The organism is Mycobacterium sp. 1164985.4, assembly GCF_001668575.1.
Lineage (GTDB): Bacteria > Actinomycetota > Actinomycetes > Mycobacteriales > Mycobacteriaceae > Mycobacterium.
Window position 1 is genome coordinate 1 of the sequence record NZ_LZMD01000116.1, and the last position, 57058, is coordinate 57058.

A 57058-nucleotide genomic window follows, 5' to 3' on the forward strand; every position below is an offset into this window, starting at 1 on the left:
CACCAACCGGTGGAAAACCGGGCGCGGGGTCATCTACCGCCTCACTTCCGCCGACCTCACTCATACGGCTATTAGCAGGCAACGGCGCACCTGGTCCCGCTGAGATTCCAGGAGGCGGGCCCTGAACAAGGTCATCACCACCGACGCCAGAAATGCGGCTTGCGGGGCTGAAGGTCGGCCCGCCGTCGGATCCTGCTCCGTGGAAGAAGGATACGTCCGCTGGTTTCCCTGCGTCCGCTGAGAGATGCGTCTTCGCCGTCGAGATCTCGGACGCAGCTGCTGTGACGAGCGATGCATTCTCTTGACGGACAGCGGCTATTCCCTCTGAAAGTGCAGACTGCTTTGAATCCTCGGGTATGTCGGGGTTAACCTCGATCCAGGCAAGGATTGCGTTGGCTATCTCGACGTTGCTCGTGATCTGAATCTTCGTTGAAACGATCGTTGCAGCGCTCTCGTGAAGGAAATTCGCGGCGGCATCAAGATTCCGCTTCACCTCCTCAAGATCGAGGATTCGCTCAGTGAGGGTGGCGCTAGCCACGGTGGCTGCGATTCCAGACCATAGCCCGACGCCGGCGAATACTTTTGTCTGCTCCTGCTTTACCAGATCACGTTTGGCGTCAACTGATTTCGATGCTTCTTCGAACGTGGCTGCGGACAATCGCAGGCTCTCTTCGTCAGCCTCGGGCCACGCCGGCGGCGCCGTTAACCCGTATGGGTCAGGGGGCCTGCGAATACCCATCGGTTAGTCCTCAACAGCCTTGCACGCATCAAAAATCAGGTTAGTAAGGTCGACAGCGACCGCCGAAAGATACGAGTCGGCGGGGCTGTAACTCGGTAGCGCCTGGGCGAAGGCGCGGCGGTACTGGGCGGCCAAGACGGCAAAATCCTGCAGGACTCCGTTCGTACTCTGTCGGCCTAGTCTTTCAGCATCTTCCGCAAAGTTTTCTACGACAGGAATGAGCGCTTCGGCGGAGGATCGCTCCTCCGGTGTCCACTGTGTTGCGGGTTTGCTTGCATCGACGGTGGACCAAGACGCGGTGTCCGCTTTAAAGCGTCTTAGAAGTGGTTCCCACTCCGGACATGTCCTATCTGGTGACGATAAGAAAGGCCTTGCGTGTTTGGGGTCTTGCAGTGGCGTTAAGTGCGATGGGGGAGCGACGGACGGGACTGACGGAGACCATGTTTGCGCAGATCCGTAGGCAAGTGTGGCGCAGATATTCCCAATTGATGATGACGCATCTGCCGCGACGGTAGCTAAGTAATTGGCGGGGGGAGAGTAGGTGGGTATTGCCTCGCTATACGCCCGCGCGTAGCCGATGAATTGCTCGAACAATTGACGCATAGTTCTGTGCGGGGTCATTCGAACCAAACGTTCTGTCTGGTCGGCGGCATCTAGCATCGCTTGTCCGACAGCGACGTATTGCGCCCGCTGCTCAGGTGACCAATCCGAAGCGCGGATGGATCGGTCGATGCTCTCCCATCCGTTTCGTTGAGCTTTTGCCAGTCGTTCATTGATCGGCGTCCAGGCCGCGCACGTGGGGTCTTCCGTGATGATGTTCACCGGACCTGTGTCGTCGGCGCTCGCTAGACCATAAGTCTCTCCCGACGGCGTTGGATCGCGTTCGTCACCGCCATCGGAAGTAACCGAAATCGTCACTGCCGCAGTTACCCCGATGACTGCGAGCAACGCTACAGCTCCGAGCGCCCACTTCCATGCGTTGCCCCGCTTCTTTGGCGGCGGGCCCGGCTGCCACTGCTGTGGCCACGGCGGCTGCTGCGGCGGCGGACCGTACGGTCCTGAATAGCCTTGCGGCGGACCCGAATTCCCGGGCGACGGGCCTCCGGGCGGTGGCGGAAAGCTCACAAGGCCGTCCCCGGTTCCTCCTCGGAGGAAGACCGGGATTGGCGCCGCAACGAAACCTCCCGCGCTGTCTCAACATTCGAGTTTCCCGGTCCTGCTCCCGGTTCCCCCTGCAATTCTCCGGCCTGCCCAGGCGCGTCTATGCCCGCCATCCCTATCAGCTGCACGCCCTGCTGCACGCCTTGCGTTACCGCCTGCGGAACTGAATCCGCCATACCCGCCGCTTGCGTCGTCGCCTGAACAGCCTGCTGCGCCATCGGCATCATCGCGCCCAGCTGACCCGCCGCTGGCGCTTCGCCCGCATCCGCCGGTCTCGCGCCCAACGCAACACCCGAGACCGCGCCGATTGCGCCGCTCGCCCCCGCCGCATCGTCGACCGATTCGAGACGCTTCAGAATTTCCTGGGCGATCGCGCGGTCAGTCGAGTCGTAGCTGTGGGCGGCGTTCACCACGTTCTGCGCGTACTTCGCCAACTCAGCTTTGGCGACGGGCAGCCGGGCGATCACCGGATCGACGATTTCGGCCACCTTCGCCGCGATCGCCGTCGACAGAGCATCGTCGCCCTCGGGCTTGAATGAAGCGGGTGGCTCGGGAATGCCTTCTGCAAGCGCCTGCAACCGCCCACCGGCCTCCAGCACCAGCTCGGTATCGATTCGCAGCGTCTCAGTCATCGTCTTCCCGCGCAGCGATCAGCGTCGCGCCGATCGATCGGCATGCCCCTCCAGCGTCACCCGGCAAATGCTACCCGACCAGCAATACCAGCGATCGCGCCAAATTTCACCACTCCTACGCCCACCCTCCGCAGGCATTCTTCCGTCGTGAAGCGGTCCTGCCACGGTCGACGAGTTACTCATTGCAGTGCCAGCGCATCCGGGCCGTTACCGGGTAAAAGACCAGAGCGGCCGATGTCAGCAAACGCCACCCGACGGCCTTCGGCGCCGACGCATGACTCCGCTATCGTTCCGCGAGTGGCCGACCCGGACTCCAAGACGCTCGACGAGCTCTTCAACCGCATCCTGCACACCGAAGACGACGCGTTGCGCGCCGCGCGTGAATCCGGTGACGCCGCCGGCATGCCGCCGATCGAGGTGTCCGGCCAGCACGGCAAGCTCCTCTACCTCCTGACGGCCTTGTCGTCGGCCACCCGCGTCCTCGAGATCGGCACCCTGGCCGGCTACAGCACCATCAACCTCGCCCGCGGGGTCGGTGCGGAGGGCCACGTCGTCACCCTCGAGTACGAGCCCAAGCACGCCGAGATCGCTCGCGAGAACTTCGTCCGGGCGGGCGTGCAGGATCGCATCGAGATCATCGTCGGCGCCGCGCTCGACACCTTGCCCGTGCTCGCCGAACGCGGTGACGTGTTCGATCTGACCTTCATCGATGCCGACAAGGAGAACAACGTCGCCTACGTCGAGTGGGCGATCAAGCTCGGCCGGCCTGGCGCGATCATCGTGGTGGACAACATCGCTCGCTTCGGTCGCGTGCTCGAACCCGCCGCCGACGACGCCCAGGCCCGCGCCGTCCGGGAGATGCTCGAGATGATGGGGGACCACCCGCGACTCGAAACCGCCGCGATCCAGACCGTCGGGCTCAAAGGCTGGGACGGCTTCGCCGTCGCCCGCATCGTCGAGTAGTCACCTCGACCACGGCGCCGACGCCGCCGCTTCGCGAAGCGCCGCCACGATCCGCTTCTCGTGGGCCGCGAACCGTTCGGTCGGCGCGGGCACCGAGATCGCGACGACATGTCCGCCCGCCGCGCGTCCGGCAACCCCGGCAGCCGAGATTCCGACCGTGTGCTCGTCCCGGTCGAACGCAACGTCAATCGACCCGCTCAACAACGCCGTCGCCGCCTTCCCGTTGGCCGTCGACTTCAACGGGAAACGCATCCCGACGGCCGACACTGCCCGCAGTCGATGCGCCGACTCCACCTGGTCGATGAACAACATCTCGCCACCACGCAACACCGAGAGGTCGACCGTCTCCCCGGTGCCGCCCGCAAGGTGCTCGAGCGTCGGCCGGAACAACGCCGCTAGCCCCGCGACGTCAGCACTTCCGAGCCCGAGCAGACGATCCCCGAGCGAGAACCGACCCTGCTCGTCGACCGCTGCGAACCCGACCTCCACCAGCCCGACGAGCAACCGCCGCACCGTCGATTTGGCCAGCCCCAGCCGCGCCCCCAGATCGACCAGCCGCAGCTGTCCGGGAGCCGCCGCGATCTCGTCGAGGGCGGCCGCCGCCCGACGCAGCACCTGAATGCCGTCAGTTCGTTCATTTCGGCCCGGCCGCGTCACTCCCTCACTATATTGATCCGCATACCGGTTCACAAAGATTCGGTATACGGACCGAGGAGGTCCCAGATGTCGCTTCCATCTGGCCGTTCCTTCACCCGCTCCGACGACGGATACGACGCCGCTCGCCGCGCGACCGTCTGGAATGCGCGCACCCCGGACCGCTATCCCGAAGTGGTCGTGCAGGCCGTTGACGTCGACGACGTCGTCGCCGCGGTCCGCTATGCGGCCGCACACGACCTCAAGATCGGTGTGCGCTCGGGCGGGCACAGCTGGGCGGGCAACCACGTCCGCGACGGTGGCCTGCTGCTCGACGTCAGCCGCCTCGACGACTGCTCCATCGACGCGGACCGCATGACCGCGATCGTCGGACCCGGCAAGGGCGGCAGCCTGCTGGCCGCGGACCTCGAGGCCCAGAACCTGTTCTTTCCGGCCGGGCACTGCAAGGGCGTGTGCATCGGCGGATACCTGCTACAGGGTGGATACGGCTGGAACAGCCGCATCCTCGGTCCGGCCTGTGAGAGCGTCATCGGCCTCGACGTCGTGACCGCCGACGGCGACCGAATCCACTGCGGCCCCAAGAGCCACCCCGAGTTCTACTGGGCGGCAAGGGGATCGGGACCGGGCTTCTTCGGCGTGGTGACCGCGTTCCATCTCAAGCTGTATCCCCGTCCCGCCGTCTGCGGGAGCAGCCTCTACGTGTACCCCATCGACCTGGCCGACAAGATCTTCGCCTGGGCCCGAGCCATCAGCGCCGACGTCGACCGTCGCGTCGAGTTGCAGATCGTCGCGTCGCGAAGTGTGCCGGGCGCCGGGGTCGACCAGCCGGGAATCGTCATGGCCTCACCGGTGTTCGCCGACTCGGAAGACGAGGCGGCGAAAGCGTTGGCACTGCTCGACACATGCCCGGTCCGTGACCAGGCCATCGTCGCGATCCCATACGCGCCTGCCGATCTCGCGAGCTGGTACGAGGGGGTGATGAGCAACTATCCGACCGGTTACCGCTATGCCGCCGACAACATGTGGACGTCGGCCTCGGCCGACGACCTGCTACCCGGTATCCGCCGCATCATCGAAACGCTGCCGCCGCATCCGTCGCACTTCCTCTGGCTGAACTGGGGACCGTCGCCCGCTCGCCAGGACATGGCGTACAGCCTCGAGGACGACATCTACCTTGCGCTGTACACGGTTTGGCGCGATGCCGCCGACGACGACCGCTATGCCGACTGGGCACGGTCGAACATGGCGGCCATGGCACATCTGGCGACCGGCATCCAGCTCGCCGACGAGAATCTCGGTCAACGTCCGGCCCGGTTCGCCACCGATGCCGCGATGAAGCGCCTCGATCGCGTGCGCGCCCAGTACGACCCCGACGGCCGATTCCACACTTGGATGGGCAGGGTCTGACATGAAGTCCTACCTCGGCTACCGCGATGACGACTTCTCCGTCGAGTTTGCGCAGTTCTACAACGCCGAGATGGCTGCTTTACCAAAGCATGTCATCGAGGCGCTCGAGCACGGTCCCCAGGCGGAGCCGACACTGCCCGCATTCGACGACATCGTCGCGATGCGGGGCGACGGATATCAACAGACCGAGAACGGATACGGCGTCCTGCGCGACGGCGGTATCCAGGTGTCGGTACGCACGGACATGCCTGGCGTCACACCGGGCATGTGGGATTGGTGGTTCGGGTGGCACGGCAGTGATTCGCGCCGCTACAAGCTGTGGCACCCCCGGGCGCACGTGTCGGCTCACTGGAGTGACGGCGGCAGCGAAGTCGGGTACGTCGGACGGACATCTCTCGTGGAGGAGTACCTGGGTTCGTCGTTCACCCGCCCGGCGATCCAGTTCGTGGACCCGTCGGAATTGGGGCTGGGCGAGTTGAGCGACACCGTCGCGATCTGCGCGCGGCTCGGATCCAGCGACGTGCCGGTCGATGTCGGCTGGCTGGTCCACCAGATTCGTGCGACGCCCGACGGCTCCGAGATGCGGTCGCGCTTCTGGATGGGCGGTCGTCATGTCGCTGTGCGGTACGCAAACCGGTTGGCTGACAGGGTCGTTCGACCCGTCGCTGCACGCCAGCTACCCGACCCCCGCGACCTGATGGTGCATTGTGCGCAGGAGATGAACCATCTCGCCGCCTTCCTGCCAGAGCTTTACGCGCGATTCGGCGGGCGCTGAGCCTGTCGATGTGTTAACCAGATCTATGTCGAAATCGTTGCCGGTGGCGGCATTTGCCGCAGGCGTAGCCATGGCCTTCGTCCCTGTCGCGCACGCAGAAAGAGCCGAACCACCGCCGCTGTACGGGTGGTACAACGTCTTCATCGACTTCTCGAAGCAGACGTTCAACGGCCGGCCGACACCGATGAACCCGGTCACGTTCCCCGTCGAACTGACCACACAATGCGATGTGAACGGCTGCGTCGCGCGCTGGCACAACGAGGACGACCACGCCCGCAATCCGGGCGCACCGCTGGAGTTCGAGTACCGGTGGACCGGCGACCGGTGGTCGACAAGCGGTGAGTATCCCTACTTCTGTGATCGGAGCGACCCGCACAGTGCCGTGGACGCGACACGCTCCGACTTCCTGATTCCCAACGCGGACGGCAGTTTCTTCGGGGAGCGGACCCTCATCACCGAAGGGGCCGGATGCCCTGGCGAGGGAGCCGGCACCCACTGGCTGACGTTCAACCTGACACCCATCGACCCGCCACCACCGCGATAGCCGTCGTTTAACCGCCCCCGGAGCGGGGCATCAGCCACTGGTGAACTTCGGATTCCGGCGCGGGATGCCGACCGTGGAGTTGCGCAGCGACGCGTCTCCCGAAGCGGTCTGGGACGTCATCACCGACCTGTCCACATGGCCGCAGTGGGGACCGACCGTGTCGGGCGCAGAACTCGACGACCCCGAACCGTTGCATCTCGGAGCCCGTGGCAAGGTCTTCACACCGGTCGGTGTGCCATTGCCATTCACGGTCACCGAGTTCCGTCCCCGCCGCTGCTGGGCGTGGAAGGTCGCCGGTGTCGGGGCCACGCGTCACGAGGTGATCGCCGAGGACGACGGCTCGAGGATCGTGTTCGGCGTGCCGTGGTGGGCAACGGCGTACCTGCCGGTCTGCGCGATCGCCCTGCCGCGCATCGCCCAGCTCGCCGGCGCACGCCGGACTCGCTGATTCGACGACGGCCGACGCGGCACTGTGCTATCCAGTGCCCAGGGTTCTCCGGCCGTCGAGGGCTCCAGACGGAGGGGCTCTCGAAGATGAAGACACTCTCGCTCGTCGTGGGCATCGTCTCTACCGCAGTGACCTTGGCGCCCGTTGCCACCGCCGACCGCCCCGAACCGGCACCGATCTACGGCTACTACAACGCCTTTCTCGATCACTCGCGGCAGACGTTCAACGGCGCGCCGGCTTTCGCGCCGCCCGCCACACAGCTAGGACTGTTCACCACCAACTGCGATACGACCGGCTGCCTGGCCAAGTGGTTGCGCGAGACGGAGATCTCGCAAGACCCCGATGCGCCTGCACAATTCGAATATCGGTGGAACGGCGACCGATGGGAGTCCGCGGGCGAATACCCCTTCTACTGCAATCCGGACGGCAGCGGTGGCAACGTCACCACGCAGCGCTCGGACTGGCTCAGGCCCAACGGCGACGGCAGCTTCTCCGGTGAGCGGACCTTCACGGTGCCCGCTCCGGGCTGCCCGGGCCAGGGCCCCGGCACCTACTGGCTTCCCATCGCGCTGACGCCGACCGACCCGCCAACGCCCCAATAGGGCGCTACCCGCAGACCGCGCCGACCGCCGCCGACCCGACCAACTTGGTGTACTTCGCCAGCACGCCGGTGGTGTAGCGCGGCGGCAGCGGTTCGAAACCGGCCTTGCGCGACTCGAATTCCGCCGGGTCGACCAACACATCGAGCGTGCCGTTCGCCACGTCGAGGCGGATGCGGTCGCCGTCCTGCACGAACGCGATCGGGCCACCGTCGACGGCTTCGGGCGCGATGTGCCCGACACACAGGCCCGTCGTACCGCCGGAGAACCGGCCGTCAGTCATCAACAGCACGTCCTTGCCGAGACCCGCACCCTTGATGGCGCCGGTGATCGCCAGCATCTCCCGCATACCGGGCCCACCCTTGGGGCCCTCGTAGCGGATGACCACGACATCGCCAGCCTGGATCGTGCCGTCCTCCAACGCGTCCAGCGCCGCCCGCTCGCGCTCGAAAACCCTTGCCGTGCCTTCGAAGACGTCCGAGTCGAAGCCCGCCGACTTGACCACGGCGCCCTCGGGGGCCAGCGAGCCGTGCAGGATCGTGATGCCGCCCGTCGGGTGGATGGGGTTGCTGAGCGCACGTAACACCTTGCCGTCGGGATCCGGCGGCGCGATGTGGCGGAGGTTCTCGGCCATGGTCTCACCGGTGACCGTAAGGCAATCCCCGTGCAGCAGACCAGCATCCAGCAGTGCCTTCATCACAACGGGGACACCGCCGATGTGGTCGACGTCGTACATGACGTGCTTACCGAACGGCTTGACGTCGGCGAGGTGAGGCACCTTGGCGCCCACCCGGGTGAAGTCTTCGAGTGTCAGTTTGACGTTGGCCTCATGGGCGATCGCCAGCAGGTGCAGCACGGCGTTGGTGGATCCGCCGAACGCCATCACCACCGCGATCGCGTTCTCGAACGCCTCCTTGGTGAGGATGTCGCGGGCGGTGATGCCGCGCCGCAGCAGGTCGACGACGGCTTGGCCGCTGCGTCGCGCGAATCCGTCGCGACGGCGGTCGGTGGCCGGCGGCGCCGCACTGCCCGGCAGCGACATGCCCAGCGCCTCGGCGGCGGAGGCCATCGTGTTCGCGGTGTACATGCCGCCGCAGGCGCCCTCGCCGGGGCAGATGGCGCGTTCGATCGCGTCGACGTCCTCGCGGGGCATCAGCCCGCGCGCACAGGCGCCGACCGCTTCGAACGCGTCGATGATCGTCACCTCGCGTTCGGTGCCGTCCGACAGCTTGGCCTTGCCCGGCAGGATCGACCCGGCGTAGAGGAACACGCTCGCGAGATCGAGTCGCGCCGCCGCCATCAGCATGCCGGGCAGGGATTTGTCGCAGCCGGCGAGAAGCACCGAGCCGTCGAGGCGTTCGGCCTGCATGACCGTCTCGACGCTGTCGGCGATCACCTCGCGCGACACCAGCGAGAAGTGCATGCCTTCGTGGCCCATAGAGATGCCGTCGGACACTGAGATGGTTCCGAACTCCATCGGGAAGCCGCCCGCGGCGTGGACGCCGTCTTTGACGGCCTTGGCCAACCGGTCCAGTGAGAGGTTGCAAGGGGTGATCTCGTTCCACGACGAGCCGACGCCGATCTGCGGTTTGGCGAAGTCGTCGTCCTCCATGCCCACCGCGCGCAGCATCCCGCGGGCTGCGGCCTTTTCCAGGCCGTCGGTGACGTCGCGACTACGGGGTTTGATGTCGGGCTCGGCCCGACGGTGGGCTTCGGTGTCGGGAGTTTCTGAGGGCATCGAACAAGTATGCCTTCGGGGTTTTGCCCCGGCCAAACCGTTATCTATACCCCGGTGGGGTATGCGGTAACATCGAGCCCATGACGTCCCTCATCGCTCGCCTCGCCGCTGTCCTGGTCGCCCTCGCCACCGCCGTGTTGCTCACTTCATGCACCACCCCGGCGTCGGATGGTCACACCGACCACGAGCACCCTGACGAGCCTGCGATCAGCGGTCAGCCCGCCGGCTTCAACGCCGATGACGTCGCATTCGCGACTGACATGATCCCGCATCACGAGCAGGCAGTCGAACTGTCGGCGCTGGTTCCGGACCGCTCCACGAACCCCGAGCTCAAGACGCTCGCCCAGCAGATCGCCAACGCCCAGGAGCCCGAGATCCGCACCATGCAGGTACTGCTCGTGCAGTGGAAGGAGAGCCCCGAAGCGGGCACCGGGCAGGAGGGGCACGGCGGGCACGGCGCCCGGCACGGCGCGATGCAGGGCATGGTCGACGACGCCACCATGGCGAAGCTCAAGACGCTCTCGGGTCCGGAGTTCGACACCCTGTGGCTGCAGTCGATGATCGGCCATCACCAGGGCGCGATCGAGATGGCGCGCGCCGAGCTCGCCAACGGCGAGAACGTCGACGCCAAGCGGCTGGCCCAGTCCATCGTCGACACGCAGCAGGCCGAGATCGATCAGATGAACCAGATGTTGAGGGGCTGAAATGACCGCGGTGCACGGATATTCGCAGCAGAAGGACAACTACGCCAAGCGGCTGCGCCGAATCGAGGGTCAGGTTCGCGGCATCGCGAAGATGATCGAGGACGACAAGTACTGCATCGACGTGCTCACCCAGATCAGCGCCGTCAACAGCGCGCTGCAGTCGGTCGCGCTCGGTCTGCTCGACGAGCATCTCGGGCACTGCGTCGCGCAGGCGGTCACCGAAGGCGGTGACCAGGCCGACGCGAAGCTGGCCGAGGCGTCAGCCGCGATCGCGCGCCTGGTGCGGTCCTAGCCGCCGAGGACGTCTTCGATCCGCTTGACCTTCGCCGTGAGCTGATCGGTGTGGCCGGGGCGGATATCGGCCTTGAGTACCAGGCTCACCCGTGGCGACACCGCAGCGACCGCATCGACCGCCCGCTTGACGACGTCCATCACCTCGTCCCAGTCGCCCTCGATGTTGGTGAACATCGCGTTCGTCTCGTTGGGAAGCCCGGATTCGCGGACCACCCTTACCGCCTCGGCGACCGCGTCGCCGACACTGTCGTCGCCACCCGTCGGGCTCACGCTGAAGGCCACAATCATTCGACCAGCCTGCCACCGACCGGCGGTCGGCTACTGCTTGCTGTAGCCGGTGGGTCGCACGATCAGGATCACCCGGTCGGCCTTGTCGGCGGGCGGTTCGGTCAACGGGCCGCTGTAGCGATCGTTGAGCTGCAGGTAGAACGCGCCGGTCGGATCGGGCTCGATGGCCTCGACGACGCCGCGGACCTCGAGGTAGCGGTACGGGTTCTCCGGGTCGCTGACCGACATCGCGACCGCGGGCTGACCCTCGATGTTGCGGAATTTCTGGCGTTTGGTGGTGTGGGTGAAGCGCAGCACCTCGCCGTCCCACGCGAACCACATCGGATTGACCTGTGGCGTGCCGTCCGGCCGGACGGTGGCCAGATGTCCGTACAGCGGGCGTTCCAGAAGGGACTCGTATCCGGCGGGAATGGCGACCATGGCGATCCTCTCGAAGGCGGTTCGGCGGCTGCGGTGTTAACAGTAAGCGTCCTGAACCGATGAACAGTGCAGGTCACGGGTGTCGATAAGGGGTTTGCCCACGTCGAGGCGGCACTGAGTGTCCCGGGCGTTATGCCACACTGGTTGAAGTTCTGCGACTGGGAGGTTGTGTATGCGCAGGGTAAAGCGCAGTCGGCTGCTCACTGCGGTCTTGGCGGCGAGCGTCGTCGGCGGGATGGTGCTCACCAGCCCGTCCGCTCTGGCTCAGCCCGTTGTCCCGCCGCCACCGGCGCCGGTCGATCCGGCCCTGGCGCCGGCACCGCCACCGGGGCCGGCCCTGCCGCCGCCTCCGCCTGCGGATCCGCTCGCGGCCCCCGCGGCCCCGCCCGGGCCGCCCCCGGCGGCCGAGACACCGCCTCCGCCGCCGTCGTCGAACCCGTTCTTCGCGCCGCCCAATCCGCTGGCTCAGCAGCAGCCGATCCCGGAGGGCACCCCGCCCGGGCAGAACCCGACGCCGTACGTCGGCTCCCCGGTGTTCGCGCCGCCGTCCTTCAATCCGAGCAACGGTTCGATCGTCGGCGCAGCCAAGCCGATCTACATCAACTTCCAGCGGCCGATCGCCAACCGTCAGATGGCCGAGGATGCGATCCATATCTCGTCGAACCCGCCGGTGCCCGGCCGGTTCTACTGGACCAGTGACACCCAGGTGCGCTGGCGTCCGCAGGACTTCTGGCCCGCGGGCACGACGGTCAACATCGACGCCTCCGGCACCAAGTCCAGCTTCACCGTGCCCGAGCAGCTCGTCGCCACCATCGACAACGACACCCTGCAGATGTACGTCCACCGCAACGGCGAGCTCGAGAAGACGTTCCCGGTGTCGATGGGCAAGCAGGGCCACGAGACCAAGAACGGCACCTACTACGTGCTGGAGAAGTTCGCCGACATCGTGATGGACTCCTCCACCTACGGAGTGCCGGTGGATTCGCCCAACGGCTACAAGGTCAAAGTGCAGGACGCCGTGCGCATCGACAACAGCGGCGCCTTCGTGCACAGCGCGCCGTGGTCGGTCGGCTCACAGGGTGAGGAGAACGTGAGCCACGGCTGCGTCAACCTCAGCCCCGCCAACGCGCAGTGGTTCTTCGACAACTTCGGCAGCGGTGACGCCGTCGTTGTCAAGAACTCGGTCGGCACCTACAACCAGCCCGACGGCGCGTCCGACTGGCAGATGTTCTGAGCGATTTCGGTGCGCTAACGATCGCTGAGCGACTGTTAGCGCACCGAAATCCCTAGTTCCAGATACGAACCCGTCGTTCCGGGTCGAGGTACAGCGCGTCGTTCTCGGTGACGTCGAACGCCTCGTAGAACGCGTCCATGTTGCGGATGACGCCGTTGCACCGGAACTCCGGCGGTGAGTGCGGGTCGATCGCAAGCCGCCGGATGGCCTCGGCGTCACGGGATTTCGTCCGCCACACCTGGGCCCAGCCGAAGAAAACCCGCTGCTCGCCGGTCAGCCCGTCGAGCACGGGCGCGGGCTCACCCTTGAGCGACAGGCGGTACGCCAGCAGCGCGATCGACAGGCCCCCGAGGTCGCCGATGTTCTCGCCGACGGTGAAGGCACCGTTCACGTGGTGTCCGTTGCTCAACTGCCGAGGGACGTACTCGTCGTACTGTTCGATCAACTTCTTTGTGCGCGCGCCGAACTCGGTGCGGTCCTGGTCGGTCCACCAGTCGACCAGGTTGCCGTCACCGTCGTACTTGGCGCCCTGGTCGTCGAAGCCGTGCCCGATCTCGTGGCCGATGACCGCACCGATCCCGCCGTAGTTCGCGGCGTCGTCGGCGTCGGCGTCGAAGAAGGGCGGCTGCAGGATCGCGGCGGGGAAGACGATCTCGTTCATGCCCGGGTTGTAGTAGGCGTTGACCGTCTGCGGCGTCATGAACCATTCGTCGCGGTCGACGGGTCCGCCGAGCTTGCGCAGTTCCCGGTCGTACTCGAACGCGTAGCCGCGACGGTAGTTGCCGTAGAGGTCAACGCGCTCGATGACGAGGCCCGAATAGTCACGCCACTTCGCGGGATATCCGATCTTGGGCGTGAACTTGTCGAGCTTGGCCAGCGCCTTCTCCCGCGTCTGCGGCGTCATCCAGTCCAGGGAGTTGATACTGACGCGGTACGCCTCGCGAATGTTGTCGACGAGTTCATCCATCCGCTCCTTCGCGTGCGGCGGGAAATACCGCTGTACGTAAAGCTTTCCGACCGCGTCGCCCAGCAGGCTCTCCACCACCGACACAGCGCGCTTCCACCGGTCGCGGATCTGCTCGGTGCCCGAGAGCCGCCGGCCGTAGAACGCGAAGTCCTCGGCGACCAGGTCGTCGGTCAGGAGGAAGGCGCGAGCGTGGATGACGCGCCACCGCAGCCAGCGCTTCCAGTCCTCGAGGTCGCCGTCCGACCATTCGGCGGCGAATGCGGTGAGGTAATCGGGTTGACGCACAGCGACTTCTGCGGCCTTCTCCGGGGTGGTGCCGAGCTCGGACACCCAGCCGGCCCAGTCGAAGCCCGGTGCTTCGGTCGGCAGGTCGGCGAACGTGCGCAGGTTGTAGGTGAGGTCGGCGTCGCGCCGCTTGACGACGTCCCAGTGCGCGGCGGCCAGCTTGGTCTCCAGCGCGACGATGCGGGCCGCGGTGTCGTCGTGATCGCCTGGGCCGTAGACCAACTCGAACATCGCCGCGATGTGCTGCGGATAGGCGGCGAGGATCTCGGCGTGCTGCTCGTCGCGGTAGTAGGACTCGTCGGGCAGACCCAGGCCCGACTGGCTCATGTGCAGCAGGTAACGGGTCGAGTCCTTCGAGTCGGTGTCGACATAGACGCCCGTGCCACCGCCGACCCCGGTGCGCTGCAATGCGCCGAGCACCGTGGCGAGTGCATCGGGGGAGTCGGCCGCATCGATCGCCGTCAGTTCGTCGAGCAGTGGTTGCATTCCACGCGCGGCGACGGTCTGCTCGTCCATGAAGCTGGCGTACAGATCGCCGATTCGCTGTTCGTCGCTGCCCTGGGCCGCGTTCGACGCCGCCGCTTCGGTAATGAGGTCGCGCACGTGCTCCTCGGCGCGGTCGTACAGCGACCGGAACGCACCGTCGGTGGCGCGGTCACCGGGCATTTGATACTCGGTCAGCCAGCGGCCGTTCACGTGGCCGAACAGGTCGTCTTGCGGGCGGGCGTCGGCGTCGACGTAACTGAGGTCGATACCGGATCTGATTGCTTCTACCGTCACCCCACCAGGGTGCCAGAACCCGTGGCTGGTCTCCCGGGTCGCTGCGGCACCGCGAGACCCGCGAGCGTCTCGGCGATGCGGTCGAAGGCGTCCGTGTCGCGGATCTCTCGGCTCACCCGCTGTGCAGCGGTGCGGTAGCCATCGGCGGCGAGAACGTCCTCGAGCGCGCGCGCGATCGCGGCGCGTGGCGGCCGTGATGTCCCGAGGTTGATGCCCACCCCGGCGTAGCCCACGCGGGCGGCGACCTCCGGTTTGTCGGCCGAGCCGCCGGCGACGATCAGCGGGACGCCGTGCGACAACGCCTGATGTACGCCGCCGTAACCGCCGTTGGTGATCATCACGTCGACGTTGGGCAGCAATTCGGCATAGGGCAGGAAGTCGGTGACGCAGGCGTTGGCGGGCACCCGGCCGGGAATCGTCGTGCGACCCTGCCGCCCCGTCGTCGCGATCACCAGCAGACCCTCGCGATCGGCCAGCGCCTCGACGGTCGGGACGACGAGCGCGTCGAGGTCCTCGTTGTCCCACGTGCCCTGGCTGACATGCACGACCGTGCGCCCGTCGAGGGCCGGATCCCACGGCAGCCCACGCCGGTCGGCGGACGGTTTCGGGATGACCGGGCCGGTGTAGACGACGGTCGCGGGCAGGTCGCTGCGCGGATATTCCAGGCTCGGCACCGTGAACTGCAGCAGCCGGTCGGCGAGCAGCGGCCAATCCGTCAAGAACACCGGCGACGGCGGGGCGTCGACTGCGGCTAGCGCGCCGTTCAGATCGGTGTGGACGTCGCGGAACATGACCCGGTGCGTCACCCACGTCATCGGTTCGTAGTTGAGGTCCGACCGTGGCGACCACGCCGTCCCGAACGGCGGGGCGTCGGCGCTGGACAGGGTCAGCGGACCGACTCCGCACACCAGGATCCACGGCCGGGGCCGGTGTCCTGTCAACAGTGGCAGTGCGCCGGTGAACGCGACATCGCACAGCACCGCGTCGAAGCGCTCCTGCGCAAGCGCTTTACGCAGTGCCCAGTACTGCGCGGCCAGCGGATCGATGAACACCGAGCGCATCTCGGCGCGACCCCGGTACCAGCGGTCGAGCAGCGCAGGCACGCCCCGCAATCCGGTGTGATCCCGCTTGGGACGGGCCGCGGCGGGCAGATCGATCGTCGACAGCTTCCGCTCGAGCACGGCGTCCCGGTGTTCGGCGCCGGTCAGCACCGTGACGCGGTGACCGCGCTCCTTGAGGTCGGCGGCGACGTGCAGCAGCGGCATCACATGCCCGGGGATGGGGCTGGCGGCGATGAGGTAGTTGGCCACGCAATCCCTTCGGTTGGCCGGTCGCGAGCCTGCATACCCCTCTTCTCCGCTCTCGAGCGCCGGACGGGTTGTGACATTGACCGCTCAGCGGGGTCCGAGCCGCAGCCCGGTACCCTCACGCGCATGCCCGAGGACGAGCCCACCGCGACCGAGGACGGTCCTGTCTTCACCAGCTACGGCATTGCATCGGCGGTACTGGGCGTGATCGCGGTGATAGGGGTGGCGCTGGCCGCGCTGATCTGGACCCAGCACCGCGACGACACCGACGAACTGCGGTACCGCTCGCGCATCATGCAGACCGCGGCCGACTGGACCAACGTGCTGATCAACATGAACAAGGACACGGTGCAGGCCGACATGGTCAAGCTGCACGAGGGCACGGTCGGGCAGCTCAACGCCGACTTCGACGCGGCGGTCGAGCCGTACCGCAAGCTCGTGCAGACCCTGCAGGCGAAGACCGCCGGCCAGATCGACTCGGTGGCCGTCGAATCGATCTATCACCCGCCCCCTGGTCGCGACGGGGCACGGCCGCATCGGCCGCAGCCCGAGATCTCTGAATTCGCATCCCGCACCGACACCGTCATGGTGGTGGCGACGTCGATCAGCGAGAACGTCGGCGGAGACAAGCCGAAGACGGTGCGCTGGACGCTTCGGCTGGACGTCTCCGACGTCGACGGCAAACTGCTGATCTCGCGGTTGGAGCCGATCCGATGAGGAACGTCTGGCGGGTCGCCGCGTTCGACGTCGCCCCTCCGCTGGCGGCGGTAGCGGCGCTGGTCTACATCGGCATCGCGCTGGCCTGGCCGGTCTGGTGGGTATCTGTCTGTTCGGTGCTGTGCCTGTTGATCGTGCAGGGCGTGGTGGTGAACGTGGTGCTCGCGCGCCGCGACGCGGTGACGGTCGGCACCGACGACGACGGCCCGGGGTTGAGGTTGGGAGTGGTGGCGGTCGCGACGGCGACGGTGGCGGCCGCGGTGCTCGTCGGGTACCTGAAGTGGACGGTGCCGGACCGGATGCTGCGCAACGACAGCGCCGACGTCGTCGGCATCGCCAGCAGTGTGGCCGAAGCGTCCGCCACGTTCACCCCCCAAAGCCCGACTGCATCGATCGACCGCGCGGCGGCGATGATGGCGCCGGAACGCGCCGAGGCGTTCAGGAACGAGTTCTCCTCGGCGGCAAAGGATCTGACCAGCCGCAACGTGTCCGCGCAAGCGAGCACCGTCTCGGCGGGCGTCGAAGCGATCGGCCCGAACGCCGCGAGCGTCGCGGTGATCCTGCATGCGACGCAGAACTCGCCGGGCAAGCAGCCCGACACCGCGGTGCTGGCGCTGCGGGTCACCCTGAGCAAGAACGACGGTCGGTGGTTGGTCGACGACGTGTCGCCGATCCACTCGCGCTGAGCGCGTGGCCTTCGATCAGAGCGTCAGCCGAGGAGTCGGGCGTGGTCGACCTTGATACAGCGGTCCATCACGACCGTCAGGCCGGCGGCCTCACCGTCACGGGCGACCTGTTCGTCCCACAGGCCGAGCTGCAACCACAACACCTTGGCGCCCACCGCGATGGTGTCCTGCAGTACCTCGGGAAGGTGCTCGCGGCGCCGGAACACGTCGACGAGGTCGGGCACGACCGGCAGGTCCGCCAGTGACGGATAGACCGGTGTGCCCTCGATGTCGCTGACGGTCGGGTTCACCAGATACAGCTCGTAATTGCCCGCCGCCCTGAGGTAGGTCCAGATGTCGTGGCTGGCGCGGGCGGGGTTGGGTGATGCGCCGACGATCGCCACCGTGCGGGTCTCCCGCAGGATTTGTTCGAGGTCCATTCCTGGCGTATACCCAGCGCCTCAGTTGTGGGGCCGCGACGATCGCATCCGGGCGAACCGCTCGGAGAGCCGCTTCATGCGCACCATTAACGACGCCGACGGGCTCGTCTTGCCGCTGAGGAAGGCCGCGAAGTCCTCGGCGGGCACACCGATGCGCGACGCGAACTCCTGGCGGCCGAGCCCGGAGTGCTCCAGCAGCGCGCGGATGTGGCGGGCCACCTCTTCGCGCTCGTTGGCCTCGAGGTGTTCGCGCGTGCGGGTGAGGACCTCGGCCAGTGCCTTGGACACGCCGTACGGCCGCGTGGTCTCGAGCACCTCCTCGACCTGACGGGCGGTGCGTCCGAACGGATCCCGCTTGATCGCCGCGACGATGCGCTGCCAGACGGCCAGGTCGTCGGTTTCGAGGGCCGCGCGGATGGCTGCGGTGGGCCAGAACTCGACCGGACGCTCGTCGCCCGCCGGCTTCGCAGCCTGACCTTCGGAGACCCCCTGGCGGCGGGTATCCCGGATGTCGGGAGTCACCGTCACCTCGCCTCCTCCAGCATCGCGACCGCCACCGACAGGCAGCGCTCCCGAACCTTGGCCCACTCCGCCTCCGCCTCCGGACCGGACATCCGGGTGTCGTGCTCGTCCGACGGCTGCGGGTCGGCCAGTCGGCGCACCAGCTGAGTCGCCACCCATTGTTTCCTCGACTGCGAACCAGAGTAGTACCGGTCCATTGTGCTCAGCACTTCTGCCGCGGTGCGCGTGTCCATGCACTCGACCAGATCGGCGAACTCCGCGTAGTCGCGTGTGGTGTTGCGGCACATGATCAGGTAGCCCTTCAACCGCAGCGTCTCCGCGCCCGTCGGGATCTGCAGCCGGTCACCGGTCGGCAGCTGGACGTTGGTGGTCTCCATCGGGCTGCGCCGTTCCATGGTCGCGTGCTCGCACTCCGACGCGGTCTCCAGCGCGTCGAGCGCGACCGCCAGGCGTCCCCGCCACATGGTCACCGGGTGCACGGGCGGCGGGGCGGTGGCGAGCGCGGTACCGCCGCCGCCGTTGCGATGCCCGGCGCTGAGCCGCCCGGCGCTGCGCATCTTCACTGTCGGCGCGCCCGGCGCACATCCGCTGAATGCCAGCGGGTCGGCCACCGTCACGGCTTGCGGTACAAGGGTTTTCAGCTTGGCCGCCGATTTGACGACGGTGCGCAGCTCGGATCCGGTCGGTCCGAGCGACGACAGATCGTCGGGGATGATGATCAGGTCCGGTGTGTCGACCTTGGGTAGCGGCTTCTCGAAATCGACCGACGGCAGGACGCGGGCAAGCCACTGGGGCAGCCACCAGTTCCACTCGTCGAACATCGCCATCAGCGCGGGCACCAGGACCAGCCGGACCACCGTCGCATCCACCGCGATCGCCACCGCGCAGGCCACGCCCAGCTGGGCGACCAGCGGCATGCCCGCGAACGCGAACCCGATGAACACGGCGATCATGATGAGCGCGGCGCTGGTGATGGTCCGCGCGCTCGTACTGACGCCGTAGGCCACAGCGTCGCGGGTGTTGCGGGTCAGCAGGAAGCGCTCGCGGATGCGGGTCAGCAGGAAGATCTCGTAATCCATGGACAGGCCGAACGTCATCGCCAGCACCAGGGGCGGGATCGTGCTGTCCAGCGACGAGATCCTCTCGAACCCCAGATCCTCGAGCCAGCCCCACTGGAACACCGCGACGAGGCTGCCGTAGGCCGCGGCGACCGACAACACCGTCATCAGGACGCCCTTGATGGCCAGGACCACCGAGCGGATCGCCACCAGCAGCATGCAGAACGCGATCAGCGCCACGAAGACGAACACGAGGGGCTGCTTGACCGACACCTGGTCGTCGAAGTCCTTGATCAGCGCTGTCGGGCCGCCGACGTCGATGTTCACGTTCTCGGCCCCGGCCGTCGACGGCAGTTCGGCGCGCATCCAGTCGACGGTCTCACGAGCCGCCATGTCCTCGGGATCGACCGACAGCACCGCCGAGAGCAGCGCATGGCGGTAATCCTCGCCGAACGACGGCGGGCCGACCGACACCACGTTCGGGCCCTGGGCCATCCGCTGGCGGATCGCGTCGAGCAGTGGCTCCTTCGCCGGCGCCGATGCGGCGTTGCCGTCCGGGAACGCCACCAACACGCGCACCGGGCCGAGCGCGCCCGCGCCCAGTGCTTCGGCCGCGGCGTTGACGCCGCCGCGGATCTCGTGGGTCGGCTCGAACTGCCGCTGCATGCTGTTGCCGAGCATCATCGAGAACGCGGGCGCGGCCAGCGTGATCAGCAGCGCCGCGGCTGCCAGCGCCGACAACCACGGCCTGCGCATCACCCAGCCGGTCCACCGGGTCCAGAACCGGGACTGGGTGCTCTCCGGGCGCCTCGACCAATGCAGGTAAGACGAGCGCCGCGCCGCCGACCGGCCGAACGTCGCCAGCACGGCCGGCGTCAGGGTGGTGGAGGTGAGCACCGCCACCGCGACCGCGAGGATGGCGCCGGTGGCCATCGACACCAGCACGGGGGTGTGGATCAGGTAGATGCCGGTCACCGAGGCGATGACGGTCAGCCCGGACAGCACCACCGCAAGGCCGGACGTGGCCATCGCGGCGTCGGCGGCCTGATCGGGGTCTCGGCCGGCGCGCAGCTCCTCGCGGAACCGCATGAGGATGAACAGCGAGTAGTCGATGGCCAGCGCGATACCGAACATCGACACCGTCGACGTCACGAACACCGACATCGTCGTGAACATCGACAGCAGGTAGACGAGCCCCATCGTGACCACGACGGTGCAGATACCGAGCACCAACGGCACGGCCGCGGCGGCCAGCGATCCGAACACCGCGAGCAATACGATCAGGACGATCGGAAGGTTCCACCGCTCGGCCTGAGCGATGTCGTGTTTGGTGGCCTGGGTCGCGGCGGCGCCCAGCGCACCCTGACCGATGACGTACAGCTTGACCCTGCCGTTCTCGATCTCGCCCGGGTCCTCGCCGTTGATGCCGACTTTGTGACGCAGCTGTTTGGCGACATCGACGGCGCCCGTGTTGTTGAAGTCGAGCTGCAACGTGATGACGTAGGGCCGGTCCGGTTGCGGCGGCGGCTGTCCCCCTGGCCGTTGGCCGGGAGGTGCCCCCAGCGGGTTCGGGACGATCTTGACGCTGGGCACCTCGGCCGCCAGGCGTTCGAGGTGGGCGACGGCGTCGTTCATGTCCTGGTACGACGCGTCGGCGCGGGGTGCGGCCACCAACGCCAGCGGCGAGGCGCCCTGATCGGGGAAGTGCTCTTCGAGTTCGCGTTGCACGCGCAGCGACTGGGAGCCCTCGACCTCGAAACCGCCGCCGGTGAGATGGCTGGACTGGTTCAGCGCCAGCCAGACAGACGGGACGAGTAGGAGCACCCATACGGCGAAAACCGCCCAGCGATATCTGCGCAGTTTGCTGCTCAAGCGCAACATGAATTGCTGGATTGGATTCCCCGCTTTCTCCCCGGCGTTTTGTAGGCGAAGCGTACCTCAACCTGCGGTAAGGTGCCCCACCCTTCGGTGTCCTCCCAGGGGCCTCAAGCAGTCTGCCAGCAACGCCTCAAGGTCACCCGATTCGTTCTCGCGAACAACGCGATCGGCGTTACCGCGGACACCCCTCGACGTGCGTTCGCGGGGCTCGCCGCCCCGCAGAATTGGCGGTGGTCGTGCGCCGGGTGGCAGGATAAGCATCGGCCGTTTTCGGCGTCGGGGACTGATTGCCGTCCATCACGAGAGCATTTGCGGGCCGTTCGAGATCTCGAAACGTTCGCAAATCGTTAGGAGTTGTCCATGAAAGCGACCCCCCGGCTGATGCGTCGTGGCTTCGTCGGCGTCGTCGCCGCCTCCGCCGCAGGCGGGGCCGTGGCGGCCGCGCTGGTGTTGCCGTCCATGACGTCGTTGCCGTCGGCCACCGCCGCCGAGGATCCCTGCGCCGCCAGTTCGGTCGCCAAGACCATCGGAGACGTTGCCAACTCCACGGGCGAGTACCTCGAGGCGCATCCGCAGACGAACCAGGCGTTGACGACGATCTCCAAGCAGCAGGCCGGACCACAGTCGCTCGGCGCGCTGAAGAACTACTTCGACGCCAACCCCCAAGTCGCCAAGGACATGCAGCAGTTGCAGCAGCCGCTCACGAGCCTGTCGGGCAAGTGCAAGCTGCCGTTCACACTGCCTCAGGTGATGGGTCTGATGCAGGCCGCGCAGCAGGGCGGCGGCCTGCCCGCGAGTTCGCCGGCGCAGCCACCGACTCCCAAGGCGCCGACGGCGACCGCACCGGGCATCGCGACGCAACAGCATGGGGCGTCACCGGTTTCGCAGGGCAGCGCGCCTTCGCCTTCTTCGGCGATCGCCGGTCTGCCCTGACCCGGGGCGACGCGTAAGCCAACGTCTGCGGGCGTTCTGGGCTGCGGATTTCGCCTTTTCGGGCGATTCGTTGACCGCAAGGCAAGAAAGTCTGCGGACATTCTGCTTAGCTTTTCTCCGTTGGTCCCTGTTGGTAGACGTCGCAACCGCCATGGTTACGACCACTCCACTTCCGGTGAAGGAGCTCACCCATGTTTCTCTCGGCCCGTTCTGCGCGTCGTGCGGTAGCTGGCGCGGTCGGCACTGGCGCGATTGCCGGTGCAATGTTCTTCGGCGCCACACCGCTGGCGGGCGCCGAGCCGCCGAACTGTACCGCGGCCGATCTCGCCGGTGTGGCTTCCGGCGTCTCCGCGTCCACCTCGGCCTACCTGTTCACCCATCCGGACGTGAACTGGTTCTTCACCAGCCTGGAAGGCCTGCCGCGCGAGGACGTTCGGGGCAAGGTGCAGGACTACCTGAACAACAACCCTCAGGTGAAGGCCGACCTGACCGGTATCCGCCAGCCACTGGTTGACATCAAGAACCGCTGCGGCGACACCAACGGCGACGGCATCGCCGACAGCTAGGCCTCCGTTCGCTTGGCACCTGGGCCGTCCGCTCAGCAGGAAGGTGCGGGCCGCACCGTGCTGATGGTCGACGACGACCCGGACGTCAGGACTTCGGTCGCGCGAGGATTGCGCCACTCGGGGTTCGACGTCCGGGTCGCGGCGACCGGTAAGGAAGCACTGCGGCTGCTCTCCAACGAATCGCACGACGCGCTGGTTCTCGACGTACAAATGCCCGAGCTCGACGGGGTCGCCGTGGTCACCGCGCTGCGGGCGCTGGGTAACGACATCCCGATCTGCGTGCTGTCCGCACGTGACACCGTCAATGACCGCATCGCAGGCCTGGAAGCCGGCGCCGACGACTACCTGACGAAGCCGTTCGACCTGGGCGAGTTGGTGGCCCGCCTGCACGCGCTGCTGCGCCGGGCCAGCCACTCCGATCACCAATCGGACACCATGACGGTCGGGCCGCTGACCATCGACACGGCGCGCCGGTTGGTCTTCGTGGCGGGCGAGCGCGTCGATCTGACCAAGCGCGAATTCGACCTACTGGCAGTGCTCGTCGACAACGCCGGTGTGGTGTTGAGCCGGCAGCGGCTGCTGGAACTCGTGTGGGGCTACGACTTCGACGTCGAGACGAACGTCGCCGATGTGTTCATCTCCTATCTGCGGCGCAAACTCGAACGCGATGGGCTGCCGCGGGTGATCCACACGGTGCGCGGTATCGGCTACGTGCTGCGGGAAGAGGCCTGAGGCGAGCTTGCGAGCCGAACGATTGAGCACGGCCGAGTGAAGACGCCGCGGATTCTGCGGTCGGCATCGCTGCGCACCCGGGTGGCCGTCGCGGCGGGCGCGGCCGCAGCTGCCGTCGTCGCCGCGTTCCTGGTCCTCACGTCGGTGGTGTTGGCGAACAACGATGCGGCCCAACTCGATCGCCGGCTCGACTCGATCATCGACGCCAGCTTGTTCCCCGATCAGAGCCAAGATGTACGCCGCGAGGTGTTGACGACTGGCCGGTCGCGGTCGACGGGGCAGGTGGTGTTCCAGCGCGGTCTGCAGCTGCCGCCGCTGCCGCCCGGCACCGCGACCGTCGAGGTCAACGGCGTCGAGTACCGCGTACGCACGATTGTGCTGAACCAGGACGGTGGGGTGTTGATGTCGGTCGGTATCCGAGCCGACAGTATCCTGTTGAGCCCCAACAGGATTCCGCTCTACACCGGTGTCGGAGTCCTGACCGTCCTGGTGGCGGCGGGGTTGGGCTGGCTGCTGGCGGGGCCCGCGGTGCGCCCGCTGCGGAGGCTCACCGAACACACCAAGAAGCTCGGCAGGGACAGCACCGACATGCCGGAGGTACACGGTGTGCGCGAAGCCGAGGACCTCTCCGAGGCGATGTCGGGAATGCTCAAGCGGTTGGCCGCCGCGCAGCGGGCCACCACGAATTCCCTTCAGGCCGCGCAGGATTTCGCCGCCAACGCCGCACACGAGCTGCGCACCCCGCTGACCGCGATGCGTGCCGACATCGACACGTTGCGCATCCACGACCTGCCCGCCGATGAGCGCGACGAGGTGGTGCAGGACCTTTCGCGGGCCCAGCGCAGGGTCGAGGCCATCATCACCGCGCTCGGTCAGCTCGCCTCGGGCCAACTCGCACGCACCGAAGACCGCGAACTCATCGACGTGGCAGAACTGTTGGACCGGGTGGCGCGCGAGAACGCCCGCGCCCGCGGCGCGGTCGAGATCGAGGTGCAAGCCGACGACGACCTCGGCACCATCTGGGGCTGGCCGGGTGGCCTGCGATTGGCGGTGGACAACCTGCTGCGCAACGCGATCGCCCACGGCAGGGCGAGCCGCATCGTGCTGGCGGCGCATCGGATGAACGGGACGATGACGATCGTCGTCGACGACAACGGCTGCGGCCTGCCGGCCGACGAGCACGAGACCGTGCTCGGCCGGTTCTCCCGCGGCAGCACCGCAGCACCCGGCGGTTCGGGTCTCGGGCTCGCCCTGGTGGCCCAGCAGGCCGCGTTGCACGGCGGCCACATCGAGCTCTCCGACGGTCCGCTCGGCGGCCTGCGCGCGACGCTGACGGTGTCAGCGGCGACTCATGACCAGGATCCCGGCGCGCCAGCCGAGTAACAGCACCGCTGTCGCAATCGAGGCCACCACAACGAAACTCGGGGCCACACCGGCGGAGGTCAGCTTGCGCAGCAGCATCCCCACCACGATGGTGCACACCCACACTGCGACCCCGGTCGGGGCCAGCGAGTAGGGCCGCCGCCATCCGAGGGAGAGCAGCCAGCCGGCGAGGGCACCCGTCACGAACGGCCATGCGGTCTCGGCGATGCCGGCGAGGTTCAGGCCCTCCTGGTGGCTGCGCCGTCCGATCGCGGCGAACACGATCAGGCAGACGACATCGGTGGCAAGGGCCGTCAGCACGGGGGTCTGTTCGCGGCTATCGATCGGCATATGCCATCACGTCCAATTGCAGTGGCATGGCGCTCTTTTCGTCACGACCGGCGAAGCCGGGCTGAAGTCTCGCGGTTCCTCCCTCGAACAGGGGGCCGATGACATCGTCATCCTCGACGATTCGCGCGTCGAGCCGAAACGCGTCGAAAACGAACGGCAATCCGTTCGAGGCCAGCGGGTCCGGGGAGCTCATCACCTGGAAGTGCAGGTGCGGTGCGGTGGTGTTGCCGGTGTTGCCGACCTTTCCGATCACCTGGCCCGCGGTCAGCCGGTCGCCTGGCTTGACCGCGATGGTGCCCGTCTTGATGTGCGCGTAGAGCGCGTAGTTCCCGTCGCCGAGATCCTGCACGACGTGGTTGCCTGCGTACTGGTTCAGTGGTAGGCCAGTCGGGTTGCGGCCGGGCACCTGTTCGGGAAGGCCGTCGAGCACCGCGACCACCGGACCGTCGCCCGCGGCGTGGATGTCGGCGCCGAAGTAGGCGAAGCTCTCCAGTTTGGACGCGTTGCCCGTGACCAGCCGTCCGTCGGGAGCGAGTTGTACGTAGTCGATCGCAAACCGTTCCGCGGCCCACAACCGGCCGTTGAGGGGGTTGAGCGCGGTGCGGTGATCGCTGGTTGCGCAGCACCCGCCACCGTCGACCCAGCCCGGTCCCGCCAACGGGGGGCGAAGGACGACCGGCTCGCGGGGTTGCACGTCGACCGGCGCGATGTCAACGGTCTGGTCGGCGGGAAAGAGCGGTTCCATCGGGTCGGGGTTGCTCAACGTGACGGCGTGGGTGAGCCGGGTCGGCATCTGCGCGTCGTCGTCGAGGGCGACGTCGAATAACACGACCGCCGTCTGCGCCGGCCCGATTGTGGTTGTGGGGCTTGGGGTTCCAAGTATCCGGGTCCACTGCGCCAACTGGTCGTCTCCGAGGTCGAGCAGGACGACATCACGGTCGAGCACGGTGATCGACTTCAGGCTCAGCTGGTTGGGCAGCGTATTGGTCAGGGTGATCTCGTACACCAGATGTTTCTTGCCGTCCGTGGCGCGCACCGGCACGGGCTGGCTGATCGCGTCGCCGACGATCGGGGTCGCCACTGACGGGGCGGGGCCGCGCCGTGGTCCTTGAGGCGGGGGCGAGGCCGTCGTCGTCGTTTCCGGCGACGACTCGGTCGGCGATGTCAGTTCGGCCGGCTGCATGGCCGGCGAACAGGCGGCGATCAGTGCCGCGGCACCGAGGACGGCTACGGCTGGTCGGCGCATGCGTCGGGGTCGACGTCGGTCTCGGTGCGGAACATGAAGAAGAACACCACCCATCCGATTGCCGCAATGAAGATCCAGCTGACGAGCCGATAGATCAGCATCGCGGAGATCGCCGAGGCCAATGTCATCCCGCTCGACACCAGGCCGGGCACCAGCACCGCCTCCACGACGAGCAACCCGCCGGGCATCAGCGGGATCGAGCCGACCGCGCGGGCGGCGACGTAGGCGACGATCACGCCCAAAAGCGACGGTTTGCCGCCCGCCGCGAAGCACGCGAACAGGAGCGTCCCGACGCCGGTGACCAACGTGAACATCGACCAGGTGAACGCGATGGACAGCTGGCGCCGGCTCAGCTTCACCGACTCGAGCTGCGCCAGCGTCTCGCGCCATTTGCTCAGGCCGTTGTGGGCGGGTTTCGCGCGCACGTAGTTGACCCACGACAGCACCCGCACACCGATGCCGTCGAGCAGATCCGGCCGGGAGGCCACCGCCTGCGCCAGCACGATCAGCATGACGAAACCGGCCAGTGTGAAGATCAACGAGAACGGGTTGTGCTTTGCCCCCAGGAAGAACGCGCTGCCGAGCCCCAGCAGCGCCAGGCTGATCACCTGCAGCGCCCCGGACATCACCAGCTGCCAGGAGGCGATGACCGGCGTCGCGCCCCAGAGGCGCTGCTGTCGGTAGATGAATGTCGCCGAGAGCACCGGTCCCCCGGGAAGCGTCGTGCTCAGCGAGTTGCCCGCATAGAACGCGGCCTGCGAACGCCATTGCCGCACCGGGACTTCCGCCGACCGCAGCAGCTTGCGCTGGATGTCGCCGAAGAAGTGCATTGAGGCCATTGCCGCGCCCACGGCGGCCAGCACCCACCACCAGTCCGCGGTGTAGAGGCTGTGCCAGGCCTTGGCGAGTTGATCCCACACCAGTCCGAGTTCGACGCTCAACACGATGGCCACGACGGTGAGGACAGCCCACCGCAGCCACCAATACCTGCTGCGGGTGGAGCGCCCCTGGCCGTGGGCCGCACTCGCAGGCGCGTCGTGTGCCACGGGGTAAGGGTAGTGCCTGGTGACGCCGTTTCCCGAGATCCGTCGCAGCAAGTGCCAGGCCGTTACGCTATCGGGATGCCTGGGGGCCCTTCTCTCGACGACGCGTCCGTCTCACCTCTCGTTCGCAAGGGCGCCGCCTGGTCGTGGCGCCTGCTGGTCATCCTCGGCGCCATCGTCGCCCTGCTGTGGGTGTTCAAACGGCTGGAGATCATCGTGGTGCCGGTCGCGCTCGCGACGATTTTGGCGGCTCTGCTGATGCCCGCGGTCGACTTCCTCGACCGCCGCGGGGCGCCCCGGGCCGGGGCGGTGGCGCTGATGCTGCTCAGCGGTTTTGCCGTGGTCGGGGGGATCCTGTCGTTCGTCGTCACGCAGTTCATCGAGGGCGCCCCGGAGCTCACTCAGCAGGTCAGCCGCAGTATCGACGGCATTCGTAACTGGTTGATCGACGGCCCGCTACACCTGAGCCGGGAGCAGATCGACAACGCGGGCAACGCCGCGATCGAGGCCCTGCAGAACAATCAGGAGAAGGTGACAACCGGCGCGCTCTCGACCGCCGGAACGGTGACCGAGATCGTGACCGGTGCCGTGCTGGTGTTGTTCACCCTGATCTTCCTGCTGCAGGGCGGCCGCAACATCTTCGCGTTCGTCACCATGATCTTCCCCGCCCACGTGCGCGACCGGGTGCGCGACGCGGGCCGGGCGGGCTTCCACTCGTTGATCGGATACGTGCGCGCCACCTTCCTGGTCGCGCTCGTCGACGCCGTCGGCATCGGGACCGGCCTGGCGATCATGGGGGTGCCGCTCGCGCTGCCGCTGGCCTCGTTGGTATTCCTCGGCGCGTTCATCCCGCTGGTCGGTGCCGTCGTGGCGGGTGCACTCGCGGTGGTCGTCGCGTTGATCGCCAAGGGTTTCATCTACGCGCTGATCACCCTCGGTCTGGTCATCGCAGTACAGCAGCTCGAAGGTCACGTGCTGCAGCCGTTGGTGATGGGCCGCGCGGTCTCGATCCATCCGCTCGCGATCGTGTTGGTGATCGCGGGCGGCGGTGTGCTCGCGGGCATCGTGGGCGCGCTGCTGGCGGTGCCGGTGCTGGCATTCCTCAACAGCGCGGTGCGGGTTCTGACGGCGCGCGATCCGGAGGCCGAGCAGGAAGCACTCGAGTCCGATGACGGACCGTTGGTCAAGGCCGAATCAGACGACGTGGACTGAACTTTCGCCGTCCGTCCTACAGACGGCCTTCGCGCCGCAGCAGGTCCTGAGCGCTGACACCGCCACGGGGCTGCCGCTCGGCGTCCTGGGGTGTGTTGAGCTTCTCGGTCGCCGCTTCGGCGTCGCCGCCCTGCTTACCGGCTTGCCGGCCCGGGGTGGGGATGGCCGTCGTCTTGTCAGGATCCTGCGTCGCGTCCGGATCCGGGTCCTGCGGGTGTGACCGCGGCGTCGGGATCGCCGTCGTCGGCTCGTTTCCGGGCGTCGGAGGCGCGACGCGCGCGCGCTGGCCCCGGCCTTCCGGCGGGGTTCCGACCGGCATCGCGCGGGTGGGTTCGGCCGACGGGCGTTGCGGAGCGGGCGCGGGCGGGGCGGGCGGTGTGCCGGTGCCCCGCAGTTCACCGAGCCAAGACTCGATCTCGCGTTCCTCGCGCTGCGGACGTCCGGCACCCGGTCGCGGAGCCGCCGGCGTGGGCGGTGCGGGCGGTGGTGTCGGCCGTGCAGCCTGGCGCGCCGAAGCGGCGGCGTTGCTCACCGCGTTCCGCACGGCGTTCTTCGCCATCGACAACCGCGTGGTCTGCGGCTCGTCGGACGGCGCCTCCTGCGGCGGCGTGGTGGTGCTGGGAATGCGCGTCGTACCCGTCGCGGACGGAACCCGCTGCGGCACCGCTGCGCGGGTGGCGCCGGCACGCGACGGGCCTGCGACCGCCGGATGCGTCGGATCGTGCGGCGGACGGGGTCGAGGCGGAACCGGTGCGCCGGCACCGACCAGCGCCTCGGGATCCTCGGGGGCCTCCCGCACCGCGGGCCGCCTGCGCTCATCGGGCAGCTCGGTCTCGCCGAGCCCCAACCGCTCCTGGATCCGTTTCATCCATCGCGGCGCCCACCAGCAGTCATCGCCGAGAAGCTTCATCACCGCGGGCACGAGGAACATCCGGACGATGGTGGCGTCGAGCAACAGCGCGATCAGCAGACCGAACGCCAGGTACTTCATCATCACCAGGTCGGAGAACACGAACGCCCCGGCAACGACGGCGAGCACCAACGCGGCACCGGTGATCAACCGGCCCGTCGTCGCGGTGCCGACGCGGATGGCTTCGGCGGTGGACAGCCCGCGCTCGCGCGCCTCGACCATGCGGGAGACCAGGAACACCTCGTAGTCGGTCGACAGACCCCAGATGACCGCGATGATCAGACCGATCATCGGCGCCATCAGCGGCTGCGGCGTGTAGTTCATGACGCCGGAGCCGTGGCCCTCGACGAACATCCACGTCAACACGCCCATCGTCGAACCCAGGGTGAGCGCACTCATCACGGCGGCCTTGATCGGCAACACCACCGATCCGAACGCCAGGAACATCAGGATCGTCGTCGTGACGATGAGGATGGTCACCATCAGCGGCAGCTTGTCGAACAGGCTGTGGATGCTGTCCTGCTCCAACGCCGGTGTTCCGCCGACAGAGATAGACAGACCGCGCGGCGGCACGATCGAACGGAGCTCCTCGACCTTCTTGGCCGCGTCGTTGCGGTTGACGAGGCCGTTCTGGATGACCTGGACCGAGGGGTCTTTCGAGCCGCCCTCCTGGTACGGGCGCGGCTGCCACATCTTGGTCGGGTCGTCCTCGGGCTGGATGAACCCGGGGATCATCATCGCCTTGTTGCGGATCTCCGCGACCTGTTGGTCGGTGACCGGGTCGCCGTTGTCGCTCTCGATCACCAACGTCAGCGGTTCGGTGCGGAAGCCGGGGAACGACTTGTCGAACGCCTCCTGCGCCTGGCGCACGGAGTTGTCCGGCGGCAGGTACTTCTCGCTGATGCCGCCGAGCGACAACTGCCCCAGCGGGATGATCAACAGGATCATCACGATGACGATCGGTGCGGCGAACGCGATCGGCCGTTTCATCACTCGGTTGACGAGCTTGCCCCAGAAACCCTTCTCGACCTCGGCACGCGTCTTGGTCTTCTGAGTCTTCTCCGCCAACCAGTTCAGCCACCACACCGTCGGCTTACGGACCAGCGGGCTCATGCTCGCGGCCGAGAGCACCGTGATGGTGCCGGCCACGAAGATCGCGATGGCCAGCAGCAGATAGAAGATTCCCGTGCCGAGCGTGTCCTTGGCGGTGAACAGGCCGTAGAAGATCCAGGCGAACGAGCCGATGTAGCCGAGCGCCAGGCCCAGCAGGGCGTAGTTGGCGCCCTTGTCGTAGCTGCGTTTGATCTGTGCCCTGGCGATGTGGCCGACGGGGATCGCGGCGAACGGTATGAGCACGCCCAGCGGGATCGACGCGATCGCCAGCGGATTCGTGCGGTCGGTGGTCTCCGCCGGAGACGGGGTCGGGTAGGGGTTGGTGAACCGCAGCAGGGTGCGCACGCCGAGCGCGTCGACGCGCGCACCGAGAATGCCCAGGGCCGCGGCCAGCACCGTCACCGACAGGATCGCGGCCAACATGACGGAGGCGATGATCGCGTAGGTGATCGACTTCAGGAAGCCCTGCGGGAACAGCAGCAGCGGCACCGAGGACGCCACCAGGATCACCGCGGAGAACATGATCGTGCGACCCGAGGTCATCACCGTGCGCCGGACCGCGGCCTCGGTGTCGTAGCCCTCGGCGATCTCCTCGCGGAACCGGCTGACCATGAACAGGCCGTAGTCGACCGCGATGCCGAGGCCCATCAGCGTCACCACCGGCTGGGCGAAGAAGTGCACCGGCATGAACTCGGCGAACAGGCGCATGATGCCCAGCGCGCCGGCGATCGTCAGGCCGCCGATCACGCCGGGGAGGGCCGCGGCGACGACACCGCCGAACACGAAGAACAACACCACACAGACCAGCGGAATGGCCGCGACCTCGGCGCGGCGCTGGTCCTCACCGATGCTGCCGGTCAGCTCGCTGGCCAGCGGGTTGAGGCCGGCCAGTTCGATGCGCCCGCCGTTGAGTTGCTGCAAGTCCGGTTCGACGGCCTGGTAGTTCTTCAGGATCTCGTCGTCGGTGTCGCCCTTGAGGGGGATGCTGACGAAGGTTCTCGACAGGTCGCTGGTCTTCATCTGCTGAACCGTCGCGCTCGCGGCGTCGGGCGCCCGCAGCCAGCCGACCCAGCTCACCACCTGGTCGGGATGGTCCTTGACGAAATCGTCGAGCTCACCGACCACATCACGCTGCCACTTCGGGTTGTCGACCTTCTCCCCGTCGGGCGGAGTGAGGATCGCCACAACGTGGCTGGTCCGGTCGCGGCCGAACGCCTCGTCGGCGACCACCGAGGCGTGCACCGATTGGCTGCCCTCGTCGTAGAAGCCGCTCTGGGTGACGTGGCTGCCGAGGCTGATCCCGTAGATGCCGCCACCGAGGCAGAGCGCGACCATGACGCCGATGACGATGTATCGATATCGGTACACCGTTCGACCCCACCAGGCGAACACGTAAGCTCCTTACTCGATTCTCTCGAAGTCGATGGCGACCTCTCAGCGGTTCAGTTGTTGACCCGCGAGGTCAATAGCGAGGACAGCGGCCGGAACGGCTGCAACCATGCCCCCTGCTCGGGCAGCGAATCGAGCCCGATTCGCGGTAACGGTTCCCGGAAAACACCAGGGATGTCCTCCAGGTCGACGAACTCCAAGGTATCCGACGCTAGCGCCCAGCTCGCATGTTCGCGAAATCCGAGCACCTGGACCGGGATGCCGTCGCGGGCGATCTCCTCCAGCGGCAGTTTGAAGGCCTGCCCATCGGCGGAAGCCACCAGCAGGCCGGCCAGACCCTCGCCGCGGCGCAGCGCGATGTGATCCAGCATGTCGCTGTCGACGTCGCTGTCCTCGTCGATCTTCGGCTTGGCGAAGACCGCGAACCCCACGTTACGCAAGGCCTCGACCCACGGCCGGACGACGTCGGCGCTGCCAGGGGCGATGTTGGTGAAGACGGTGGCCTCCGGCTCCAACGAGACGTCGGGCCGATCGGCCGACAGTTCGGCGGTGCGCGCCAGCAGCCAGCGGCCCAGCGCGTCGAACCGGGGCCGGTGCGCGGCGGTCGGCCTGCCGCCGAGGATCGACCCGAGCCCCATGTCGAGGTTCGGCGCGTCCCAGACCAGCAGCACGCGGGCCGTCGCTTCGACCGGCGGCGAGACCGCCTCGGGCGGCGCCACATCTTCTATATGCCCGATGTCTTCAGTGAGGCTCATGCGCTCATCACGCCTTCTCCCACAGCAGTTCGGCGACAGCGCTACCGGCGTGCTGCGCCTTTCCCTCGTACTTGGTGACCGGCCGTTCGACGGAGATCGGTAGCGCGTCGGAGGGGCTCACCCGGCGCAGGCGCGGCTCGGCGTCGCCGACCTCGGCGATGTGTTCGGCGTAACCGGCGTGGTCGGTCGCGGCGTGGAACACACCGCCGGGCCGCAGTCGGTCGGCGATCAGGCCCACGGTCGCCGGTTGCAGCAGCCGGCGCTTGTGGTGGCGGGCCTTGGGCCAGGGGTCGGGGAAGAACACCCGGACACCGGTCAGCGACTCGGCGCCGAACATGTGCTGCAGCACGTCGACGCCGTCGCCGCGGACCAGCCGGATGTTGGTCACGTCCTCGCGGTCGATCGCCGACAGCAGCTGGGCCAACCCGCGGCGGTACACCTCGACCGCGACGACGTCGAGGTGCGGTTCGGCCTTGGCCATCGCCAGTGTCGATGTTCCGGTTCCGCACCCGATCTCCACCACGACGGGCGCCGACCGGCCGAACCAGACCTCGGTGTCGATTCGCGGTGCAGGTGCGTCGCCTTCGCGGGCCTGCATGCCGATCTGTGGCCACAGCCGTTCCCACGTGGCCTGCTGCGCGGCGGTCAGCGTGGTGCGTCTGGTCCGGAAGCTTGTGACGCGGGGGAAGCGGTGCTGCTGGCCGGCCGGCGAATCGAAGCTTTCGGGTCCCGAAGTCGACCCCTCGGCGACGTCGGGCCCGGACACATGCATTTGTCCATGGTGGCTCATCAAGGGTCGAGTACCCGCATCGTGGTACAGATTGATACCCAACAGTTGCCTTCGGCTGGTATCGGCGGCTATCCCCAAGCGCAGACGCGGCCGCTCCCACGACGCCCACTGAGGTGTCACGATCGTCGAAGGCGGAGTATGTCCCGCTCACGACAGGGGAAGGTCACCAGATTTTCGTCGACGCGCTGCTGCACATCTGCCAAGACAGCCGTGATCCGGGGCTGACGTCGATCACCAGGCGACTCTGCGCGCCGACGCGGGTCTCGGTGCGCGGCCGAAGCGGCGTGGGCTGCGCGACCGTCGCGGCGGCGTTGACGGCCGCGGGCGTGGAGGTGGTAGCCGACGGTGCCGCCGACATCGACGTGTTGGTGATCGCCGAAGCGCTCAAACCCGAGGACCGGGCGGTCCTCGACACGTCCGGTAGGCCCACCGTCGTCGTTCTCAACAAGGCCGACCTCTCGGGCTTCGGCGCGGCCGGGCCGATGGCGCTGGCGCACCACCGCGCCGCGCAGTGTCGCGCGCTGACCGGCGCGCCGACGGCGCCGATGGTCGCGCTGCTCGCCCGCACGGAACTCACCGGCGACCTGATCGATGCGCTGCAGACGATGCGCACCGAACCGGCCGACCTGTCGTCGACCGACGCGTTCGTCGAGGCGCCGCACCGGTTGCCCCGCGAGGTGCGCGAGCGGCTGCTGACCGTGCTCGACCGGTTCGGCATCGCCCACGCGGTGCTCGCGCTGGACCGCGGTGTCGGCCGCGACGCACTGCCGAGCCATCTGCGCAGGCTCAGCCGAGTCGACCGGGTCGTCGAGCACATCGAGGCGGCGGGCGCACCGCTGCGGTATCGGCGGCTCCGAACCGCGGTGACCCAATTGCGCGCGCTGGCAACACAATCGGACGACGCACGGCTGGCCGAGCTGGTGGTGAGTGACGACGCCGTCCTCTCGGTGATGACGGCGGCGGTCGATGTCGTCGAGGCCGCGGGTGCGCACGTCGACCGCGGCGACGACGCGGACTCGCACCTGCGTCGCGCCGTGCGCTGGCGGCGCTACGGCGACGGCCCGGTCAACGCGCTGCACCGCGCTTGCGCCGCCGACATCACCCGGGGATCGCTGCGCCTGCTGGGGCGGTCGCGGTGACGGCGGACGTGACGAGCGCCGGTCAACGCGCGGCGGCCGATGCGGTGGTCGCGGCCATCGAACCGGCACTGGCCCCGCCGGCGGTACGCGCCCGCGACGTCGTGCTGGTGACGGGTCCGTGGTTGGCGGGGACGACGAGCGTGGTGGAGGTGCTTCGCGAGCGGATACCCGAGCACACGTTCGTCGAGGCCGAAGAGATCGGCCAGGCCGATGCGCCCGCGGCGGTGGTGTTCGTCGTCTCCGCGGTGTCTGAATTAAGCGAATCCGACTGTCAGCTCGTCGATCTGGTCGCGCGCAACACCGACCTGGTGGTCGGTGTGGTGTCGAAGATCGATACGCACCGCGGCTGGCGGGAGGTGTTGGCCGCCGACCGGACAGTGCTGGCCGACCGGTCGCATCGGTACGCCCACGTGCCCTGGGTGGGGGTGGCCGCGGCGCCGGATCTGGGTGAGCCACACGTCGACGAACTCGTGAGTGTGCTCCGGCGGCGGCTGGCCGATCCCGAGCTGACGCGGCGAAACCGGCTGCGCGCGTGGGAAACCCGGCTCGAGTCGGTGATCGACCAGTACCGCGCCGACGGCGACGGTGCCCACCGCCGCGCCCGCGTTGGGGCGCTGCACACGATGCGCGACGAGGTCGTGCGGAATCGTCGGGTGTCGAAGTCCGAACGCAACATCGCGCTGCGCAGCCAGGTCCAGCAGGCGCGTGTGCAGCTGGGCTACTTCGCGCGTAACCGCTGTTCGTCGGTGCGGGCCGAACTCGCCGAGGACGCCTCGACACTGAGTCGTCGGGCGCTCGGTGGTTTCGAGTCCCAGGTGCGCCAGCGCGCCGCCGAGGTGGTGGTGGAGGTCGACGACGGCATCACCGCGCATCTGGCCGATGTCGCGGCGCAACTCGGCTTTGCGGCCCCGCCGGTGCCCGAGGCTCCATCTGTTCCCGAAATCCCCTCGCCGCGGTTGAAGTCGCGACGATTGGAGAGGCAGCTGACGATGATCCTCGGCGCGGGCTTCGGCCTGGGGGTGGCGCTCGCGGTGACGCGGTTGTTCACGGGGTTGGCGCCCGGCCTGACCGTCGCGGGTCTGGTGTCGGGCGGACTCGTGGGGCTCGTGTTGACGGTGTGGGTGGTGGGGATCCGCGGTGTCCTGCAGGATCGGGGGGTGCTGGACCGCTGGTTGACGGAGGTGATCGGCACGGTCAGGTCGGCGGTGGAGGAGCGGGTCGCGACGCGGGTGCTGGCCGCCGAGAGCGCGATGACGTCGGAGTCGGCAGCTCGGGACGAACGTGAAGCGGCCATGACCTCGAAGCGGATCGCCGAGATCGACGCGGAGCTGCGCGAGCACGCGGTCGAAACGGCCCGTGCGGCCGCCGAGCGCGACCGGCGACTGCCGTCGTTGCAGCACGCGCTCGAGGCCGTTCGGGACGATCTGTACGGGCGTGCGGAACCGGCCCGCGGCACCGATGACGGCCGCAAACCGGACGGCGAAGCCGATTCCGAAGATTGACGCCCGTCAAGTTGTCGTACCCGATCGGCAAAACCCCTGTGAAGCGTGCTTCTGAATCGTTCCTGTGAGTGATCGGACACACTCCCGATTCACCGCAGCTTTGCCACCCGCGATAACCTCGGTATAGGGAAACCGCAGCGCCGCTCGTCCCTGTCTGGGTGGCGCACACGGAGCCTTGGGTCCTGGCAGCAACAGACACAGGAGATTTTCATGACCGCAGCGACCATCCCAGGTTTGGACACCGCACCGACGAAACACAAGGGTCTGCTCGCTTGGGTTCAAGAGGTCGCCGAGCTGACGCAGCCCGACCGCGTGGTGTTCGCCGACGGCTCTGACGAAGAGAACGCCCGGCTGTGCGAGCAGCTGGTGGCGGCGGGCACCTTCAAGAAGCTCAACGACGACAAGAAGCCGAACTCGTACCTCGCGCTGTCCGACCCCTCCGATGTGGCCCGCGTCGAGTCGCGCACCTACATCTGCACGGAGAAGGAGATCGACGCCGGCCCGACCAACAACTGGATGGATCCGGCCGAGATGCGCGGCATCATGACGGACCTCTACCGCGGCTGTATGCGCGGCCGGACTATGTACGTGGTGCCGTTCTGCATGGGCCCGCTCGGCGCCGAGGACCCCAAGTTGGGCGTCGAGATCACCGACTCCGAATACGTCGTCGTGTCGATGCGGACGATGACCCGCATGGGCAAGGCTGCGCTCGACAAGATGGGCACCGACGGCTTCTTCGTCAAGGCGCTGCACTCGATCGGCGCACCGCTTGAGCCCGGTCAGAAGGACGTGCCGTGGCCCTGCAACGAGACCAAGTACATCACCCACTTCCCGGAGTCCCGCGAGATCTGGAGCTACGGCTCGGGCTACGGCGGCAACGCGCTGCTGGGTAAGAAGTGCTACTCGCTGCGTATCGCCTCGGCGATGGCGCACGACGAGGGCTGGCTCGCCGAGCACATGCTGATCCTCAAGCTCATCTCGCCCGAGAACAAGTCGTACTTCGTCGCGGCGGCGTTCCCGTCGGCGTGCGGTAAGACCAACCTCGCGATGCTGCAGCCCACCATCCCGGGCTGGCGTGCCGAGACCATCGGCGACGACATCGCCTGGATGCGGTTCGGCAAGGACGGCCGCCTCTATGCCGTCAACCCCGAGTTCGGCTTCTTCGGCGTCGCGCCGGGCACCAACTGGTCGTCGAACCCGAACGCGATGAAGACCATCGAGGCCGGCAACACCGTGTTCACCAACGTCGCGCTGACCGACGACAACGACGTGTGGTGGGAAGGCCTCGAGGGCGATCCGCAGCACCTGGTCGACTGGAAGGGCCGCGACTGGACGCCGGACTCCGAAGAGAAGGCCGCGCACCCGAACTCGCGCTACTGCACCCCGATGTCGCAGTGCCCGACGCTGGCGCCCGAGTGGGACGACCCGCAGGGTGTGCCGATCTCGGCGATTCTGTTCGGCGCCCGCCGCAAGACGACGGTGCCGCTGGTGACGCAGGCCCGCGACTGGCAGCACGGCGTGTTCATCGGCGCCACGATGGGCTCCGAGCAGACCGCCGCCGCCGAGGGCAAGGTCGGCACCGTGCGCCGCGACCCGATGGCGATGCTGCCGTTCCTCGGCTACAACGTCGGCGACTACTTCGCCCACTGGATCGACATCGGCAAGCAGTCCGACGAGTCGAAGATGCCGAAGATCTTCTTCGTAAACTGGTTCCGCCGCGGCGACGACGGCCGCTTCCTGTGGCCGGGGTTCGGTGAGAACAGCCGCGTGATGAAGTGGGTCATCGACCGCATCGAGGGCCAGGCCAACGGGCGCACCACGCCGATCGGCACGGTGCCCACCGCCGAGGATCTGGATCTGTCCGGACTGGACGTCGACCCCGCCGACGTGGACGCCGCACTGGCGGTCAACGTCGACGAGTGGCGTCAGGAGATCCCGCTGATCGAGGAGTGGTTCGAGTTCGTCGGCGAGAAGCTGCCCACCGGCATCAAGGACGAGTTCGACGCGCTCAAGCACCGGTTGGAAGCCGAGTAACCCCGCGAGCGTGCGTGTTTGCACACGACACGCCGCCGAGATACGACACTCTGAGCACGCTCACCGCGCGGTGAGCGTGCTCAAGTGTTTGTAGCCCTTTCGCTCGATCCGATGGCGTCGAGGGTGTAAGCGCGCAACGCCTCGGCGTCGGCTTCCCAACGCCGGGTCGACCCTTCGATGTCGGTGACAGGAAGGTGACCACCCCGGAGGGTGCCGCTTCGCGCCCGCCATTCATCCAGCCACCGCCGCACCCCCATATGCTGCGGATTCATGCTCAGGCGGCGACGGCGGTGACGGACAAGATCGACCACTTGACACCTGTCAAGTCGGCACATCGTAGAGTCACCCCATGCAGATCCGCGAACATGCCGAGGCCACGCCCGACAAACCCGCCGTCATCATGCATCCCAGCGCCACGGTGGTGACGTTCGCCGAGCTCGAGGCGCGCGCGAACCGTCTGGCCCACCACTTCCGCCAGGCAGGCCTCGTGGAGGGCGACACCGTCGCCATGCTCATGGAGAACAACGAGCACTTCCACACCGTCATGTGGGCAGCGCGCCGCAGCGGCCTGTATTACGTACCGATCAACACGCATCTGACCGCCGCCGAAGCGGCGTACATCATCGACAACAGCAACGCCAAAGCCGTCGTCGGATCCGCGGCGCTGCGCAAGACGCTCGAGGGACTCGGCAGCGAGCTCTCAGGTGGGCTGCCCGAGCTGCTGCTCATCGCCGATGACGATCTCGACGGCTGGCAGCGCTACCCCGAATGCGTTGCCGACCACCCCGATACACCGATTGCCGACGAGATCGAGGGTGATCTGCTGCAGTATTCGTCGGGCACCACCGGGCGGCCCAAAGGCATCAAACGCGAGCTTCCGCACCTGTCCCCGGCCGAGGCGCCGGGGCTGATGACCCTGCTGGTCTCGGTATGGATGGAACCGGATTCGGTGTATCTGAGCCCCGCGCCGCTCTATCACACGGCTCCATCGGTGTGGTCGATGACGGTTCAGGCCGCCGGCTACACGACGGTGGTGCTGGAGAAGTTCGACCCGGAGGGCACCCTCGACGCCATCCAGCGCTACCGTGTCACGCACGGTCAGTTCGTCCCGGTGATGTTCACCCGGATGCTCAAACTGCCTGAGGCGGTGCGCAATTCCTACGACGTGTCCAGCCTCAAGCGGGTGATCCACGCCGCGGCACCGTGCCCCGTCGAGATCAAGAAGCAGATGATCGACTGGTGGGGCCCGATCATCGACGAGTATTACGCCTCGTCGGAGGCGCACGGTTCGACTCTGATCAGCGCCGAGGATTGGCTGGCCCATCCCGGCTCGGTCGGCAAGCCGATGGCCGGCAAACTGCACATCTGCGACGAGGACGGCAATGAGCTGCCTCCCGGTCAGGCGGGCGAGATCTACTTCGAGGGCGGCGTGCCGTTCGAGTACCTCAACGATCCGGAGAAGACGGCCAAGGCCCGCAACGAACGCGGGTGGGCGACGGTCGGCGACATCGGGTACGTCGACGAGGACGGTTACCTGTACCTGACCGACCGCAGGCACCACATGATCATCTCCGGCGGCGTGAACATCTACCCGCAGGAGGCCGAGAACATGTTGGTCATCCACCCGAAGGTGTTGGACGCGGCCGTGTTCGGCGTACCCGACGACGAGATGGGCCAGCGGGTCCACGGTGTGGTCCAGACCGTCAACCCGGCCGACGCCACCCCGGAATTCGCCGCCGAACTGATCGGCTGGCTGCGGGATCGGTTGGCGCACTACAAGTGTCCGCGGTCGATCACGTTCGAGACGCAGCTGCCGCGCACTGATACGGGCAAGCTGTACAAGCAGGAGCTGATCAAGAAGTACTCGTGACGCACGTCGAGTTGCCGTCGGGCATCGTCGTCGCGATCGAAACACCCGACGACGACGCCACTTTGACGCTGTCCGAGGACCGATCCGAGGACCGTCGCATCGTCACGGTGCCGTCGATATCGGACTCCCTCGACGAGGTCAAGCAGCGGTGTGCCCGATGGCCGCATGCCGCGGGTATCTGCGACGACGTCCTCCGCGCCGTCGACACCGCCGGCCCCGCCTTCCCCGGTGTCATCACCGAGTCGCTGGCGTACTCCACGCTGCAGGCGGGTCCGGAGTTCGCGCGCTGGCTCGCCGAGCGGGGACCGACCAGCGTCCCGCAGATCCCCGAACCCGTTGTGGCCGAACGCATCGGCGACACCTTGAATGTCCGGTTCAACCGGGTGCAGCGGCACAACGCGTTCTCCACCGACGCCCGGGGCGCGCTGCTGGAAGCGCTGGAGGTTGCTCGCGTCGACCCGTCGGTCACCGAGGTCGTCCTGTCCGGCAACGGGCCGTCGTTCTGCAGCGGTGGGGATCTCGCCGAGTTCGGCACCTTCGCCGATCCCGCGAGCGCGCACATCGCCCGGACCCGCCACAGCCCCGCGCTGGTGCTGTCCGAGCTCACGGCCCGCCTCGGCCAGGGGTGCCGCGCACGGGTACACGGTCACGTGCTCGGCAGCGGTCTGGAGATGGCGGCGTTCTGCGGCCGCGTCGAGTCGAGCCGCGACGCCGTGTTCGGATTGCCGGAACTGAGCCTCGGGCTGATTCCGGGTGCGGGTGGAACGGTGAGCGTGACCAGGCGGATCGGCCGCTGGCGCACCGCCTATCTGGTGTTGTCCGGCCGCACAATCGACGCACCAACCGCCCTGCGGTGGGGCCTGATCGACGCCATCGTGTGAGTTGGGTGCACTAACGATCGCTGCGCGACTGTTAGCGCACCGAAATCGCCGTCTAGCCCGACCGGCGCAGCGTCACCCGGTACGTGTACTGCTCCGGCAGGAAGTGGCTGACCGACAGCTCGACCGGACGCCCCTCGGCGTCGGAGTACAACCGGTCCACGCGCAGCATGGGATGTCCGGCCTCGCACCGCACGGCGTCGGCCACGACGCTGTCGGCGGGTGCGACCGTGATCGACTGTGCCGCTTCGATGATCGGCGCGCTCAGGTGCGGCTCGAGCAAACCGATCACCGTCTGAGTGCCGACCGCCCCGTCCGTCAGCTCCCGCGAGCCCGACACCGCCGCGGCCACCGCCGGCGCCAGGTGCACCGTCGTCAACACGAACGGCACCGCGGGGTCGGCGCCGTGCAACCGCCGGAACACCACGGTGTACACGATGTCGTCGTCGAGGCGGAGCCTGCTGGCCGCTTCGACGTCGACACGCCGCCGCAAGCCCTCGAGTACCTCCATGGTGGTGTCGTCGGACAGGCTCATCAGGTCGTCGATCGAGCCGAACTGTCGCAGGTACCGCCGTCCCGAACCGCTGGCGTACGTGCCGCGTCCCGGGACCCGGTACACCACGCCCTCGGCGACCAGGTCCTGAAACGCCCGCCGCACTGTCTGTCGAGATACCCGATGCGCGGCAACAAGTTCCGACTCAGTCGGCAGCCGAACCCCGCCGCGGTAGCGGCCGGCGGCGATCTCGTCACGCAGCTGGTCGCGAAGGGTCTGATACGCCGGCGCGGGCCGCATGGCCTACAGGCCGCCTCGCGCGACCAACTGCGAGGCGATGACGTTGCGCTGGATCTCGTTGGTGCCCTCGCCGACGATCATCAACGGTGCGTCGCGGAAATACCTTTCGACGTCGTACTCCGTCGAGTAGCCGTATCCGCCGTGGATGCGCACCGCATTCAGCGCGATCTCCATCGCGACCTCGGAGGCAAACAACTTCGCCATCCCGGCCTCCATATCGCAGCGCTCGCCGCTGTCGTAGCGTTCGGCGGCGTACCGCGTCAGTTGGCGGGCGGCGGTGAGCTTGGTGGCCATGTCGGCCAGATAGTTGCCGACGGACTGGTGCTTCCAGATCGGCTGGCCGAAACTCTCGCGTTCCTGGGCATACCGCAGCGCATCCTCCAACGCGGCCGTCGCCACGCCCAGCGCGCGCGACGCGACCTGAATCCGACCAGTCTCAAGGCCTTTCATCATCTGGGTGAAGCCCTTGCCGGGTTCCCCGCCGAGGACGGCCGACGCTGGCACGCGACAGTCCTCGAAGATCAGCTCGCACGATTCGACGCCCTTGTACCCGAGCTTCGGCAGGTCGCGCGACACCGACAATCCCGTCGTGCCCTGTTCGACGAGCACCACCGAGATGCCCGTGTGTCGGGGGGTGGCCGTCGGATCGGTCTTGCACAACAACGCGATCAGCCCCGACCGCCGCGCGTTTGAAATCCAGGTCTTCGAACCGTTGATGGTCAGGCCGTCACCCTCGGACGGCAGCGCCGTCGTCGACATGTTCTGCAGATCGGAACCGCCGCCCGGTTCGGTCAGCGCCATCGTCGCGCGGATCTCGCCCGTGGCCATTGCGGGCAGGTAGCGACTCTTCTGCTCCTCGGTGCCGAATAATCCCAGGAGCTTGGCGACGACGGTGTGTCCCCCCATCGCGCCGGCCAGGCTCATCCACCCGCGCGAGAGTTCCTGGGTCACTTCGACGTAGCACGGCATCGACACCGGCGACCCGCCGTACTCCTCCGGGATGGCCAGACCGTAGATGCCGATCTGCTTCATCTGTTCGATCCACGCCTCGGGATATTCGTTGGCGTGTTCGACGTCGCGCACTCGCGGTTTGACCTCGCGGTCGATGAAGGCCCGCACGGTGGCGACCAACATCGTCTCTTCCTCGTTCATGTACGGCCATATTGACACTTTGTGCGGCCCAATGCCAGAGTGGACATCCGTGAGCGGGCCGTACTTCGACGACCTGCGGGTCGGGCAGGTTTTCGACACCGCACCCTCGATGACGTTGACCTCGGGTGCGGCCGCCGTACACCAGTCGATCGTGGGTGACCGGCTGCGCCTCGCGCTTGACGGCGAGCTCGCGGCCGCCGTCACCGGTGCCACCGCCCCGTTGGCCCATCCGGCACTGGTGTGTGATGTGGCGATCGGTCAGACCACGCTGGTCACCCAGCGCGTGAAGGCCAATCTGTTCTACCGCGGACTGGTGTTTCACCGGTTTCCCGTCATCGGCGACACCTTGTTCACCCGCACCGAAGTGGTGGGGCTGAAGGAGAACTCGGTGAAACCAGGCCGGCCGCGCACCGGGCTGGCGGCATTGCGGATGACGACCGTCGACGATCTCGGGCGACTGGTGCTCGACTTTCACCGCTGCGCGATGCTGCCGCTGAGTGACGGCGCGGGCGACACCGGCCATGCCGACGATCTGTCGACGATCGGCGCCGAAACGCCGCCGCCGCCCGAACCGACGGCGGAGTGGGACGCCGAGGCTTACCGCGCGAAAGTCCCAGGGACACACTTCGACCCGGGCATCGCCGGCACTGTGCTGCGCAGCACCGCCGATGTGGTGAGCAGCGCACCCGAGCTGGCCCGGCTGACGCTGAACATCGCTGCGACACACCATGACTGGCGAGTCAACAACCGGCGACTGGTCTACGGCGGGCACACCATCGGGCTGGCGCTCGCCCAGGTCACCCGGCTGTTGCCCAACCTCGTGACCGTCCTTGGCTGGCAGTCTTGCGACCACACCGGGCCGGTGTACGAAGGCGACACGCTCTACAGCGAGGTGCAAGTCGAGCGTGCCGAGCCGCTGCCGGACGGCCGCGGTGGCGTGCTGACCCTGCGGTCGCTGGTGTGCGCGGTCGATGAACAGGACCGCAGCGTTCTGGACTGGCGATTCACCGCACTGCAGTTCTGAGCGTTCACCCCCCGCCGTCACGGGTTCGCGGCGAGGGGCAGACAATGGGAGTCGTGACGTCGACGTCGTTGACCGTCCCCACTGCCGTGCTCGACAGGGCGCGGCGGGTCGCGAACGCCTTCGAAACCTTCACCGGCGTCGCTGTTGACGCCGCCGAATTGATCGGCGGACGCGCGGCGCTGATGGGCCTTGCACCGGACGGGCGCGTGTCGGCGGGTGGTGCGTCGCAGCTGCTGCCCAGCCGTGACGGCTGGTGTGCCCTAACGCTGTCCAGGACCGACGATGTCGCCGCCGTTCCCGCGCTGCTCGCCGCCGACAGGGTCGAGGATCCTTGGCCCGCCATCCAGAGTTGGGTTGCGCAGAACGACAGTGCCGATGTGACGGAGCGTGCGCGGCTGCTCGGCCTGCCGGTCGCCGCGCTCGCCGAAACCCCCGCCGAGCCGCCAAGGGTCTATCCGTTCGGGGCGGGCACGATGACGCGGAGCCCGACGGACCTGTTGGTCGCCGACCTGTCCTCGATGTGGGCCGGACCGCTGTGCGGACGACTGCTTTCGCTGGCGGGCGCGACCGTAGTGAAGGTCGAGAGCGCCGCGCGGCCCGATGGCGCACGCCGTGGACCGCAACCCTTCTTCGACTGGATGAACGCGGGAAAGCTCTCCTACAGCGTCGATTTCGATGAACCCGACGACCTGCGCGCGCTGCTCGCCGCCGCCGATGTGGTGATCGAGTCATCCCGGCCCGCGGCCTTGGTGCGTCGGGGGCTGGCGCCGACGGACGTGGCGCCGCGCGACGGCCGGGTCTGGTTACGGGTCACCGGTCACGGCACCGACGGCGACCGCGCGAACTGGGTCGCCTTCGGCGACGACGCCGCCGTGTCGGGCGGACTCGTCTGCGGTGAACCCGACGAGCCGGAGTTCTGTGGCGACGCAATAGCCGATCCGCTGACCGGGCTGGAGGCCGCGCTGGCCGTTGCGCAGTCGCTGCGCAGCGGGGGAGGGGAGCTGATCGAGATGTCGATGGCCGCCGTCGCCGCCACATACGCCGAACTGCCGGGCGACGAGCAATCGACGTGTGGCGCAGCACCGCCACCGTCGGCGGCCGCGTCGCTGCTCGGTGCGGACAACGAGGAAGTCCGGCAGCTGGTGGCCCAGCGGCGGTTGGCGTCTTGCTGATCCAGCGCGCGACACTGCTCGACGGCGCCGTCGTCGACATCCGTGTGGCAGAACAGATCACGGCAGTCGAACCGACCCTCGCCCCGCTCCGCGGCGAGCAGATCTACGATGCCGCCGGCCGAACCGTCATTCCGGGGCTGCACGATCATCACGTCCATTTACGTTCGGCCGCAGCGGCGTTGCGATCGGTGCGCGTCGGTCCCGCCGAGGTGCGAAACCGGGTCGAACTGCGCCACGTGCTCGCGGGCGCGAACGTCGGGCCCGACGGCTGGATCAGAGCCGTCGGCTACCACGAGGCGGTCGCCGGTCCACTCGACCGCACGGTGCTCGACGAGGTATCGCCGCCGGTACCGGTTCGCGTACAGCATCGCAGCGGTGTGCTGTGGACACTGAACTCGGCGGGGCTGGCCCACGTCGGTTTGGCCGACCACCCCGACGGACGGCTACGTAGCGCCGACCGTTCGTGGTCGGACACATTGCAGCGCAACGAATGCGGTTTGACCGACGTGAGCGACCGGCTCAGCGGTTTGGGCGTCACCGGCGTCACAGACGCCACGCCGGATGCCGAGATAGACGACATCGTCCGGCTCTTGGAAGCCCATCGCCACGGCGAGCTCCGTCAGCGCGTGCATTTTCTCGCTCCCGGTAAGCGAATCCTGCACGACACCGACCTCGACCTCGACGGCCTCACCGCATGGATCGTCGAACGCCACAGCGACGGGGCACCGGTGGCCGTGCACTGTGTCACCGCCGCTCAACTCGTCGTCACGCTGTCGGCGCTGCAGGCCGCCGGTACGCATCCCGCGGACCGCATCGAGCACGCTGCCGTCGTTCCCGACGACAGCCTCGCCGCCCTGGCCGCGAGCGGGGTGACCGTGGTGACCCAGCCGAACTTCGTCGCCGACCGCGGCGATCAGTACCTCGAGGACGTGCCGGCCGCCGAACATCATGAACTGTGGCGCGTGCACTCACTCCTGCGCGCTGGAATGCCGGTGGCGCTTTCGACCGATATGCCCTTCGGCGAGGGCGACCCATGGGCGACGATGCGCGCCGCGGTGCATCGCACGACCGGCAGCGGGACGGTACTCGGCGCAGACGAACGCATCACCGCACGCGAAGCGCTCGCCATGCTCTGCGGTACGGGGCAGAATCCGGTGCGGTGCCGTGCCGTGACCCCGGGGGAGCCGGGCGATCTGGCGGTATTGGAGCCTTCACCCGACGATGTGCTCGACGCGCTGGCGTCCGACATGGTCTCCGCCACCGTGATCGCGGGCGAAGTAGTGTTCGAGCGAAGCTGATCAGGCTGCGGCGGGGGTGAGATTTCGCTGCAGCATCGCGCATTGGCTGTCGAAGAACTGCTGCGAGACAAAGGCTTTTGGTGCAATGCCATCGAACCCGTGGAAGGCGCCCTCGACGACCTCGACGTCGCAGGGCACTCCCGCGGCCTTGAGCCGCTCGGCATATTCGAGATCCTCGTCGTGGAACAGGTCGAGTGTTCCGACGCCGATCCACGCGGGTGGGAGGCCGGCGAGATTCTCCCGGCGGCCCGGCACTGCGACCGCCGGATCGGCGTCGCCGAGATAAGCCGACCAACCGAACTTGTTGCTCGACCTGTTCCACAGCCGAATTCCGGGCTTCTCGATGTCGTGCCGGTGGACCGTGCGGTCGTCGAGCATCGGATAAACCAGCAGTTGGGCCGCCAGCGCCACGTCGCCTCGGTCGAACGCCACCTGCGCCAGTGACGCCGCCAGCCCGCCGCCCGCGCTGGCGCCGCCGATCGCGATCCGGTCGGGATCAACCGACGGCAGACGCGCCAACCAGGTCAGCGCCGAATAGCAGTCGTCGAGCCCTGCCGGATACGGGTGCTCGGGGGCGAGTCGGTAGTCGACCGAGGCGACCGTGATACCGAGACGCTGCGCGAGTCGCCGGCACAGTAGGTCATCCTGACCGGGGTGGCCGATGACGTAACCTCCACCGTGAATCCACAACAGCGCCGGGGTCTTTCCCGTCGCCCCCGGCGGACGGTACAACCACACGCCGGCACCGGACGGCAGGGTCAAGGCGTCGACATCGCGCGGCACCCTTCGCCACATCCGCCGCGTGACCATCCGGACCAACGGCAGCGTCACGGGTGTGACCACTTGTCTGGGAGCGAGGCGCGCGGCGCGGCGCAATTCTGGATGAAAGGGGTGGGGCATCCATCAAGTATTACTGCTCAGTCCTGGCCGTGGCCGACAACCGTTGTTTATACAAGCCAGTCTGTATAAACTCAAGGGCGCCCGTGTCGAGGAGAGGAGGCGTCATGCACGTCATGGTGGACCGTGACCGGTGCGAAGGGAACGCACTGTGCGTGAAGTACGCACCGGAGGTGTTCGAGCTCGACGATGACGACTACGCCGTCGTGACCGTTGACCCGGTTCCGGCGGAACTGGAGGCGCATGCGGAGAAGGCGATCGCGGAGTGCCCCCGCGCGGCACTGTCCCGGGTCGACTGAGTCATGACAACGGTGACGAGTGGCCGGCGCGATGACGTCTTGACCGCGCTGCGCACCGCCGGCAGGCCCATGACCATCAATGAGTTGGCCGAACAGCTGTCGGTGCATCCCAACACCGTGCGCTTTCATCTGGAAGCGCTGGCCAAGCGCGGCCGAGTGGAAACGGTCAAAACCAGCAGCACGAAACCGGGCAGGCCACCCTTGACGTTCCGGGCATCGGCGGGCATGGACCCCGAGGGCCCCCGTGACTACCGCACTCTGGCAGGCGTTCTCGCCGACGCCCTCGCACGCCAGCGCGACCCACAGAGGCGGGCGGTGGCCGCGGGCCGGGCATGGGCACAGGCTGAAGTCGACGCCGAGGTCATCCGCGACCGGGGGCAGGCCGTCGACCGCCTGACCGACTTACTCGCCGTGATGAACTTCGCCCCCGAAAAGCGTTCCGCCGGAACCGAGATCGGACTGCGCAACTGCCCGTTCCTGGAGTTGGCGCAGGAAAGGCGGGACATCATCTGCCCCGTGCACCTCGGTCTCATGCAGGGCGCGCTCTCGAGCTGGGGCGCTTCGATCACCGTCGATGCGTTGACCCCGTTCGCAGAACCCGGGCTCTGCATCGCACATCTGACGCCGGGGAGGCGGGTTCGATGACTGTCGCACAGGCGATTTCAATCGCGGTCATCTTCGTTTGGCTGGGTATGGTGCTGGCCATCTCCTTCGTCGAGGCCCCGCTGAAGTTCCGTGCTCCGGGGGTGTCCCTGCAGGTGGGCCTCGGCATCGGCCGGTTGGTCTTCCGCGCGCTCAACAGCATCGAGGTCGCATTCGCGGTGGTCCTCGTCGTGGGCTTGGCGATCGAGCGTCCGTCGTGGCTCGCCGTCATCGCGGGCGGCGTCGCCGTCGTGACATTGGCCGCACAGCTGATCGCGGTCCGGCCAGCCCTGAACCGGCGTTCGGACGTCGTGCTGGCCACACCGCCGGGACAGGCGCCTGCGGGCCGGTCGCGCGTGCACTACGTTTACGTCGCCCTCGAGCTCGTCAAGGTGATCGGGCTGATCGTCGGCGGAATCGCCCTGCTGGTCTGACTATTTCAGAAGCGGGTCGCGCGGTAGCCCGAGGATGCGCTCGGCGATCGTGTTGCGGGTGATCTCCGACGTTCCACCCGCGATCGTCATCGCCCGGTTGCCGAGATACGCCAGCGTCAGCGTTGGAGTCTGCCCGACCACGGCCGCCGAGCCGGCGAGCTCCATGGCCAGTTCGGTCATCCGCTGACCCGATTCGGCCACCAGCAGCTTGGTGACGTTACCCTCCGGCCCGGGCTCCGACCCCGCGATGGCGCGGGTCACTCGCCGCAGGTTCAGCAGCCGCAGGGTGTGCGTCTCGGCGATGACCTCGCCGGCCCGACGCAGGTACGTCGCCCTGGTCTCGGCCGGTGCGTTGTCGAGCAGCTTGACGAGATCGGCCGCGGTGAAGCCGGTTGTGCCGCCGGATCCACCGCCGATCGAGATGCGCTCGTTGCCCAGCGTCGCGCGGGCCACCAGCCAGCCCTTGTTCACATCACCGACGACATCGGTGTCGGGAACGAAGACGTCGTCGAAGAACACCTCGTTGAAGTGGGCATGGCCGGTCAGCCCCCGCAGCGGATTCACCGTCACGCCAGGGGCTTTCATGTCGATGGCCATCATCGTCACACCGGCGTGCTTGGGGGCGTCGGGATCGGTGCGCACGGTGGCAAGACCCCACTGGCACTGGTGCGCAAGGCTGGTCCACACCTTCTGGCCGGTCACCTTCCAGCCGCCGTCGACCTTCTTGGCCGACGTGCGCACCGCTGCCGCGTCCGAACCCGCGCCGGGTTCGGAGAACAGCTGACACCACATCACCTCACCGCGCAGCACCGGCTCGACCCAGCGCTCGCGCTGGTCATCGGTGCCCGCCTGGGCGATGGTCAGCGTCACCCAGCCGGTGATGCCCAGGTCGGGCCGCTCGACACCGGCGAACTCCTCCTCGATGACCAACTGCTCGAGCACCTCCGCGGCACGGCCCCACGGTTTGGGCCAGTGCGGCACCAGGTAGCCGGAGTCGACCAGAAAGTCACGCTGCTGCTCGGCGGGCAGGGAGCGCAGCTTCGCGACGGCCTCGCGGGCCTGCTCGCGGAACTGCTCGGCCTCGGATGGCAGCGTGAACGAGGCGCCATGTGCCTGACCGCTGCGCTGCGCGTCCACGACGTCGAGCAGCGGATCACCGGCCTCGGACAGCAACGCCGCCAATGTGCGGGCCCGCCTCAGGTACAGGTGAGAGTCGTGTTCCCAGGTGAAACCGATGCCGCCGTGCAATTGAATGTTGGTCTGAGCGTTGAAGATCTGGGTGCGGATCGCATGAGATGCGGCCACGGCGGCAGCGAACGCCGCGCTGTCCAGATCGTCGGCGCGGGCGGCGTCCCATGTCGCAGCCGTCGTGACCTCGGCGTTGACGAGCATGTTGGCCGCATGATGCTTGACCGCCTGGAATGTTCCGATCGTGCGGCCGAATTGTTCACGTACCTTGGCGTATTCGACGGCCATCTCCATGCTCGCCCAGCTGACGCCGACGGCCTCGGCCGACGCGAGGATGCGAAACACCGTGTGCGCCTTACGACCTGCCCCGCGTAGCACCCGATCCTCGGGGACAGTCACATCGCTCAGCGCGACCGAGCCGAGGCTGCGCGAGGTGTCCATGGCTTCCAGCGGGGTGATCGTGACACCCTCGGCCGTGGAATCGACTACGACGGCGTCGTCACCGGCGATCACGACCAGAAGATTGGCATCCGGCGCCCCGAGCACCGCCGGACTCTCACCGGTGACGGTGAGGTCGGATCCGATTGTCGCGCTGCCCGACACCGCGAGTGCGCCGACCGTGCTGCCGTCAGCCAGACCCGCAATCAGTTCTGCGCGAAGCGAATCGGATGCACACCGATCGATGACCACTGCCGCGGCGACCGTAGGCAGGAATGGGCCGGGGCACAACTCGTGGCCCTGGGCCTCGAGCACCACGGCCAACTCCGCGAGCCCGAATCCGGAACCACCATGCTCCTCGGCGACGGCCAGCCCGGTCCACCCGAGGTCGGCCGCCGCGGACCAGATCTCGGCGGGATGCGACGACCCTCCCTCCAGTGTCGATCGGGCCGCGGCCCGGCTGTTCACCCGTTTGAGCTGGCCGAATGCGGCATCGGCGAGGTCGGTGTGTTCTTCGGTGATGGCAAGCGCTGACTTACTCACGTAAACGTCCTCTTCGATGTTGACGGTCGGCAAGTCACGCTAGACCATCCGTGCAGGTCACGGTATAGGTGCCGGGCATCCCGAAATGTGCTCGGTAGACACTTCGACAAGTTCTCCAACGCGTATGGGCGGCCGCGGTACAGTCGCGCAATGACGGTGCGACCGGATGCCCGGTACCCAGGCCCGACCTTCTGGACACGTTCGCGATGGTTGCTGAACGCCGGTCCTTCGGACTACATGCTGGCGACGAGCGTGGCGGCGGCTTCGCTGCCTGTCATCGGAAAGCACCTTGAGCCGTTGGGCACTGCGACCGCGGTCGGGGTGTGGGGTTTCCGCCATCTGCCCGACTTCCTGGGCGCGACGGTGAAATCGTGGCTTAGCCCGGGCGATGTCGAGCTAAGGCAGGTCGAACGCGACAGCACCAACGCCGTCACCGAGGCCGCGCTGCGCGGTGTGGTCAACGCCAAGGAGCTCGCGATCGAGTGGCCCGAGCCGGAGTCGATGCCGCCGCTGTGGAAGTTGCGCGAGCACCGACGGAACGTCTACCGCACCTCCGTGCGATACGGGCCCCGGCCCTCGCAGCTGCTCGACGTGTGGCGGCCCAGGGAGTTGCCAGCCGAGCCCGCCCCGGTTCTCATCTTCGTCCCCGGCGGTGCGTGGGTACACGGCAGCCGGCTTCTGCAGGGTTACGCGTTGATGTCACACCTCGCCGAGAAGGGCTGGGTGTGCCTGTCCATCGACTACCGCGTGGCGCCGCACCACCGCTGGCCCGCTCATATCCACGACGTGAAGACCGCGATCGCGTGGGCCAGGGCCAACGTCGACAAGTTCGGCGGCGATCGGGACTTCGTGGCGATCGCGGGGGCGTCGGCCGGCGGCCACCTGTCGTCACTCGCCGGGCTGACCGCCAACGACCCGGAGTTGCAGTCCGAGCTGCCGGACGGTTCGGACACGTCGGTGGACGCGGTGGTCGGCATCTATGGCCGCTACGACTGGGAAGACCGGTCGACCGTCGAGCGGGTGCGCTTCGTCGACTTCCTCGAGCGTGTGGTCGTGGGCCGCAAGCTGGCCGAGCGGCCCGACGTGTACCGCAAGGCGTCGCCGATCGCCCAGGTGCGTCCCGACGCGCCGCCCTTCCTGGTGGTGCATGGCTCCGGTGACAGCGTCATCCCGGTGGCGCAGGCCCGCGCGTTCGTGGAGCGGTTGCGCGCGGTGTCGCGGTCGGCGGTGAGCTACATAGAACTGCCCGGTGCCGGGCATGCCTTCGACATGACCGATGGCGCCCGAACCGGATCGGCCGCCACGGCAATCGGATTGTTCCTGAACCAGATTCATCGAAATCGGACGCTGGTCGGGGCCAAAGAGGTTATATAGGCACCTCCGAAGGGAGGGGGTGGCGACGTGAAGAGGCTCAGCGGCTGGGACGCGATCCTGCTGTACACCGAAACGCCGACGGTGCACATGCACACGCTGAAGTTGGCGGTGATCGACCTATCCGAACTGGGTGACCGCGTCTTCGGTATCGACGAGTTCCGTCAGGTCATCCACGGGCGTCTCTACAAACTCGATCCGTTCCGCTACGAACTCGTCGACATCCCGTTCAAGTTCCACCACCCTATGTGGCGGGAGAACTGCGAGGTCGACCTCGAGTATCACGTGCGGCCCTGGCGGGTGGACAGCCCGGGCGGGCGCCGACAACTCGACGAAGCGGTCGGCCAGATCGCCAGCACACCGCTGGACCGGCGCAGGCCGCTGTGGGAGATGTACTTCATCGAGGGGTTGGCCAACGGACGGATCGCGGTGCTCGGCAAGATCCACCATGCACTCGCCGACGGGGTTGCGTCGGCGAATCTGCTGGCCCGCGGGATGGACCTGCAGCAGGGTCCGCAAGCCGAACGCGATTCGTACGCAACCGATCCGCCGCCCGGTAGGTCGGAGTTGGTGCGGACCGCGTTCGCCGACCACATGCGCCAGATCGGTCGCCTTCCGGGCGTCATGCGCTACACCGCACAAGGCATCCAGCGGGTGCGCAAGAGCGCGAGGAAGCTCTCGCCGGAACTCACCCGGCCGTTCACGCCGCCGCCGTCGTTCATGAACCACCGTGTCGATGCGCAACGCAAGTTCGCTACCGCCACCCTGGCACTCGCAGACATCAAGGAGACGGCCAAGCACCTGGGCGTCACGATCAACGACATGGTGCTGGCAATCTCGGCGGGAGCGCTGCGTGAGTTATCCCTGAAGTACGACGGACGTGCTGACCATCCGCTGTTGGCCTCCGTCCCAGTGAGTTTCGATTTCTCCCCCGAACGGATATCGGGTAACTATTTCACCGGCGTCATGATGACCGTCCCCATCCAGCTCGACGATCCGGTGGAGCGGGTGCGGGCGGTGCACGAGGCCGCGGTCGAGGCCAAGGAGACCCACCACCTGATGGGGCCCGAACTCGTGAGCCGGTGGTCGGCGTATTTCCCGCCGCGGCCCGCCGAGCGGCTGTTCCATTGGCTGGCCGAAAAGGACGGCCAGAACAAGGTTTTGAACCTGCCGATCTCCAACGTGCCTGGGCCCCGACAACCGGGTCGGGTCGGCGGCGCGCTGGTCACCGAGATCTACTCCGTCGGCCCGCTCACCACCGGCAGCGGCTTGAACATCACGGTGTGGAGCTACGTCGACCAGCTCAACATCTCGGTGCTCTCCGACGGCGCCACGCTCGACGACCCGCACGAACTGACCGACGCGATGATCGACGCCTTCATCGAGATTCGCCGGGCCGCAGGGCTTTCCACCGACTTGACAGTGGTTGAGTCGGCTATGGCGCAGTAGGGCGGCGTCTGCGACGAGCGCTCGCTTGCGCGACGCGGGCGAGTGCATGGCTGAGCAGCGGAGCGCGCCGCCCGGCCGCGAGGAACGCACGATCAGCCTTTGATGGCGTCGCGAGGTTGTCCCAAATCGGTGATGCCGTCGCGACGTCTGCGACAGCGAATAGATGCCAATTCCCAGGTACACCCTTTAGGCTGTGCTGCCCGCGCTCGTCGAACTTGATCCCAGAGCCGAGTACCAGATCACGGACCGTGCCGGAGACAAGCACCTCACCGGATCCAGCAAGTGCACCGATTCGAGCGCCGATGTGAACTGTGAGGCCCGTGATATCGGCGCCGCGCCGCTCGCATTCCCCCGTGTGCAGTCCGGCACGAATGTGGACACCGAATTCTGCGGCATCGGCGATGATCCTCGTGGCACATCGTACGGCCCGAGTGGGCCGGTCGAATACGCACAGAAAGCCATCACCCAAGTGCTTGATCTCATGGCCGTCGTGGGCCGCTACTTGTCTGCGGACCAGCTCATCGTGCTCGAGTAAGAGTGCGCGCCAACGACTGTCGCCGAGTTCAGCCGCACGTTCGGTCGAGCCGACGATGTCGGTGAACAGCACAGTGGCAAGCAAGGTGTCGGACTCGTGCGAAGCACGCGCACCGGTGACGAACTCTTCGATCTCACCGACGATGGCATCGATGTCGCCAACGAACGGCCAGTGATCCTCACCGTCGAGTTCGACCATTCGGGCGCCGTCGATGTTCTCGACGTAGTAGTGGCCGTGCTCAATTGGCACGGAGTCCTCTCGGCGGTGGAGAACCAGCGTCGGCACGCGGATCGACGAAAGGACGGGCCGGATATCGATATTCCAGTTGGCTGCCGTATTCGCCCGCGCCATCGCCGGACTCATCGAAACTCGTTCAAGCAGACCCGCGGCCCGTCGCATTGTGGGGGTGTCCACGCTTGGTGCGAACAGTTCGACGAGCCGGCCCTCGCCCCAGTGATCGGCAAGGGTTTCGGCGTTTTTCCACCGATCGACGGATCGTGCGGAGCCGGGGGCGTCAGCGCGATCGGGCCGACAGACAAAGGCGCCGTAGATGATCAGCCTCTCGACGCGTTCCGGGTGACTTGCGGCGAAAATCGCGCCGATGGGACCGCCCTCTGATACGCCGACGATGGTCGCACGCTCCGAGCCGACGGCGTCGAGGACGGCGATCACGTCGTCCATACGCTCGTCGAGCGACGGTGCAGAGGAAACGGGATCGGACATACCGGTTCCGCGCTTGTCATAGGCGACGACGCGGGCGAAATCACTGAGACCCCGCATCAGGCGGTGGTAACCGGGGTCGATCCATAGATGTTCGATGTGCCACGCGAAGCCCGGAATGATGATGAGATCCTGTGATCCCTCGCCGATCACCTGATAGGCGATACTCAACTCGCCGCAACGAGCGTAATGCGTTTGCGCAAGCAATCGAGACCTGCTCAGACCTGCCCTTCCATGGGCCGATCGTACGCTCGGGCTACAGCGCGAGTGACGAGTTGCGCTACGCCTCTGCCGCCTTGGCTTCGGTTGTCTCATCACTCGACGCCTGGCGCTGGGCGTGAACCCACGACAGGAACCGCTCGACCGCCTGCGCGGTGTAGTGCGCGCGCGGCGACCCGTAGAAGTCGAATGCGTGCTGGGCATGCGGGATCTCGGCATACGCGACCGTTGAGGTCGACACCTCGCGCAGGGCCTCGACGAAGTCGCGGCCCTCCTGTACCGGGATGATCGAGTCGTCCTGACCGTGAAGCACGAAAAACGGTGGGGCGTCGGAACGCACACGCATGATCGACGACGCGTCGACGTACGTCTGCCTGTGTTCCGTGATGCGCTTCTTCACCACGAACTTCTGCAGAAAGGCGATGAACTCCTTGCGGCCCGAGCCTCGCGCCGAGACCCAGTCGTAACGGCCGTAGATCGGCACCGCCGCCGCCACCGAGGTGTCGACGTCCTCGAAACCCGGCTGCCACTGCGGATCGTCCGGCGTCAGCGCGGCCAGCGAGGACAGGTGTCCACCGGCCGAGCCGCCTGTGATCGCGACGAAGTCGGGGTCGCCGCCGTAGTCGGCGATGTTCTCCTTGATCCACGCCAGCGCGCGTTTCACGTCGATGATGTGCGCAGGCCAGGTGTTTCGGGGGCTGACCCGGTAGTCGATCGACACGCATACCCAGCCCCGCTCCGCCATGTAGCTGAGCAGGGGGTAAGCCTGCGGTCGGCGCATACCGATCGCCCACGCCCCGCCCGGCACCTGCAACAGCACCGGCGCCTTACCGTCGCGCGGCAGGTCGGCGCGCCGCCAGATGTCGGCGCGATTCACCCGACGGTGCGGCCCGTACTGGACGGTGTTCGCCCGCTCGACGTAGCGGCGCCGCATCAACTCGTTGGGAGGGATGCCGATGTCGACCATCCGCCGGCGTCGCGCGGGCTGGGACATCGACGCCACCCGCTCGTAGTCGTCGCCGAGCGCCTCGCGTAGCGGATCCTCGAAGAACCGCTTCGATGTGACGTTGCGGTACATGATCAGGCCGAGCAACGCCCACGCGAACGCCGTGAGCGCCAACGCGATCCGGCCCCGCGCTCCGCGGAAGTCACCCCGCAGGCCCCGCCGGATGGCGTCGAGCACCGAACCGCCCAGATACAACGGCGCCGCCTCGGTGGTCGGCCATCCGAACGCGAAGACGGGCAGCGTTATGTAACCCTCGCGGGCGAGCGGCTGCACACCGTTGGCGGCGTTGGCGAGTTCGGCCACTGCGCGCAGCAGCGGGAAACGGCGTTTACTCATCGAGGTCCGTCATAGCCCGCGGATGTGTCTCCGAAACCACTCTCAGCCCAGGATCGGCAGGCGTCGTTCGGTGGCGAGTTCATCGAGCGCGCGCTGCATCACCTGACGCACGTGTGCGTCGACCTCGTCGACGTCGGGGTCCTCGCCGAACTCGGCGACGATGTCGATCGGCGGCAGCACCTGCATGACGATCTTGGAGGGCAGCGGAATGTTGGGCGGCACCACCAGCGACAGGCCGAACGGGAAGCCAAAAGAGATCGGCATGATCTTCGCCCTGGTCATGCGCGCGATCGGGCCGAGGCGTTTGGCCAGCCAGGTGCCGCGCGACAGGAAGATCTGCGTTTCCTGGCCGCCGATGCCGACCGTCGGCACGATCGGCACGCCGGCGTTGAGCGCGGCCTTGACGTAGCCGGTGCGCCCGCCGAAGTCGATGACGTTCTCCGCGAACGTGGGCCGGTAGACGTCGTAGTCGCCGCCCGGGAAGACGATCACCAGGCC

At 67.4% G+C, this 57058-nt stretch carries 54 protein-coding genes (1 of these 54 cut by a window edge); 29 read left to right on the forward strand and 25 right to left on the reverse strand.

Annotated elements, in window-relative coordinates:
* From A5650_RS27035 to A5650_RS25750, 3 genes are all read right to left on the reverse strand, one after another.
* Nucleotides 1–658: hypothetical protein (locus tag A5650_RS27035; protein WP_197501990.1), on the reverse strand; the 658-nt coding region annotated here is incomplete at its 3' end.
* A gap of 84 nt (nt 659–742) precedes the next feature.
* On the reverse strand, nt 743–1864 hold the full coding sequence (locus tag A5650_RS27725) for an ESX-1 system-associated protein (RefSeq protein WP_082950949.1): 1122 nt from the start codon (nt 1862–1864) through the stop codon (nt 743–745).
* Entirely contained in the window at nt 1861–2532 is a 672-nt protein-coding gene (locus tag A5650_RS25750) for a hypothetical protein (RefSeq protein WP_067298969.1), read from the reverse strand. The genes A5650_RS27725 and A5650_RS25750 overlap by 4 nt, the downstream gene beginning before the upstream one ends.
* Before the next feature lie 297 nt (nt 2533–2829).
* On the opposite strand from A5650_RS25750, the gene A5650_RS25755 reads away from it, so the two are divergent.
* Nucleotides 2830–3495, forward strand: coding sequence for an O-methyltransferase (locus A5650_RS25755; RefSeq protein ID WP_067298971.1), 666 nt, complete (start codon nt 2830–2832; stop codon nt 3493–3495).
* Here the strand turns inward: A5650_RS25755 and A5650_RS25760 are convergent, their stop codons facing one another.
* The gene (locus tag A5650_RS25760) at nt 3496–4152 is read right to left on the reverse strand and encodes an IclR family transcriptional regulator domain-containing protein (RefSeq protein WP_231992811.1); all 657 of its coding nucleotides are present in this window, start codon (nt 4150–4152) and stop codon (nt 3496–3498) included.
* 66 nt (nt 4153–4218) lie between these two features.
* Here A5650_RS25760 and A5650_RS25765 point away from each other — a divergent pair, with 66 nt between their 5' ends.
* The 5 genes from A5650_RS25765 (at nt 4219) to A5650_RS25785 (ending at nt 7925) form a co-directional block, all read left to right on the forward strand.
* A complete protein-coding gene (locus tag A5650_RS25765) occupies nt 4219–5556 on the forward strand; it encodes an FAD-binding oxidoreductase (RefSeq protein WP_067298975.1) in 1338 nt (445 codons plus the stop codon).
* A gap of 1 nt (nt 5557) precedes the next feature.
* Nucleotides 5558–6331, forward strand: a complete 774-nt coding sequence (locus A5650_RS25770) for a DAPG hydrolase family protein (RefSeq protein ID WP_067298977.1) — start codon at nt 5558–5560, stop codon at nt 6329–6331.
* Between the two features lie 25 nt (nt 6332–6356).
* Nucleotides 6357–6875 carry an MBOE_33420 family protein gene (locus A5650_RS25775; RefSeq protein WP_082950951.1) on the forward strand — a complete coding sequence of 173 codons (519 nt, stop codon included), beginning with the start codon at nt 6357–6359 and terminating at the stop codon, nt 6873–6875.
* A 40-nt stretch (nt 6876–6915) separates the two neighbouring features.
* Nucleotides 6916–7323, forward strand: coding sequence for an SRPBCC family protein (locus tag A5650_RS25780; protein WP_156744352.1), 408 nt, complete (start codon nt 6916–6918; stop codon nt 7321–7323).
* A gap of 86 nt (nt 7324–7409) precedes the next feature.
* A complete protein-coding gene (locus A5650_RS25785) occupies nt 7410–7925 on the forward strand; it encodes an MBOE_33420 family protein (protein WP_067298981.1) in 516 nt (171 codons plus the stop codon).
* Nucleotides 7926–7929: 4 nt separating this feature from the next.
* On the opposite strand, the gene ilvD is transcribed toward A5650_RS25785, so the two are convergent.
* Entirely contained in the window at nt 7930–9660 is a 1731-nt protein-coding gene (ilvD, locus tag A5650_RS25790) for a dihydroxy-acid dehydratase (RefSeq protein WP_067298983.1), read from the reverse strand.
* An 80-nt stretch (nt 9661–9740) separates the two neighbouring features.
* Between ilvD and A5650_RS25795 the strand changes: the two genes are divergently transcribed.
* Together A5650_RS25795 and ricR are read left to right on the forward strand one after the other, a co-directional pair.
* Complete coding sequence (locus A5650_RS25795) at nt 9741–10364, forward strand: DUF305 domain-containing protein (protein WP_067298985.1); 624 nt, start codon at nt 9741–9743, stop codon at nt 10362–10364.
* A 1-nt stretch (nt 10365) separates the two neighbouring features.
* Nucleotides 10366–10656, forward strand: coding sequence for a copper-sensing transcriptional repressor RicR (ricR, locus tag A5650_RS25800; RefSeq protein ID WP_067298987.1), 291 nt, complete (start codon nt 10366–10368; stop codon nt 10654–10656).
* Here the strand turns inward: ricR and A5650_RS25805 are convergent.
* Together A5650_RS25805 and A5650_RS25810 are read right to left on the reverse strand one after the other, a co-directional pair.
* Nucleotides 10653–10946, reverse strand: coding sequence for an MTH1187 family thiamine-binding protein (locus A5650_RS25805; protein WP_067298989.1), 294 nt, complete (start codon nt 10944–10946; stop codon nt 10653–10655). The two genes, ricR and A5650_RS25805, sit on opposite strands and share 4 nt — an antisense overlap.
* A 30-nt stretch (nt 10947–10976) precedes the next feature.
* A complete protein-coding gene (locus A5650_RS25810; protein WP_067298992.1) occupies nt 10977–11366 on the reverse strand; it encodes a PPOX class F420-dependent oxidoreductase in 390 nt (129 codons plus the stop codon).
* Nucleotides 11367–11538: 172 nt separating this feature from the next.
* On the opposite strand from A5650_RS25810, the gene A5650_RS25815 reads away from it, so the two are divergent.
* Nucleotides 11539–12600 (forward strand): L,D-transpeptidase, encoded by a 1062-nt coding sequence (locus A5650_RS25815; protein WP_067298994.1) that lies wholly within the window; start codon nt 11539–11541, stop codon nt 12598–12600.
* A gap of 52 nt (nt 12601–12652) precedes the next feature.
* Here the strand turns inward: A5650_RS25815 and A5650_RS25820 are convergent, their stop codons facing one another.
* The gene (locus A5650_RS25820) at nt 12653–14632 is read right to left on the reverse strand and encodes a M13 family metallopeptidase (RefSeq protein WP_067298997.1); all 1980 of its coding nucleotides are present in this window, start codon (nt 14630–14632) and stop codon (nt 12653–12655) included.
* Complete coding sequence (locus tag A5650_RS25825) at nt 14629–15942, reverse strand: nucleotide disphospho-sugar-binding domain-containing protein (RefSeq protein WP_067298999.1); 1314 nt, start codon at nt 15940–15942, stop codon at nt 14629–14631. The genes A5650_RS25820 and A5650_RS25825 overlap by 4 nt, the downstream gene beginning before the upstream one ends.
* Nucleotides 15943–16065: 123 nt before the next feature.
* On the opposite strand from A5650_RS25825, the gene A5650_RS25830 reads away from it, so the two are divergent.
* A complete protein-coding gene (locus A5650_RS25830) occupies nt 16066–16656 on the forward strand; it encodes a hypothetical protein (RefSeq protein ID WP_067299001.1) in 591 nt (196 codons plus the stop codon).
* Nucleotides 16653–17342: a hypothetical protein gene (locus A5650_RS25835; protein ID WP_067299003.1), complete on the forward strand. Its 690-nt coding sequence runs from the start codon at nt 16653–16655 to the stop codon at nt 17340–17342. The genes A5650_RS25830 and A5650_RS25835 overlap by 4 nt, the downstream gene beginning before the upstream one ends.
* Before the next feature lie 23 nt (nt 17343–17365).
* Here the strand turns inward: A5650_RS25835 and A5650_RS25840 are convergent, their stop codons facing one another.
* Genes A5650_RS25840 through A5650_RS25850 form a run of 3 tightly spaced genes read right to left on the reverse strand, consistent with a single transcriptional unit; the run spans nt 17366 to nt 21222 of the window.
* Complete coding sequence (locus A5650_RS25840; protein ID WP_067299005.1) at nt 17366–17761, reverse strand: CoA-binding protein; 396 nt, start codon at nt 17759–17761, stop codon at nt 17366–17368.
* Nucleotides 17762–17782: 21 nt separating this feature from the next.
* Nucleotides 17783–18289 carry a helix-turn-helix domain-containing protein gene (locus A5650_RS25845; RefSeq protein WP_067299007.1) on the reverse strand — a complete coding sequence of 169 codons (507 nt, stop codon included), beginning with the start codon at nt 18287–18289 and terminating at the stop codon, nt 17783–17785.
* Nucleotides 18286–21222, reverse strand: coding sequence for an MMPL family transporter (locus A5650_RS25850; RefSeq protein ID WP_067299013.1), 2937 nt, complete (start codon nt 21220–21222; stop codon nt 18286–18288). The genes A5650_RS25845 and A5650_RS25850 overlap by 4 nt, the downstream gene beginning before the upstream one ends.
* Before the next feature lie 357 nt (nt 21223–21579).
* Here A5650_RS25850 and A5650_RS25855 point away from each other — a divergent pair, with 357 nt between their 5' ends.
* The 4 genes from A5650_RS25855 (at nt 21580) to A5650_RS25870 (ending at nt 24833) form a co-directional block, all read left to right on the forward strand.
* Nucleotides 21580–22152 (forward strand): hemophore, encoded by a 573-nt coding sequence (locus A5650_RS25855; RefSeq protein WP_067299015.1) that lies wholly within the window; start codon nt 21580–21582, stop codon nt 22150–22152.
* Between the two features lie 191 nt (nt 22153–22343).
* A complete protein-coding gene (locus A5650_RS25860; protein ID WP_067299018.1) occupies nt 22344–22718 on the forward strand; it encodes a heme-binding protein in 375 nt (124 codons plus the stop codon).
* A 63-nt stretch (nt 22719–22781) separates the two neighbouring features.
* Entirely contained in the window at nt 22782–23450 is a 669-nt protein-coding gene (locus A5650_RS25865) for a response regulator transcription factor (RefSeq protein ID WP_197500548.1), read from the forward strand.
* Between the two features lie 36 nt (nt 23451–23486).
* On the forward strand, nt 23487–24833 hold the full coding sequence (locus A5650_RS25870) for a HAMP domain-containing sensor histidine kinase (RefSeq protein ID WP_156744354.1): 1347 nt from the start codon (nt 23487–23489) through the stop codon (nt 24831–24833).
* Here the strand turns inward: A5650_RS25870 and A5650_RS25875 are convergent.
* The 3 genes from A5650_RS25875 to A5650_RS25885 are packed head-to-tail and all read right to left on the reverse strand — an operon-like array spanning nt 24789 to nt 27455.
* Entirely contained in the window at nt 24789–25163 is a 375-nt protein-coding gene (locus tag A5650_RS25875; RefSeq protein ID WP_067299022.1) for a DUF3054 domain-containing protein, read from the reverse strand. The genes A5650_RS25870 and A5650_RS25875 overlap by 45 nt on opposite strands.
* Nucleotides 25150–26409, reverse strand: a complete 1260-nt coding sequence (locus tag A5650_RS25880; protein ID WP_067299025.1) for a M23 family metallopeptidase — start codon at nt 26407–26409, stop codon at nt 25150–25152. Before A5650_RS25880 ends, A5650_RS25875 begins: the two co-directional genes overlap by 14 nt.
* Nucleotides 26391–27455, reverse strand: a complete 1065-nt coding sequence (locus A5650_RS25885; RefSeq protein ID WP_067299028.1) for a lysylphosphatidylglycerol synthase transmembrane domain-containing protein — start codon at nt 27453–27455, stop codon at nt 26391–26393. The genes A5650_RS25880 and A5650_RS25885 overlap by 19 nt, the downstream gene beginning before the upstream one ends.
* A 75-nt stretch (nt 27456–27530) precedes the next feature.
* Here A5650_RS25885 and A5650_RS25890 point away from each other — a divergent pair, with 75 nt between their 5' ends.
* Nucleotides 27531–28664 carry an AI-2E family transporter gene (locus tag A5650_RS25890; protein ID WP_067299030.1) on the forward strand — a complete coding sequence of 378 codons (1134 nt, stop codon included), beginning with the start codon at nt 27531–27533 and terminating at the stop codon, nt 28662–28664.
* 16 nt (nt 28665–28680) lie between these two features.
* Here A5650_RS25890 and A5650_RS25895 read toward each other — a convergent pair whose 3' ends face one another.
* From A5650_RS25895 to trmB, 3 genes are read right to left on the reverse strand one after another with little or no spacing between them, the layout of a single operon-like run.
* On the reverse strand, nt 28681–32079 hold the full coding sequence (locus A5650_RS25895) for an MMPL family transporter (protein WP_067299032.1): 3399 nt from the start codon (nt 32077–32079) through the stop codon (nt 28681–28683).
* Nucleotides 32080–32129: 50 nt separating this feature from the next.
* The gene (locus A5650_RS25900; protein ID WP_067299034.1) at nt 32130–32831 is read right to left on the reverse strand and encodes an NYN domain-containing protein; all 702 of its coding nucleotides are present in this window, start codon (nt 32829–32831) and stop codon (nt 32130–32132) included.
* Between the two features lie 7 nt (nt 32832–32838).
* Nucleotides 32839–33621: a tRNA (guanosine(46)-N7)-methyltransferase TrmB gene (gene trmB / locus A5650_RS25905; protein WP_067299036.1), complete on the reverse strand. Its 783-nt coding sequence runs from the start codon at nt 33619–33621 to the stop codon at nt 32839–32841.
* 221 nt (nt 33622–33842) lie between these two features.
* Between trmB and A5650_RS25910 the strand changes: the two genes are divergently transcribed.
* The 5 genes from A5650_RS25910 (at nt 33843) to A5650_RS25930 (ending at nt 41047) form a co-directional block, all read left to right on the forward strand.
* Complete coding sequence (locus tag A5650_RS25910) at nt 33843–34760, forward strand: hypothetical protein (RefSeq protein ID WP_067299095.1); 918 nt, start codon at nt 33843–33845, stop codon at nt 34758–34760.
* Nucleotides 34757–36262 (forward strand): hypothetical protein, encoded by a 1506-nt coding sequence (locus tag A5650_RS25915; RefSeq protein ID WP_067299038.1) that lies wholly within the window; start codon nt 34757–34759, stop codon nt 36260–36262. Before A5650_RS25910 ends, A5650_RS25915 begins: the two co-directional genes overlap by 4 nt.
* Before the next feature lie 210 nt (nt 36263–36472).
* Nucleotides 36473–38296 (forward strand): phosphoenolpyruvate carboxykinase (GTP), encoded by a 1824-nt coding sequence (locus A5650_RS25920; protein ID WP_067299040.1) that lies wholly within the window; start codon nt 36473–36475, stop codon nt 38294–38296.
* 349 nt (nt 38297–38645) lie between these two features.
* On the forward strand, nt 38646–40166 hold the full coding sequence (fadD4, locus tag A5650_RS25925; protein ID WP_067299042.1) for a fatty-acid--CoA ligase FadD4: 1521 nt from the start codon (nt 38646–38648) through the stop codon (nt 40164–40166).
* A complete protein-coding gene (locus tag A5650_RS25930; protein WP_067299044.1) occupies nt 40163–41047 on the forward strand; it encodes an enoyl-CoA hydratase/isomerase family protein in 885 nt (294 codons plus the stop codon). Before fadD4 ends, A5650_RS25930 begins: the two co-directional genes overlap by 4 nt.
* Before the next feature lie 52 nt (nt 41048–41099).
* Here A5650_RS25930 and A5650_RS25935 read toward each other — a convergent pair whose 3' ends face one another.
* Together A5650_RS25935 and A5650_RS25940 are read right to left on the reverse strand one after the other, a co-directional pair.
* A complete protein-coding gene (locus A5650_RS25935; RefSeq protein ID WP_067299047.1) occupies nt 41100–41837 on the reverse strand; it encodes a GntR family transcriptional regulator in 738 nt (245 codons plus the stop codon).
* Between the two features lie 3 nt (nt 41838–41840).
* Complete coding sequence (locus tag A5650_RS25940) at nt 41841–42989, reverse strand: acyl-CoA dehydrogenase family protein (RefSeq protein WP_067299049.1); 1149 nt, start codon at nt 42987–42989, stop codon at nt 41841–41843.
* Between the two features lie 31 nt (nt 42990–43020).
* On the opposite strand from A5650_RS25940, the gene A5650_RS25945 reads away from it, so the two are divergent.
* From A5650_RS25945 to A5650_RS25955, 3 genes are read left to right on the forward strand one after another with little or no spacing between them, the layout of a single operon-like run.
* Nucleotides 43021–44013: a MaoC family dehydratase gene (locus A5650_RS25945; RefSeq protein WP_197501991.1), complete on the forward strand. Its 993-nt coding sequence runs from the start codon at nt 43021–43023 to the stop codon at nt 44011–44013.
* A gap of 53 nt (nt 44014–44066) precedes the next feature.
* The gene (locus tag A5650_RS25950) at nt 44067–45185 is read left to right on the forward strand and encodes a CoA transferase (RefSeq protein WP_231992812.1); all 1119 of its coding nucleotides are present in this window, start codon (nt 44067–44069) and stop codon (nt 45183–45185) included.
* Nucleotides 45179–46483, forward strand: coding sequence for an amidohydrolase family protein (locus A5650_RS25955; RefSeq protein ID WP_067299055.1), 1305 nt, complete (start codon nt 45179–45181; stop codon nt 46481–46483). The genes A5650_RS25950 and A5650_RS25955 overlap by 7 nt, the downstream gene beginning before the upstream one ends.
* Here A5650_RS25955 and A5650_RS25960 read toward each other — a convergent pair whose 3' ends face one another.
* Nucleotides 46484–47383 carry an alpha/beta hydrolase gene (locus A5650_RS25960; RefSeq protein WP_067299057.1) on the reverse strand — a complete coding sequence of 300 codons (900 nt, stop codon included), beginning with the start codon at nt 47381–47383 and terminating at the stop codon, nt 46484–46486.
* Nucleotides 47384–47487: 104 nt separating this feature from the next.
* On the opposite strand from A5650_RS25960, the gene A5650_RS25965 reads away from it, so the two are divergent.
* Genes A5650_RS25965 through A5650_RS25975 form a run of 3 tightly spaced genes read left to right on the forward strand, consistent with a single transcriptional unit; the run spans nt 47488 to nt 48755 of the window.
* Entirely contained in the window at nt 47488–47679 is a 192-nt protein-coding gene (locus A5650_RS25965; RefSeq protein ID WP_067299060.1) for a ferredoxin, read from the forward strand.
* A gap of 3 nt (nt 47680–47682) precedes the next feature.
* Nucleotides 47683–48324, forward strand: coding sequence for a helix-turn-helix transcriptional regulator (locus A5650_RS25970; RefSeq protein ID WP_067299063.1), 642 nt, complete (start codon nt 47683–47685; stop codon nt 48322–48324).
* The gene (locus tag A5650_RS25975; RefSeq protein WP_067299065.1) at nt 48321–48755 is read left to right on the forward strand and encodes a hypothetical protein; all 435 of its coding nucleotides are present in this window, start codon (nt 48321–48323) and stop codon (nt 48753–48755) included. The genes A5650_RS25970 and A5650_RS25975 overlap by 4 nt, the downstream gene beginning before the upstream one ends.
* Here the strand turns inward: A5650_RS25975 and A5650_RS25980 are convergent, their stop codons facing one another.
* Complete coding sequence (locus A5650_RS25980; RefSeq protein WP_067299097.1) at nt 48756–50924, reverse strand: acyl-CoA dehydrogenase family protein; 2169 nt, start codon at nt 50922–50924, stop codon at nt 48756–48758.
* Nucleotides 50925–51074: 150 nt separating this feature from the next.
* On the opposite strand from A5650_RS25980, the gene A5650_RS25985 reads away from it, so the two are divergent.
* Together A5650_RS25985 and A5650_RS25990 are read left to right on the forward strand one after the other, a co-directional pair.
* The gene (locus tag A5650_RS25985; RefSeq protein ID WP_067299068.1) at nt 51075–52298 is read left to right on the forward strand and encodes an alpha/beta hydrolase; all 1224 of its coding nucleotides are present in this window, start codon (nt 51075–51077) and stop codon (nt 52296–52298) included.
* Between the two features lie 27 nt (nt 52299–52325).
* A complete protein-coding gene (locus tag A5650_RS25990) occupies nt 52326–53744 on the forward strand; it encodes a WS/DGAT/MGAT family O-acyltransferase (RefSeq protein WP_067299070.1) in 1419 nt (472 codons plus the stop codon).
* Here the strand turns inward: A5650_RS25990 and A5650_RS25995 are convergent.
* From A5650_RS25995 to A5650_RS26005, 3 genes are all read right to left on the reverse strand, one after another.
* On the reverse strand, nt 53731–55170 hold the full coding sequence (locus A5650_RS25995) for an adenylate/guanylate cyclase domain-containing protein (protein ID WP_197501992.1): 1440 nt from the start codon (nt 55168–55170) through the stop codon (nt 53731–53733). The genes A5650_RS25990 and A5650_RS25995 overlap by 14 nt on opposite strands.
* Nucleotides 55171–55279: 109 nt before the next feature.
* Entirely contained in the window at nt 55280–56560 is a 1281-nt protein-coding gene (locus A5650_RS26000) for an alpha/beta hydrolase (RefSeq protein WP_067299074.1), read from the reverse strand.
* 42 nt (nt 56561–56602) lie between these two features.
* Nucleotides 56603–57058, reverse strand: partial view of a lysophospholipid acyltransferase family protein gene (locus A5650_RS26005; RefSeq protein ID WP_067299076.1) — the 3' portion only. It continues 354 nt past the right edge of the window; only the last 456 of its 810 coding nucleotides appear in the window; its start codon lies off the right edge, out of view — the gene reads right to left on this strand; the stop codon is at nt 56603–56605.

Bases quoted from the DNA above. Each gene is read 5' to 3' on its own strand.
- A5650_RS25750 (WP_067298969.1), bottom strand. From the start codon at position 2,532: ATGACTGAGACGCTGCGAATCGATACCGAGCTGGTGCTGGAGGCCGGT.
- A5650_RS25765 (WP_067298975.1), top strand. From the start codon at position 4,219: ATGTCGCTTCCATCTGGCCGTTCCTTCACCCGCTCCGACGACGGATAC.
- A5650_RS25770 (WP_067298977.1), top strand. From the start codon at position 5,558: ATGAAGTCCTACCTCGGCTACCGCGATGACGACTTCTCCGTCGAGTTT.
- A5650_RS25775 (WP_082950951.1), top strand. From the start codon at position 6,357: ATGTCGAAATCGTTGCCGGTGGCGGCATTTGCCGCAGGCGTAGCCATG.
- A5650_RS25785 (WP_067298981.1), top strand. From the start codon at position 7,410: ATGAAGACACTCTCGCTCGTCGTGGGCATCGTCTCTACCGCAGTGACC.
- ilvD (WP_067298983.1), bottom strand. From the start codon at position 9,660: ATGCCCTCAGAAACTCCCGACACCGAAGCCCACCGTCGGGCCGAGCCC.
- A5650_RS25795 (WP_067298985.1), top strand. From the start codon at position 9,741: ATGACGTCCCTCATCGCTCGCCTCGCCGCTGTCCTGGTCGCCCTCGCC.
- ricR (WP_067298987.1), top strand. From the start codon at position 10,366: ATGACCGCGGTGCACGGATATTCGCAGCAGAAGGACAACTACGCCAAG.
- A5650_RS25805 (WP_067298989.1), bottom strand. From the start codon at position 10,946: ATGATTGTGGCCTTCAGCGTGAGCCCGACGGGTGGCGACGACAGTGTC.
- A5650_RS25810 (WP_067298992.1), bottom strand. From the start codon at position 11,366: ATGGTCGCCATTCCCGCCGGATACGAGTCCCTTCTGGAACGCCCGCTG.
- A5650_RS25815 (WP_067298994.1), top strand. From the start codon at position 11,539: ATGCGCAGGGTAAAGCGCAGTCGGCTGCTCACTGCGGTCTTGGCGGCG.
- A5650_RS25830 (WP_067299001.1), top strand. From the start codon at position 16,066: ATGCCCGAGGACGAGCCCACCGCGACCGAGGACGGTCCTGTCTTCACC.
- A5650_RS25835 (WP_067299003.1), top strand. From the start codon at position 16,653: ATGAGGAACGTCTGGCGGGTCGCCGCGTTCGACGTCGCCCCTCCGCTG.
- A5650_RS25840 (WP_067299005.1), bottom strand. From the start codon at position 17,761: ATGGACCTCGAACAAATCCTGCGGGAGACCCGCACGGTGGCGATCGTC.
- A5650_RS25850 (WP_067299013.1), bottom strand. From the start codon at position 21,222: ATGTTGCGCTTGAGCAGCAAACTGCGCAGATATCGCTGGGCGGTTTTC.
- A5650_RS25855 (WP_067299015.1), top strand. From the start codon at position 21,580: ATGAAAGCGACCCCCCGGCTGATGCGTCGTGGCTTCGTCGGCGTCGTC.
- A5650_RS25860 (WP_067299018.1), top strand. From the start codon at position 22,344: ATGTTTCTCTCGGCCCGTTCTGCGCGTCGTGCGGTAGCTGGCGCGGTC.
- A5650_RS25865 (WP_197500548.1), top strand. From the start codon at position 22,782: ATGGTCGACGACGACCCGGACGTCAGGACTTCGGTCGCGCGAGGATTG.
- A5650_RS25875 (WP_067299022.1), bottom strand. From the start codon at position 25,163: ATGCCGATCGATAGCCGCGAACAGACCCCCGTGCTGACGGCCCTTGCC.
- A5650_RS25880 (WP_067299025.1), bottom strand. From the start codon at position 26,409: ATGCGCCGACCAGCCGTAGCCGTCCTCGGTGCCGCGGCACTGATCGCC.
- A5650_RS25890 (WP_067299030.1), top strand. From the start codon at position 27,531: ATGCCTGGGGGCCCTTCTCTCGACGACGCGTCCGTCTCACCTCTCGTT.
- A5650_RS25900 (WP_067299034.1), bottom strand. From the start codon at position 32,831: ATGAGCCTCACTGAAGACATCGGGCATATAGAAGATGTGGCGCCGCCC.
- trmB (WP_067299036.1), bottom strand. From the start codon at position 33,621: ATGAGCCACCATGGACAAATGCATGTGTCCGGGCCCGACGTCGCCGAG.
- A5650_RS25920 (WP_067299040.1), top strand. From the start codon at position 36,473: ATGACCGCAGCGACCATCCCAGGTTTGGACACCGCACCGACGAAACAC.
- fadD4 (WP_067299042.1), top strand. From the start codon at position 38,646: ATGCAGATCCGCGAACATGCCGAGGCCACGCCCGACAAACCCGCCGTC.
- A5650_RS25935 (WP_067299047.1), bottom strand. From the start codon at position 41,837: ATGCGGCCCGCGCCGGCGTATCAGACCCTTCGCGACCAGCTGCGTGAC.
- A5650_RS25940 (WP_067299049.1), bottom strand. From the start codon at position 42,989: ATGAACGAGGAAGAGACGATGTTGGTCGCCACCGTGCGGGCCTTCATC.
- A5650_RS25945 (WP_197501991.1), top strand. From the start codon at position 43,021: ATGCCAGAGTGGACATCCGTGAGCGGGCCGTACTTCGACGACCTGCGG.
- A5650_RS25960 (WP_067299057.1), bottom strand. From the start codon at position 47,383: ATGCCCCACCCCTTTCATCCAGAATTGCGCCGCGCCGCGCGCCTCGCT.
- A5650_RS25965 (WP_067299060.1), top strand. From the start codon at position 47,488: ATGCACGTCATGGTGGACCGTGACCGGTGCGAAGGGAACGCACTGTGC.
- A5650_RS25970 (WP_067299063.1), top strand. From the start codon at position 47,683: ATGACAACGGTGACGAGTGGCCGGCGCGATGACGTCTTGACCGCGCTG.
- A5650_RS25975 (WP_067299065.1), top strand. From the start codon at position 48,321: ATGACTGTCGCACAGGCGATTTCAATCGCGGTCATCTTCGTTTGGCTG.
- A5650_RS25985 (WP_067299068.1), top strand. From the start codon at position 51,075: ATGACGGTGCGACCGGATGCCCGGTACCCAGGCCCGACCTTCTGGACA.
- A5650_RS26000 (WP_067299074.1), bottom strand. From the start codon at position 56,560: ATGAGTAAACGCCGTTTCCCGCTGCTGCGCGCAGTGGCCGAACTCGCC.